The 57,671-nt window shown below is 43.2% G+C and carries 57 protein-coding genes, 1 other RNA gene and 2 pseudogenes (1 of these 60 running past the window's edge); 40 read left to right on the top strand and 20 right to left on the bottom strand.

The genetic code is table 11. From position 1 onward, the window contains the following. From C6H66_RS17930 to lpxC, 5 genes are all read left to right on the top strand, one after another. Positions 1-563 carry the 3' portion of a D-alanine--D-alanine ligase gene (locus tag C6H66_RS17930; protein WP_046395697.1) on the top strand. It extends 358 nt beyond the left edge of the window, so the window shows 563 of its 921 coding nt (coding positions 359-921); the start codon falls outside the window, past its left edge; the stop codon is at positions 561-563. Position 564: 1 nt separating this feature from the next. Then, entirely contained in the window at positions 565-1,371 is an 807-nt protein-coding gene (gene ftsQ, locus C6H66_RS17925; protein WP_046395696.1) for a cell division protein FtsQ, read from the top strand. 41 nt (positions 1,372-1,412) lie between these two features. Further along, the gene (gene ftsA / locus C6H66_RS17920; RefSeq protein ID WP_036777496.1) at positions 1,413-2,669 is read left to right on the top strand and encodes a cell division protein FtsA; all 1,257 of its coding nucleotides are present in this window, start codon (positions 1,413-1,415) and stop codon (positions 2,667-2,669) included. A gap of 63 nt (positions 2,670-2,732) precedes the next feature. Then, positions 2,733-3,893 carry a cell division protein FtsZ gene (ftsZ, locus tag C6H66_RS17915; RefSeq protein WP_036810822.1) on the top strand — a complete coding sequence of 387 codons (1,161 nt, stop codon included), beginning with the start codon at positions 2,733-2,735 and terminating at the stop codon, positions 3,891-3,893. Between the two features lie 98 nt (positions 3,894-3,991). Beyond that, positions 3,992-4,909, top strand: a complete 918-nt coding sequence (gene lpxC, locus C6H66_RS17910; RefSeq protein ID WP_046395695.1) for a UDP-3-O-acyl-N-acetylglucosamine deacetylase — start codon at positions 3,992-3,994, stop codon at positions 4,907-4,909. Positions 4,910-5,004: 95 nt separating this feature from the next. Here lpxC and C6H66_RS17905 read toward each other — a convergent pair whose 3' ends face one another. Further along, on the bottom strand, positions 5,005-5,523 hold the full coding sequence (locus C6H66_RS17905; protein WP_105396282.1) for a DUF721 domain-containing protein: 519 nt from the start codon (positions 5,521-5,523) through the stop codon (positions 5,005-5,007). 32 nt (positions 5,524-5,555) lie between these two features. Between C6H66_RS17905 and secM the strand changes: the two genes are divergently transcribed. The 3 genes from secM (at position 5,556) to mutT (ending at position 9,391) form a co-directional block, all read left to right on the top strand. Then, positions 5,556-6,080, top strand: a complete 525-nt coding sequence (secM, locus tag C6H66_RS17900) for a secA translation cis-regulator SecM (RefSeq protein WP_046395694.1) — start codon at positions 5,556-5,558, stop codon at positions 6,078-6,080. 85 nt (positions 6,081-6,165) lie between these two features. Continuing rightward, positions 6,166-8,877: a preprotein translocase subunit SecA gene (gene secA, locus C6H66_RS17895; RefSeq protein WP_046395693.1), complete on the top strand. Its 2,712-nt coding sequence runs from the start codon at positions 6,166-6,168 to the stop codon at positions 8,875-8,877. Between the two features lie 121 nt (positions 8,878-8,998). After that, entirely contained in the window at positions 8,999-9,391 is a 393-nt protein-coding gene (gene mutT / locus C6H66_RS17890; RefSeq protein ID WP_046395692.1) for an 8-oxo-dGTP diphosphatase MutT, read from the top strand. A gap of 37 nt (positions 9,392-9,428) precedes the next feature. Here mutT and yacG read toward each other — a convergent pair whose 3' ends face one another. From yacG to nadC, 7 genes are all read right to left on the bottom strand, one after another. After that, entirely contained in the window at positions 9,429-9,626 is a 198-nt protein-coding gene (gene yacG / locus C6H66_RS17885) for a DNA gyrase inhibitor YacG (RefSeq protein WP_036777504.1), read from the bottom strand. Between the two features lie 30 nt (positions 9,627-9,656). Beyond that, complete coding sequence (zapD, locus tag C6H66_RS17880) at positions 9,657-10,409, bottom strand: cell division protein ZapD (RefSeq protein ID WP_046395691.1); 753 nt, start codon at positions 10,407-10,409, stop codon at positions 9,657-9,659. After that, positions 10,402-11,025: a dephospho-CoA kinase gene (coaE, locus tag C6H66_RS17875; protein ID WP_046395690.1), complete on the bottom strand. Its 624-nt coding sequence runs from the start codon at positions 11,023-11,025 to the stop codon at positions 10,402-10,404. Before coaE ends, zapD begins: the two co-directional genes overlap by 8 nt. Before the next feature lie 91 nt (positions 11,026-11,116). Beyond that, positions 11,117-12,316 carry a protein transport protein HofC gene (gene hofC, locus C6H66_RS17870; RefSeq protein ID WP_105396281.1) on the bottom strand — a complete coding sequence of 400 codons (1,200 nt, stop codon included), beginning with the start codon at positions 12,314-12,316 and terminating at the stop codon, positions 11,117-11,119. Positions 12,317-12,318: 2 nt separating this feature from the next. After that, positions 12,319-13,761, bottom strand: a complete 1,443-nt coding sequence (gspE, locus tag C6H66_RS17865; protein WP_105396280.1) for a type II secretion system protein GspE — start codon at positions 13,759-13,761, stop codon at positions 12,319-12,321. A 41-nt stretch (positions 13,762-13,802) separates the two neighbouring features. Beyond that, the gene (gene ppdD / locus C6H66_RS17860) at positions 13,803-14,228 is read right to left on the bottom strand and encodes a prepilin peptidase-dependent pilin (RefSeq protein ID WP_036777511.1); all 426 of its coding nucleotides are present in this window, start codon (positions 14,226-14,228) and stop codon (positions 13,803-13,805) included. 201 nt (positions 14,229-14,429) lie between these two features. Next, positions 14,430-15,320 carry a carboxylating nicotinate-nucleotide diphosphorylase gene (gene nadC, locus C6H66_RS17855; RefSeq protein WP_046395688.1) on the bottom strand — a complete coding sequence of 297 codons (891 nt, stop codon included), beginning with the start codon at positions 15,318-15,320 and terminating at the stop codon, positions 14,430-14,432. Positions 15,321-15,692: 372 nt separating this feature from the next. On the opposite strand from nadC, the gene C6H66_RS27310 reads away from it, so the two are divergent. Both C6H66_RS27310 and ampE read left to right on the top strand, forming a co-directional pair. Beyond that, positions 15,693-15,815, top strand: coding sequence for a hypothetical protein (locus tag C6H66_RS27310; protein ID WP_265340040.1), 123 nt, complete (start codon positions 15,693-15,695; stop codon positions 15,813-15,815). Next, the gene (gene ampE / locus C6H66_RS17850; RefSeq protein ID WP_046396716.1) at positions 15,812-16,666 is read left to right on the top strand and encodes a beta-lactamase regulator AmpE; all 855 of its coding nucleotides are present in this window, start codon (positions 15,812-15,814) and stop codon (positions 16,664-16,666) included. Before C6H66_RS27310 ends, ampE begins: the two co-directional genes overlap by 4 nt. Before the next feature lie 125 nt (positions 16,667-16,791). Here the strand turns inward: ampE and C6H66_RS26945 are convergent, their stop codons facing one another. The 4 genes and pseudogenes from C6H66_RS26945 to C6H66_RS17830 form a co-directional block, all read right to left on the bottom strand. Continuing rightward, a complete protein-coding gene (locus C6H66_RS26945; RefSeq protein ID WP_248000724.1) occupies positions 16,792-17,016 on the bottom strand; it encodes a hypothetical protein in 225 nt (74 codons plus the stop codon). Positions 17,017-17,116: 100 nt separating this feature from the next. Then, positions 17,117-18,088, bottom strand: a pseudogene (locus tag C6H66_RS17840) (fimbria/pilus outer membrane usher protein). 241 nt (positions 18,089-18,329) lie between these two features. Continuing rightward, positions 18,330-18,665: a hypothetical protein gene (locus tag C6H66_RS26940; RefSeq protein ID WP_248000722.1), complete on the bottom strand. Its 336-nt coding sequence runs from the start codon at positions 18,663-18,665 to the stop codon at positions 18,330-18,332. 152 nt (positions 18,666-18,817) lie between these two features. Then, the gene (locus C6H66_RS17830; RefSeq protein ID WP_236548173.1) at positions 18,818-19,459 is read right to left on the bottom strand and encodes a fimbrial biogenesis chaperone; all 642 of its coding nucleotides are present in this window, start codon (positions 19,457-19,459) and stop codon (positions 18,818-18,820) included. Here C6H66_RS17830 and C6H66_RS26935 point away from each other — a divergent pair. After that, positions 19,443-19,625, top strand: a complete 183-nt coding sequence (locus C6H66_RS26935; protein WP_248000721.1) for a hypothetical protein — start codon at positions 19,443-19,445, stop codon at positions 19,623-19,625. The two genes, C6H66_RS17830 and C6H66_RS26935, sit on opposite strands and share 17 nt — an antisense overlap. A 45-nt stretch (positions 19,626-19,670) precedes the next feature. On the opposite strand, the gene C6H66_RS26065 is transcribed toward C6H66_RS26935, so the two are convergent. Together C6H66_RS26065 and C6H66_RS17825 are read right to left on the bottom strand one after the other, a co-directional pair. Beyond that, complete coding sequence (locus C6H66_RS26065) at positions 19,671-19,826, bottom strand: hypothetical protein (RefSeq protein ID WP_160296994.1); 156 nt, start codon at positions 19,824-19,826, stop codon at positions 19,671-19,673. A gap of 32 nt (positions 19,827-19,858) precedes the next feature. Then, a complete protein-coding gene (locus tag C6H66_RS17825; protein ID WP_046394700.1) occupies positions 19,859-20,236 on the bottom strand; it encodes a fimbrial protein in 378 nt (125 codons plus the stop codon). Between the two features lie 983 nt (positions 20,237-21,219). Here C6H66_RS17825 and C6H66_RS17820 point away from each other — a divergent pair. The 9 genes from C6H66_RS17820 (at position 21,220) to acnB (ending at position 33,591) form a co-directional block, all read left to right on the top strand. Next, positions 21,220-21,798 (top strand): hypothetical protein, encoded by a 579-nt coding sequence (locus C6H66_RS17820; RefSeq protein WP_036810795.1) that lies wholly within the window; start codon positions 21,220-21,222, stop codon positions 21,796-21,798. 8 nt (positions 21,799-21,806) lie between these two features. Continuing rightward, a complete protein-coding gene (locus C6H66_RS17815; protein WP_046394702.1) occupies positions 21,807-22,028 on the top strand; it encodes a helix-turn-helix domain-containing protein in 222 nt (73 codons plus the stop codon). Between the two features lie 344 nt (positions 22,029-22,372). After that, the gene (locus C6H66_RS17810; protein WP_046394703.1) at positions 22,373-22,648 is read left to right on the top strand and encodes a hypothetical protein; all 276 of its coding nucleotides are present in this window, start codon (positions 22,373-22,375) and stop codon (positions 22,646-22,648) included. Between the two features lie 47 nt (positions 22,649-22,695). Next, the gene (locus C6H66_RS17805; RefSeq protein WP_072165120.1) at positions 22,696-23,064 is read left to right on the top strand and encodes a hypothetical protein; all 369 of its coding nucleotides are present in this window, start codon (positions 22,696-22,698) and stop codon (positions 23,062-23,064) included. A gap of 594 nt (positions 23,065-23,658) precedes the next feature. Beyond that, positions 23,659-24,423 (top strand): pyruvate dehydrogenase complex transcriptional repressor PdhR, encoded by a 765-nt coding sequence (pdhR, locus tag C6H66_RS17800; RefSeq protein WP_036777528.1) that lies wholly within the window; start codon positions 23,659-23,661, stop codon positions 24,421-24,423. 189 nt (positions 24,424-24,612) lie between these two features. After that, a complete protein-coding gene (gene aceE / locus C6H66_RS17795; protein WP_105396278.1) occupies positions 24,613-27,276 on the top strand; it encodes a pyruvate dehydrogenase (acetyl-transferring), homodimeric type in 2,664 nt (887 codons plus the stop codon). A gap of 14 nt (positions 27,277-27,290) precedes the next feature. Further along, a complete protein-coding gene (gene aceF / locus C6H66_RS17790) occupies positions 27,291-28,889 on the top strand; it encodes a pyruvate dehydrogenase complex dihydrolipoyllysine-residue acetyltransferase (protein ID WP_105396277.1) in 1,599 nt (532 codons plus the stop codon). A gap of 206 nt (positions 28,890-29,095) precedes the next feature. Continuing rightward, positions 29,096-30,523, top strand: a complete 1,428-nt coding sequence (gene lpdA, locus C6H66_RS17785; RefSeq protein WP_088776099.1) for a dihydrolipoyl dehydrogenase — start codon at positions 29,096-29,098, stop codon at positions 30,521-30,523. A 470-nt stretch (positions 30,524-30,993) separates the two neighbouring features. Beyond that, positions 30,994-33,591 carry a bifunctional aconitate hydratase 2/2-methylisocitrate dehydratase gene (acnB, locus tag C6H66_RS17780; RefSeq protein ID WP_105396276.1) on the top strand — a complete coding sequence of 866 codons (2,598 nt, stop codon included), beginning with the start codon at positions 30,994-30,996 and terminating at the stop codon, positions 33,589-33,591. Positions 33,592-34,403: 812 nt separating this feature from the next. Here the strand turns inward: acnB and C6H66_RS26060 are convergent. Continuing rightward, on the bottom strand, positions 34,404-34,703 hold the full coding sequence (locus tag C6H66_RS26060; RefSeq protein ID WP_036810966.1) for a Dabb family protein: 300 nt from the start codon (positions 34,701-34,703) through the stop codon (positions 34,404-34,406). 371 nt (positions 34,704-35,074) lie between these two features. Here C6H66_RS26060 and C6H66_RS17770 point away from each other — a divergent pair, with 371 nt between their 5' ends. Further along, on the top strand, positions 35,075-35,443 hold the full coding sequence (locus C6H66_RS17770) for a YacL family protein (protein WP_046396958.1): 369 nt from the start codon (positions 35,075-35,077) through the stop codon (positions 35,441-35,443). 134 nt (positions 35,444-35,577) lie between these two features. Then, positions 35,578-36,450 carry a small-conductance mechanosensitive channel MscS gene (gene mscS, locus C6H66_RS17765; protein WP_105396275.1) on the top strand — a complete coding sequence of 291 codons (873 nt, stop codon included), beginning with the start codon at positions 35,578-35,580 and terminating at the stop codon, positions 36,448-36,450. Between the two features lie 113 nt (positions 36,451-36,563). Here mscS and C6H66_RS17760 read toward each other — a convergent pair whose 3' ends face one another. Continuing rightward, on the bottom strand, positions 36,564-36,944 hold the full coding sequence (locus C6H66_RS17760; protein WP_036781312.1) for a hypothetical protein: 381 nt from the start codon (positions 36,942-36,944) through the stop codon (positions 36,564-36,566). Positions 36,945-37,179: 235 nt separating this feature from the next. Here C6H66_RS17760 and argO point away from each other — a divergent pair, with 235 nt between their 5' ends. Then, positions 37,180-37,803 carry an arginine exporter ArgO gene (argO, locus tag C6H66_RS17755; protein ID WP_036781309.1) on the top strand — a complete coding sequence of 208 codons (624 nt, stop codon included), beginning with the start codon at positions 37,180-37,182 and terminating at the stop codon, positions 37,801-37,803. Between the two features lie 113 nt (positions 37,804-37,916). Further along, positions 37,917-38,639 (top strand): oxidative stress defense protein, encoded by a 723-nt coding sequence (locus C6H66_RS17750; RefSeq protein ID WP_036781307.1) that lies wholly within the window; start codon positions 37,917-37,919, stop codon positions 38,637-38,639. Here the strand turns inward: C6H66_RS17750 and C6H66_RS17745 are convergent. Beyond that, positions 38,636-39,538: a LysR family transcriptional regulator ArgP gene (locus C6H66_RS17745; RefSeq protein WP_046396970.1), complete on the bottom strand. Its 903-nt coding sequence runs from the start codon at positions 39,536-39,538 to the stop codon at positions 38,636-38,638. The genes C6H66_RS17750 and C6H66_RS17745 overlap by 4 nt on opposite strands. 427 nt (positions 39,539-39,965) lie before the next feature. Between C6H66_RS17745 and C6H66_RS17740 the strand changes: the two genes are divergently transcribed. The 4 genes from C6H66_RS17740 to serA all read left to right on the top strand — a co-directional run bounded on the left by C6H66_RS17740 (position 39,966) and on the right by serA (position 43,198). Continuing rightward, a complete protein-coding gene (locus tag C6H66_RS17740) occupies positions 39,966-40,520 on the top strand; it encodes a hypothetical protein (protein ID WP_046396960.1) in 555 nt (184 codons plus the stop codon). A gap of 172 nt (positions 40,521-40,692) precedes the next feature. Further along, on the top strand, positions 40,693-40,854 hold the full coding sequence (locus C6H66_RS26055; protein ID WP_181150233.1) for a hypothetical protein: 162 nt from the start codon (positions 40,693-40,695) through the stop codon (positions 40,852-40,854). A 169-nt stretch (positions 40,855-41,023) separates the two neighbouring features. Further along, positions 41,024-41,683 carry a ribose-5-phosphate isomerase RpiA gene (rpiA, locus tag C6H66_RS17735; RefSeq protein WP_036810763.1) on the top strand — a complete coding sequence of 220 codons (660 nt, stop codon included), beginning with the start codon at positions 41,024-41,026 and terminating at the stop codon, positions 41,681-41,683. Positions 41,684-41,956: 273 nt separating this feature from the next. Next, positions 41,957-43,198 (top strand): phosphoglycerate dehydrogenase, encoded by a 1,242-nt coding sequence (gene serA / locus C6H66_RS17730; RefSeq protein ID WP_040153540.1) that lies wholly within the window; start codon positions 41,957-41,959, stop codon positions 43,196-43,198. Between the two features lie 49 nt (positions 43,199-43,247). Here the strand turns inward: serA and C6H66_RS17725 are convergent, their stop codons facing one another. The 3 genes from C6H66_RS17725 to zapA form a co-directional block, all read right to left on the bottom strand. Further along, entirely contained in the window at positions 43,248-43,844 is a 597-nt protein-coding gene (locus C6H66_RS17725) for a 5-formyltetrahydrofolate cyclo-ligase (protein ID WP_036810755.1), read from the bottom strand. Positions 43,845-43,880: 36 nt separating this feature from the next. Further along, positions 43,881-44,067: non-coding RNA, 6S RNA (gene ssrS, locus C6H66_RS17720), on the bottom strand. A gap of 110 nt (positions 44,068-44,177) precedes the next feature. After that, positions 44,178-44,507, bottom strand: a complete 330-nt coding sequence (zapA, locus tag C6H66_RS17715) for a cell division protein ZapA (protein WP_036781297.1) — start codon at positions 44,505-44,507, stop codon at positions 44,178-44,180. A 185-nt stretch (positions 44,508-44,692) separates the two neighbouring features. On the opposite strand from zapA, the gene C6H66_RS17710 reads away from it, so the two are divergent. The 12 genes and pseudogenes from C6H66_RS17710 to C6H66_RS26915 all read left to right on the top strand — a co-directional run. Continuing rightward, positions 44,693-45,268: a YecA/YgfB family protein gene (locus C6H66_RS17710; RefSeq protein ID WP_036810752.1), complete on the top strand. Its 576-nt coding sequence runs from the start codon at positions 44,693-44,695 to the stop codon at positions 45,266-45,268. Positions 45,269-45,316: 48 nt separating this feature from the next. Next, positions 45,317-46,633, top strand: coding sequence for a Xaa-Pro aminopeptidase (gene pepP / locus C6H66_RS17705; RefSeq protein WP_105396274.1), 1,317 nt, complete (start codon positions 45,317-45,319; stop codon positions 46,631-46,633). 7 nt (positions 46,634-46,640) lie between these two features. Then, the gene (gene ubiH, locus C6H66_RS17700) at positions 46,641-47,819 is read left to right on the top strand and encodes a 2-octaprenyl-6-methoxyphenyl hydroxylase (protein ID WP_105396273.1); all 1,179 of its coding nucleotides are present in this window, start codon (positions 46,641-46,643) and stop codon (positions 47,817-47,819) included. A gap of 38 nt (positions 47,820-47,857) precedes the next feature. Then, on the top strand, positions 47,858-49,090 hold the full coding sequence (ubiI, locus tag C6H66_RS17695; protein WP_105396272.1) for an FAD-dependent 2-octaprenylphenol hydroxylase: 1,233 nt from the start codon (positions 47,858-47,860) through the stop codon (positions 49,088-49,090). A gap of 358 nt (positions 49,091-49,448) precedes the next feature. Next, on the top strand, positions 49,449-50,543 hold the full coding sequence (gene gcvT / locus C6H66_RS17690; protein ID WP_105396271.1) for a glycine cleavage system aminomethyltransferase GcvT: 1,095 nt from the start codon (positions 49,449-49,451) through the stop codon (positions 50,541-50,543). A 121-nt stretch (positions 50,544-50,664) separates the two neighbouring features. After that, a complete protein-coding gene (gene gcvH / locus C6H66_RS17685) occupies positions 50,665-51,057 on the top strand; it encodes a glycine cleavage system protein GcvH (protein WP_105396270.1) in 393 nt (130 codons plus the stop codon). An 87-nt stretch (positions 51,058-51,144) separates the two neighbouring features. Continuing rightward, positions 51,145-54,021: an aminomethyl-transferring glycine dehydrogenase gene (gene gcvP / locus C6H66_RS17680; RefSeq protein WP_105396269.1), complete on the top strand. Its 2,877-nt coding sequence runs from the start codon at positions 51,145-51,147 to the stop codon at positions 54,019-54,021. Positions 54,022-54,637: 616 nt separating this feature from the next. After that, a complete protein-coding gene (locus C6H66_RS26930) occupies positions 54,638-55,567 on the top strand; it encodes a pyocin knob domain-containing protein (RefSeq protein WP_248000720.1) in 930 nt (309 codons plus the stop codon). Next, positions 55,539-56,033 (top strand): hypothetical protein, encoded by a 495-nt coding sequence (locus C6H66_RS17670; RefSeq protein ID WP_105396268.1) that lies wholly within the window; start codon positions 55,539-55,541, stop codon positions 56,031-56,033. The genes C6H66_RS26930 and C6H66_RS17670 overlap by 29 nt, the downstream gene beginning before the upstream one ends. 12 nt (positions 56,034-56,045) lie before the next feature. After that, entirely contained in the window at positions 56,046-56,387 is a 342-nt protein-coding gene (locus C6H66_RS27305) for a tail fiber assembly protein (RefSeq protein ID WP_105396267.1), read from the top strand. 631 nt (positions 56,388-57,018) lie between these two features. Beyond that, a pseudogene (locus C6H66_RS26920) lies at positions 57,019-57,300 on the top strand (helix-turn-helix domain-containing protein); the annotation flags it as partial. A 3-nt stretch (positions 57,301-57,303) separates the two neighbouring features. After that, the coding region (locus C6H66_RS26915) for a transposase (protein WP_248000725.1) at positions 57,304-57,671 on the top strand (368 nt) is incomplete at its 3' end.

Here is a 57,671-nt window from a genome sequence, read left to right as displayed (position 1 = left end):
AGCAATTTGAACGATTGACGGATTTTCAACTCCAAGAATATGTAGCAGATTTAGGTCTGCCATTAATTGTTAAGCCAAGTCTGGAAGGTTCCAGTGTTGGTATGACTAAGGTTAATGAGATTTCGGAGTTGCGTGGCGCATTAGAGGCAGCGTTTCGTTATGACGTTGATTTACTGATAGAAAAGTGGTTGTACGGCCCGGAATACACGGTAGCTATCCTTGGCGATGCAGCTTTACCTTCTATTCGTATTCAACCCGCTGCTGTTTTTTATGATTATGATGCAAAATATCTGTCTGAAGAAACACAGTATTTTTGTCCAAGCGGCTTAAGTGATGAAAAAGAGCAGCAATTGGTAGAAATGGCGCTTAAAGCTTATCAATCAGTAGGATGTAGTGGTTGGGGACGGGTAGATATCATGATGGATAGTGATGGTGGTTTCTATCTGCTGGAGGTGAATACATCGCCAGGGATGACTGGTCACAGCTTGGTGCCGATGGCTGCGCGTCAGGCTGGATTAAGTTTTTCACAATTGGTGGCAAAGATTTTGGAGTTGGCTGATTGATATGTCTCAAGCGGCCCTGAAAGTAAGGGGACGGGATAATGAAAATAGCAGTTCTCGTCCTAGTAACGGCTCTTACCTGGCAGGGCTTATCTTCTTCCTGATGGTAATTGGGACCATTATTTGGGGAGGTTGGGCCGTCCTTAACTGGATGAAAGATGCGAACAGATTGCCTATTTCAAAACTGGTGGTAACGGGTGAGCGTCACTACACTACCAACGATGATATCCGGCAGGCAATTTTGTCATTAGGGCAACCGGGAACTTTCATGACGCAGGATGTGAATATCATTCAGCAACAAATTGAACGGATGCCGTGGATAAGGCAAGTCACTGTCCGTAAACAGTGGCCTGATGAACTGAGAATTCATCTGGTAGAATATGTTCCTTATGCACGCTGGAATGAAACACAGATGTTGGATGCTGAAGGTCAGGTATTCAGCATTCCGGCTGAATGGGAAGTTAAAGGGTATTTCCCGATGCTTTATGGCCCACAAGGTAATGAAAAAGAAGTACTTGATGGTTACCGAGCTATGGCTAAACTTCTCGCTGCCAATAAACTGAAATTAAAAGCGGCGGCAATGACGGCGCGTCGTTCTTGGCAATTGACGCTGGATAATGGTGTCCAGCTAAAGCTGGGAAGAATGGATACAACAGGCCGTATTAAGCGTTTTATCGAGCTTTATCCGCTGTTACAGCAGAACACAGAGAAAAGAGTGGATTACGTGGATTTGCGTTATGACAGTGGCGCAGCGGTAGGTTGGGCGCCTTTACCTATTGGTGATCCTAATGCTCCGGCCAAAGGGCAATAAACAATTACTGGCAATAATTATATGAGGCAGGCAGAACAACGATGATCAAATCGACGGACAGAAAATTAGTAGTTGGCCTAGAAATTGGCACAGCAAAGGTATCTGCCCTTGTTGGTGAAATTCTGCCCGATGGTATGGTTAATATTATCGGGGTGGGAAGCTGTCCATCCCGCGGTATGGATAAAGGCGGTGTAAACGACCTGGAGTCGGTTGTTAAATGTGTACAGCGGGCTATTGATCAGGCTGAATTGATGGCAGATTGTCAAATTTCCTCTGTTTATCTGGCGTTATCTGGAAAACATATTAGTTGTCAGAATGAAATCGGGATGGTTCCTATTTCCGAAGAGGAGGTTACTCAGGAAGATGTAGACAATGTTGTTCATACTGCCAAATCAGTTCGTGTGCGTGATGAATACCGAATACTGCATGTTATTCCGCAAGAATATGCCATCGATTATCAGGAAGGCATTAAAAATCCGGTGGGACTTTCCGGTGTGCGTATGCAGGCGAAAGTTCACTTGATTACCTGTCATAATGATATGGCGAAAAATATTGCAAAAGCCGTTGAGCGCTGTGGTTTGAAAGTCGACCAGCTTATTTTTTCCGGGTTGGCCGCCAGCTATGCTGTTTTGACCGAAGACGAGCGTGAATTGGGCGTTTGCGTGGTAGATATCGGCGGCGGGACGATGGATATTGCGGTGTATACCGGCGGAGCGCTGCGTCATACCAAAGTTATCCCTTATGCCGGCAACGTTGTCACCAGTGATATTGCTTATGCCTTTGGTACGCCGCCAAGCGATGCAGAAACGATAAAAGTACGTCACGGTTGCGCACTAGGTTCGTTAGTCAGCAAAGATGAAAGTGTGGAAGTGCCAAGTGTCGGGGGACGTCCACCACGTAGCTTACAGCGTCAGACGTTGGCTGAGGTGATTGAGCCGCGTTACATCGAATTACTGAATTTAGTGAATGATGAAATCTTGCGATTGCAGGAACAGTTACGCCAGCAGGGGGTTAAACACCATCTGGCTGCGGGTATTGTCTTGACTGGTGGTGGCGCTCAGATTGATGGCTTGGCTGAATGTGCCCAGCGTGTGTTCCACGCTCAGGTGCGTATTGGTCAACCTCTTAATATTACTGGTCTGACGGACTATGCGCAGCAACCCTATTATTCAACAGCTGTGGGGTTGCTGCATTACGGGAAAGCCTCTCATCTTAATGGTGATGCGGATATTGAAAAACATGCTTCAGTGAGTCGCTGGTTTAAGAGAGTCAGTAGCTGGCTGAAAAAAGAGTTTTAATTTTATACAGAGGCTGCGTTTTCTTTAGCCTCGATATAAAGGCACAAAGCGGAGAGAAACTATATGTTTGAACCAATAGAATTAACCAATGACGCGGTGATTAAGGTCATCGGCGTCGGCGGTGGCGGCGGTAACGCTGTTGAGCACATGGTGCGTGAGCGCATCGAAGGTGTCGAATTCTTTGCAGTAAATACGGATGCTCAGGCATTGCGTAAAACGGCTGTCGGCCAGACTATCCAGATTGGTAATGGTATTACTAAAGGTTTGGGAGCTGGGGCAAATCCGGAAGTTGGTCGTACTGCTGCTCAAGAAGATCGGGAGGCATTGCGCACCGCGCTTGATGGTGCGGATATGGTATTTATCGCTGCCGGTATGGGGGGAGGTACCGGTACTGGCGCAGCGCCTGTGGTAGCTGAAATTGCAAAAGAGCTTGGAATTCTGACCGTTGCTGTGGTGACTAAGCCTTTCAATTTCGAAGGTAAGAAACGCATGGCGTTTGCCGAACAAGGGATCACTGAATTGTCCAAGCATGTAGATTCATTGATTACTATCCCTAACGACAAGCTGTTGAAAGTGCTTGGCCGTGGCATTTCACTACTGGATGCTTTCGGCGCAGCTAATGACGTTTTGAAAGGCGCGGTTCAGGGCATCGCTGAATTGATCACGCGTCCAGGGCTGATGAATGTTGACTTTGCTGACGTGCGTACCGTGATGTCCGAAATGGGCTACGCCATGATGGGTTCCGGTATTGCACAGGGTGAAGATCGCGCAGAAGAGGCCGCTGAGATGGCGATTTCCAGTCCACTGCTGGAAGATATCGACTTGTCGGGTGCTCGTGGTGTTCTGGTTAACATTACTGCTGGCTTTGATCTGCGTTTGGATGAGTTCGAAACAGTGGGTAACACGATCCGCGCATTTGCATCTGATAATGCAACCGTCGTGATCGGTACCTCTCTGGACCCAGACATGAACGATGAGTTGCGTGTGACTGTGGTTGCCACCGGTATTGGTATGGATAAACGTCCTGAAATTACGTTGGTTACCAATAAGTCTTCTCAGTCAAGTGTAATGGAACACCGTCATCAGCACATGTCTGGCGGTATGTCTTCATTGTCTGAAGAAAATAAACCAGCGGCAAAAGTGGTGAATGACCAGAGCGTACAAACTAGCAAGGAGCCCGATTATTTGGATATTCCTGCATTTTTACGTAAACAGGCCGATTAATAGCTAAAAAATTGGATTCTCCGCTTTTTGTGCTAAACTCCCCCGCCAACCATAGTGTATAGTGGTTGGCAGGATGGATAACATTGCGAGATAAAACGATGATCAAACAAAGGACACTTAAACGTATTGTTCAGGCGACTGGCGTCGGTTTACACACCGGTAAAAAAGTCACGCTAACAATGCGCCCAGCACCGGCTAATACCGGGGTCATCTATCGCCGCACTGACTTGAATCCACCGGTTGATTTTCCGGCAGATGCAAAATCCGTGCGTGATACTATGCTCTGTACTTGCCTGGTAAATGAGCATGACGTGCGAATCTCAACGGTTGAGCACCTGAATGCAGCGCTTGCGGGGTTAGGTATCGATAATATTATTATCGACGTTGACGCGCCAGAAATTCCTATTATGGATGGTAGTGCCAGCCCGTTTGTTTTCCTGCTGCTGGATGCGGGCATTGAAGAGCTGAACGTAGCGAAAAAATTCCTGCGTATTAAGGAAACTGTACGTGTGGAGGAGGGGGATAAGTGGGCAGAGATGACACCTTATAATGGTTTCAGTCTGGATTTCACTATTGACTTCAATCATCCTGCGATTGATTCAAGCTCTCAACGTTACTGTCTGGATTTCTCGGCAGAAGCGTTTGTTCGTCAAATCAGTCGTGCACGTACATTTGGCTTTATGCGTGATATTGAATACTTACAATCTAAAGGTTTATGCTTAGGCGGCAGCTTTGATTGTGCGATTGTTGTTGATGACTATCGTGTACTTAATGAAGATGGCTTGCGTTTTGAAGACGAATTTGTCCGTCATAAAATGCTGGATGCAATTGGTGATCTGTTTATGTGTGGCTATAACATCATTGGCGCGTTTACTGCGTTCAAATCGGGCCATGCGTTGAACAATAAACTATTGCAGGCAGTTCTGGCGCAAGAAAGTGCATGGGAACTGATCACTTTCGAAGATGAAGCTGAAATGCCATTAGCTTTTCGTGCTCCATCAACTGTAATGGCGTAACTCTCTAGTGTGCTGAGAGTAATTCAATGATATATCAGTGAGTTATGTTATCAGTGATTTTGTTCTCGCTGATGTTTTTTACTCAGCGTTAGCGCTTATTTTTTAGCTGTGCTGGCACTCTCTCCGGCCAGTGCAGCTAATCGCTCTAATCTTTCCTTCAACTTTTTTGGGCTGCGGTTTGCTAGCACTATTAATTCTTTCGCACTCTCTTGACTTAACTGACGCATCGGTAACGTTTTGTGATCATTGCTCATCGTTTTTGCGAAGCTCTGCGCATTATTGCCATGCTTAATCATAAGTGATGGGTTAATCCTGATGTCGATAGATGACAATGATGGTAGAATTTCGCTTCTTAGTGTAGAAAGCAGCGTTGGCAGCTCGTAACGTAATCTGGTCATCCAACTGGCGTTTCCTGCTTCCAGTACCAGAATTTGTTTGCGATAATTAGCGACCCGACACCACGGATGTAATTGTGCGGGAAGCAAGCTGATAACGGCACGGTTGAGTTTTAACAAAGCGACGGCACGTTGCTGGATAACATGAAGCGGGCTTTTCTCAACGGCAGCGACGTCTTCAAAAAGAACATCTAATGATTGTGGGCGGCTATCGCGCATAATAACAGTAGCTCCGGTATGATGAAGGATTAATGGGTATTCTAAATCTTTGGCGACAATTTGGCAGACGTTATTTCTGGTCACATCTGTTATTAGGGGTGGTTGCGGCAAGTATTGGCGTTCCTACCATTTTAGCGGGTGCTGCCGATAATATTTCACAAACTAATACCTCCCCTAGCCAGAGTTGGCAAAATCAGGCTTTATCAGCTTTTGATAACCTATTCTCATTGCAGAATGTTCAACATCAGCCTGCCAATGGCGTTAATTACTGGCAACAACATGCGGTACGCAATGTGATCAGGCAGCTTTCTTTTGTTTTTTCTGTTTCTCAACCTATGAACGATGAAACAACAAAACAAAGTATCCGGTTAAGTTCTTCCAGTATTCAGCAGCTTGTACTAGAAACTCTGAATGCACTATTAACTCAGAAACCTAAGCCGCCTGAATCAGTTCCAGATATACCATTCCTGAATATTGCATCACAATCTTCTTATACTCCGACGTTTTGGATTGCTAAAGCCCAAGGTATCCGTGCAGGTCCTACTGCTTATCTCTGAATCTTCGTTTTTTTACAAATTCCGAAATAATAAATAACTATTTGTTGGCTGCGAGATAACGGCCTTATCTGAGATGTAATTAACTATGCTGATTAAATTATTAACAAAGGTTTTTGGTAGTCGTAATGACCGTACACTGCGTCGTATGCGTAAAGTTGTTGATGTGATCAACCGCATGGAGCCAGAGTTTGAAAAATTGTCTGATGATGAATTGAAGGGTAAAACTGCCGAATTTCGTACCCGTTTAGAAAAGGGGGAATCGCTGGAAAATTTGTTGCCTGAAGCATTTGCAACAGTACGTGAAGCGAGTAAGCGCGTGTTTGCTATGCGTCATTTCGACGTTCAGTTATTGGGGGGGATGGTTCTGAATGAACGTTGTATTGCTGAGATGCGTACTGGTGAAGGTAAAACACTGACAGCGACTTTGCCTGCTTATTTGAATGCATTAACAGGGCGTGGTGTTCACGTAGTCACAGTGAATGATTATCTGGCACAGCGCGACGCTGAAAATAACCGCCCACTGTTTGAATTTTTGGGGTTGAGCGTTGGTATTAACCTGCCAGGTATGCCGGCACCTGTTAAACGCCAGGCATATGCGGCGGATATTACTTATGGTACTAACAACGAATATGGCTTTGATTATCTTCGTGACAACATGGCGTTTAGCCCGGAAGAGCGTGTGCAGCGTAAATTACATTATGCGCTAGTGGATGAAGTTGACTCCATTCTGATTGACGAAGCGCGGACGCCATTGATTATCTCTGGCCCCGCGGAAGATAGCTCTGAACTTTATATCAAAGTCAATAAGTTGATCCCTAAATTGATTCGTCAGGAAAAAGATGATTCAGAGACTTTCCAGGGAGAAGGTCACTTTTCTGTCGACGAAAAGTCCCGTCAGGTTAACTTGACGGAACGCGGTTTGGTTTTGATTGAACAATTACTGTCGGAAGCCAAATTGATGGAAGAAGGTGAATCCCTATATTCGCCAACCAATATCATGCTAATGCACCATGTTACGGCTGCGTTACGTGCCCATGCGTTGTTTACCCGCGATGTTGACTATATCGTGAAAGAGGGTGAAGTCATTATTGTTGATGAACATACTGGCCGTACCATGCAGGGGCGTCGTTGGTCTGATGGATTGCATCAGGCTGTTGAAGCTAAAGAAGGTGTAGAAATTCAGAATGAGAACCAAACCCTGGCTTCTATCACTTTCCAAAACTACTTCCGGTTGTATGAAAAACTGGCGGGTATGACCGGTACAGCCGATACAGAAGCATTTGAATTTAGCTCTATTTATAAGCTCGATACCATTGTGGTGCCGACAAACCGCCCAATGATCCGTGATGATTTGCCGGATCTGGTTTATATGACCGAAGCTGAAAAAATTGAAGCTATCATTGAAGATATCCGCGAACGTACCGATAAAGGGCAGCCTGTATTGGTGGGGACTATTTCTATTGAAAAGTCTGAACTGGTTTCTCATGAACTGACTAAAGCGGATATCAAGCACAACGTACTTAACGCCAAGTTTCATGCAATGGAAGCGGATATTATTGCTCAGGCTGGTCAAGTGGGCGCGGTAACTATTGCGACTAACATGGCTGGTCGTGGTACGGATATTATGCTAGGCGGTAGTTGGCAGGCAGAAATTGCTAAACTGCCAGAACCAACAGAAGCTCAGATTGAAGAGATTAAAGCTGCATGGCAGGAACGTCATGATATGGTTCTGGCCGCAGGCGGTTTGCATATTATCGGTACGGAACGTCATGAATCTCGTCGTATTGATAATCAGTTACGTGGGCGTTCCGGTCGTCAAGGGGATGCGGGATCGTCCCGTTTCTATTTATCAATGGAAGATTCACTGATGCGTATTTTTGCCTCTGATCGTGTCACCGGCATGATGCGTAAACTGGGTATGAAACCCGGTGAGGCAATTGAACATCCTTGGGTAACCAAAGCCATTGCCAATGCTCAACGTAAAGTGGAGAGCCGTAACTTCGATATACGTAAGCAATTGCTGGAGTACGATGATGTTGCTAACGATCAGCGTCGTGCTATTTATGCTCAACGTAACGATTTGCTGGATGTGAGTGATGTTAGTGAAACCATTAGCAGCATTCGTGAAGATGTATTTAAAGCAACCATTGATGCTTATATTCCCCCTCAATCTCTGGAAGAAATGTGGGATGTGGAAGGTTTGCAGCAACGTTTAATGACTGATTTCGATTTGGAGTTGCAGATCAAAGAGTGGTTGGATAAAGAGCCTGAACTACATGAAGAGACGTTGCGTGAGCGTATTCTTGAACAGGCTGTTGAAGTCTATAAACGTAAAGAAGAGATTGTTGGCATTGAAATGATGCGTAACTTCGAAAAGGGTATCATGTTGCAGACTCTGGATATGTTGTGGAAAGAGCATCTGGCAGCAATGGATTACCTACGTCAGGGTATCCATTTACGTGGTTATGCTCAGAAAGATCCAAAACAGGAATATAAACGTGAATCTTTCGCTATGTTTGCAAACATGTTGGAATCGCTGAAATATGAAGTGATTAGTACATTGAGCAAAGTTCAAGTGAGATTGCCGGAAGAAGTAGAGGCATTGGAGCAACAGCGCCGGGCGGAAGCTGAACGTTTGGCAAGGCAACAGCAATTAAGCCATGAAGTTGAAAAAGGCGCATTGATGTCTACAACAGAAGCACAGATTGCCAGTGGCGCTCGTAAAGTAGGCCGTAATGATCCTTGTCCTTGTGGATCGGGTAAAAAATATAAACATTGCCACGGGCGCTTGCAGTAATGATAAAAAGGCGGGAAACCGCCTTTTTGCTGTTAGGTTTAAGCGAATAACGTTGGATGTAGCATTTGGTTATTGGTCGTTGATCAATCAAAAGAATAATAGATGAAGAAGTAAGAGTAATATGGAAAAGAAACACCTACATATAGCCGCTGGGATTATTAGAAATACGCAACATGAAATTTTTATTACTCAGCGTCATGCTGATGCCCATATGGGTGGTTTCTGGGAATTTCCTGGCGGGAAAGTTGAGAAAGAGGAAACGCCTGAGCAGGCTTTAGTACGTGAATTACAGGAAGAAATTGGTATTACTGTTACTCATTATGAGCTGGTAAAAACGGTTGAACATGATTTTCCTGACAGGTTGATTACCCTGTATTTCTTCTTAGTGGATGGATGGGAAAATGAACCTTTCGGTAAAGAAGGGCAACTTTCTCGGTGGGTATTACAGAAAGATTTAATTGCTGATGAATTCCCGCCAGCTAATCGCAGTATTGTTGCATTACTGACTGCTTGAGTTGTTAATAGCCGCATTATAATAACGCGGCTATTTGTTATTGCTCAGGTTGTTCACTCCAATCATCGCTATCGGAATTTTCACTTTGGCTTGGTATCCGTTTCTCTTCATTTGCCCACCCGCCTAAGTCAATTAATTGACAGCGCTTACTGCAAAATGGACGATATGGGCTTATTTCTCCCCAAACTACGGTTTTACCGCATGTTGGACATTCAATCGTTAATAACTCAGACATAATAACTTTCCTAATAATTAGTTTGTCATATTAGCAACAGGCTAATTCAAATGGTAAATGGGCAGGCACGAAGCCTTTTTCATTATCCAATGGTAAAAAACGGATAGCAAACCGGGTCTTATGACCGGAAATTTGAGGAAACAGTAAAGGTTTTAATGGCAAACGTAACCTCAGTAAATCTGCGCCTTCTGCCGTATTCTGATGAAAACCGTTTTTACTGATTTCTGAACGAAAAATAGCGGATTGGCGGATGAGTTCTAAAATACTTTCTAGTGCTTGTTGGAGAGGTAGCAAACTATCAATCCAGAATGCGACCATTTTATCCCTTTCTGATTGCGGTAAATGGAGCCATAGATGCAGAGTGGGTAGATCAAAACCACAACAACCACTTGGAATACTGAGACGTTGGCGCACCATACTGATAATTTTATCTTCTTTCAGGGATTGTCCCAGCCGTGGTGCTTTACTTAATGCGATAGCTCGCTCTTTCAATTTCAATCTGAAACTATTGACGATATTAATATCAACATCGGGTATTTCAGCCCATTGCTTTAACTTTGCCTGTTGGCGTTCTAGTTCTTTTAGCAACTCTGAACGTACTTCCCCTCGTTCTAGCACTTCAAGTAACTCAGTCACTGTGCGGAAGAAGGCGAGGCTGCTTGCTAGTGAGTCTAAATGGCGTTGACTGGTGAGTTGTTGCAGAGAAGATTCAATTCTCAACCATGCCCGCATTTTTTCATTCAGTGGGTGTTCAAAAATGATTGTAGAGGTTGTGTCACTCATCATGATTATCCTGCCTGGCTGATCCAGCTAACCTTAAATATTGTTGATGTAGTTCGGCAACACGAGGAGCAATTGCCTGTACGTTATCATGATTTGAGATAATGTCATCGGCATAAGCCAGCCTCTCGCTACGGGATGCCTGGGCAGCCAAAATATTTTCAACCTGTTGGTTGCTAATGCCATCGCGAGTGGCTACCCGGCTGATTTGTAATTCAGGTGAAACGTCAACGACTAGAATCCGATCTGCCAGATGCCCCAAATTATTTTCGACTAATAATGGAACAACCCAAATAACATAAGGTGTGGTTATCTGTTTCAATTGCCGTTGGGTTTCTTGATGGATTAGAGGGTGAAGAAGTTGATTAACCCACTGTTTTTCTTGTTTGTTTGTGAATATTCTTTGGCGTAACAGTGCTCGGTTAAGGCTGCCATCGGGTATCAATATGTCATGACCAAAGTGTTCTGTGATGGCTTGTAGAGCAGGCGTTCCAGGAGCAACGACTTCTCTGGCAATAATATCTGCATCAACAAGAGGAACGCCAAGAGCTGCAAAAGCATTGGCGATAGTGGTTTTACCGCTGCCAATCCCACCTGTGAGTGCAATAATATAAGTCATCCTATCCCTTAATATTACTTGATACTATTTCGGGATTGTAACCGAAAGGAGGCAGATGACCTAGAGACAAAGCGATGGAATCGTTTTTACCTTAGGTGAGTATCGTACCTAGCTGAAAAATGGGTAAATACATTGCGAGCAATAGTGTACCGACAATAATTGCTATTATGACTATAAGTATTGGTTCTAATAACTGGGTCATATTATCAGAAATTTCCAATGCTTGTTGTTGGTACCAGTTAGCGAGATTTCCTAATAACAGTTCCAGATTGCCAGATTCTTCGCCAACACTGACAAACTGTTGACACAGAGCAGGAAAACAAGATTGTTGTTTCAGTGTTTCGCTCATTGGTATTCCTTGATTAATTTGAGCTCGTAAGAATTTAGTTGCTTGCAGAAATACTGGATGATTTATTGATGCAATAGCACTGTCTAACCCTGCGGTGAGTGTCAGACCCGCTTTTTGTGTCATAAACAGGATATGGAAAAGTTGCCCTAATTGCTGGCAACTAATTAATTTTGCAATAACGGGTAAACGTAACATCAGATTTTTTTCACGAGTGATCCATATTGTATGACGTTGACGTAATTGTAGATAAAATAGAAACAGTATAATTAGTCCAATAACACCATAGCCACCATATTGAATTAGCCAGTTGGAAGTTATTAATAAACTACGAGTGAGCAGGGGAAGTTGTGCGTCAAATGAATGGTAAATATGTTCAAATTCGGGTAAAACAAAAATAAGCATCAATAAAATAATGATGCTGGCAACAATGATAATAATCAAAGGGTAACGCAATGCCTTTGCTATTTTCTTCTGTAATTTATCTTGTTGCTCCTGTTGTTTAACTAATAATTGACAACAGATTTCTAATTGCCCGGTCAATTCGCCAACGGTAATAATTTGACAAAATAAAGGAGGAAATAGAAATGGATAATCTTTTAATGAGGAGGAAAATGATTCTCCACGGGTAATTTTCTTGCTAATATCTAATAATACACAGTGCCATAGTGGATGATCGCATTCACGAATAAGAATATTGAGGCAATTTAGTAATGGCATTCCTGATGATAATAGTGTTGCCAATTGACGAATAAAATTCAGACGGTAAGCAACTTGTTGTTGATGATAAAATATCAATTTTTCACATTTTATATTATAAGGTTGTAATCCAGAATGAATAAGTTGCTGATATAAAGATTTTCGGTTATCACATAGTGATTTTCCTTTTGATATTTCGCCTTTGTTGTTCACTGCTTGCCAATTATAAAGATAATTAATTTTCATTATTATTCCTGACCTGTAACTTGATAAATTTCTTCTAATGTAGTGATGCCTTGTTCTACTAATAAAATACCGGATGAAAGTAAAGTATCTTTTCTTTGAGCTATAATAGTTTTTTGCCCATTTTGGGAGTTCTGTTCTGATAATATCTGTTTAATATCATCTGTTATTTCTAAAAACTCATAAATAGCTGTTCGACCGTAATAACCGGAAAAACAATGCTCACAACCAACGGCCAGCCATTGCTTAATAAATAGAGAATTATTTTCAGTATTAATAATAGTTTCTTCTGTTTGTTGTTTGCGGCAATGAAGACATAATTTTCTGACAAGCCGTTGGGCGATAATTAATTTGATACAAGAAGCAGCCATATAACCTGAAATACCCAGATTTTGTAGGCGAGATAATGTATCTATGGTTGAATTAGTATGCAATGTAGAAAGAACCAGATGACCTGTTTGCGCCGCTTTTACTGAAATTTCGGCTGTTTCGCTATCACGTATTTCTCCCACCATAATGACATCAGGATCTTGGCGTAATAGTGCCCGTAATACTTTGGCAAAATTGAGATCAATTTTGCTGTTAGTTTGTGTCTGGTTAATACCGTTCAATGGGATCTCTGCTGGGTCTTCTACACTGCAAATATTCTTTTTATTCTGATTCAGATATTGTAAACAGCTATATAAAGTCACAGTTTTTCCGCTACCTGTCGGTCCAGTGACTAAAATCATTCCTTGTGGTAACGCGAGTTTTTGTCGAAGCTGATTTAGTAGTTGCTCAGGAATACCTAATTGATCTAACGACAGTTGTTGCATGGTATTCAATATTCTAAGCACAACTTTTTCTCCATGTATTGTCGGCAAGGTCGCCATACGAATAGCATAGTTGTGTCGGGTGTCAGACCAATCAAATTGTCCATCCTGAGGCAGCCGTTTTTCAGCGATGTTTAATTTAGCCATTATCTTAAGGCGTGCGGCAATGCTTGCATTCATTTGAGGAGATGGCGAAGACAAGAGGTGTAATGAGCCATCAACCCGGATACGAATACGGTAACCTTGTTGGAATGGTTCAAAATGAATATCGGATGCACGCCGTTGAATTGCAGTTAATAAAGTTTGATTAATAAGTTGAATAACGGGCGCATCATTTTCATCTGTATTGGTATCAGCGATAAGTGGTAATAACGAGGACTCTTCCTCTGGTACACGAATGAGTGAAATATTTTGATGTAATATTGACTCAATTCTTGCCAGTGGCCAAATTTCTACATTAACGATACGTCCGGAAATAAATCGTAATGCTGATAATAAATCATCATTAGGTAATTCGTTACTGGCAATTGTTATCGCATTATCATCTTTTTTTATTACAACAGATTGGTGGCGTTGACAAATATCATGGATTTCTCTTTCCATCAATGTGTTTTCTGCCATTGAAAGTGAGTTCATTGTTGTTTCCTGTGTAAAGATGTATTAATAAGAGTAATAAATTAAAATTCAAATATTTCCTGACAACGATTTTTTAATGAATTGTTTGTCGATTCACATTTAATGTTCCATTTAATTGTACCTATTTGTGTATTTTGTGTCGGCTTTAATGTAATGCTGAGGTTTTTAAGACTTTTTTCCCCGTTAATGGTAACTTCCCCATTTTTAACTGAAATGCTCTCGATATATCTACTGTTATGATCTTTTGGAATTGACATTGCTCCTGCATTGCAACCCATGAAATCTTCAGTTTCAAAACCGCAAAGTTCTATACCTGATTTATAAGGTACAATATTTTGTAGTATATCTGTTAAAGCGGCTTTCTGGATATATCCTTGATAACTAGGAATACCAATAGCACTTAAGATGGAAATGATAGCAATAGCAACCATAATCTCCATTAAAGTAAATCCTTGTTGTTGTTTCATATTTCTTCTCCGTGTTGTGGTGTTGCGATATAGAGAATGAAGGAAAGAGAAAAAAATGAAATAGGATAGATGAAGGTTATGGAATTGACTCGAAAAAGAATTTATGAATTGCAAGGTTTGCAAAAATATTTACGGTGGTGTTCGCAAATTTTCGATCTACCAATTGCTGATTTACACCACCATCAATATTATTATTGCTAATTACTGAAAGCGCATGGAGAGATCTAATGCTCTAATATGTTTGGTGAGTGCTCCAACAGAAATGAAGTCGATGCCTGTTTCAGCATAGCTGCGCAGAGTATCCAGGGTGATATTGCCGGATACTTCTAAAGGGACTTTACCTGATGTGATAGCGACGGCTTCTTTCATCATTGGAATAGTAAAATTATCTAGCATAATAATATCAACATTAGCTTTTAGTGCCAGAATGAGTTCATCTAGCGTTTCTACTTCGACTTCAACAGGGACATCAGGATGAGAATAACGAGCTTTATCTACTGCCTGTTTAATAGATCCATTGGCAATAATATGGTTTTCTTTGATAAGGAAAGCATCGAATAATCCAAGGCGGTGATTATTACCACCTCCGCAAAGTACGGCATATTTTAGGGCGGTGCGTAATCCCGGTAGCGTTTTGCGTGTATCAAGTAATTGGGTTTTTAAACCGGCAAGACGGTGAACATAATGACTAGTTTCTGTTGCAACGCCAGAGAGAGTCTGAATAAAGTTAAGAGCGGTGCGTTCACCGGTCAGTAATATTTGTGCTGGGCCTCGTAATATGCAAAGTTTTTGGTTGGCTGTAATTGTATCACTATCTTTAACTAACCATTCAATGGAGATTTGGTCGCCTAATTGAGTAAAGACTTCATTCAGCCATTGTTGTCCACAGAAAATACCATCTTCCCGAGTGATAATGACTGCGGTGGCTTGTTTATCTTCGGGAATTAATTGGCCGGTAATATCAGAAGTGAAATTTGTATTTCCGCCCAGATCTTCTTTTAGTGCGAGGGTTACACTGGTGGGAATGTCGTTCTGCAAGTGTTCCATAAGAACAGCACGACGCTGATCTGTATTGCAATTTTGTTTTGTCATTAAAAAGCTCCAGAGGTGATAACAATATTAATGGTCTTAACATGCTACCCTGTTGTGTAGTGAACAACTACTATCTTGGTTTTATCATCTGGGTTTAAGAAGGAAAAAAATGTGGTTGCATGATGAATTGAGTGAGAAAAATTCTTTCACACGATTCGTGCCCACAGGGTGAGCAACCGTTTTATTGGTTATTCATCATATTGTCTCCAGAAAAGTTTTGTTGTACTGACACAATGACTTATGGGTAGACCCGAATATATACCCTATGGATTTCAAGATACATCGCGGCGGCAAGGGAGCGAATCCCCGGGAGCATAGATAACTATGTGACCGGGGTGAGTGAGTGCGGCCAACAAAGAGGCAACTTGAAAGATGACGGGTATAAAAGAACATATCACTGGCTATAATGATGTTGTTCTGGGAAGAAAAATTGATCTGGGACTTTATTTCGATTGGACACATTACCAGCAATTGTTACAGGAGCGGAAAGAATGACTCTCTTTATACTGTTGTTAGTGTTGGCGTGGGAACGGGTTTTTAAAATGGGTGACCATTGGCAATTGGAGCACCGTCTTGAGCCATTGTTTACCGATTTGAAGTCTTTTTCGTTATGGAAAAGCCTTTTAATGACGTTAGTAGTCATGATGATTACATGGGTATTGATTGAAATATTAAATGATTTTATGTTCGGCCTTTTTGAACTGGTTTTATGGGTGTTTATTTGTTTGCTGTGCATCGGAGCGGGGCGCTTACGGCATGATTATCGTGAATATTTTCGTACTGTTCATCAGGATAATAGGGAACAACAAAGAGAATATCTTACTCATTTCGCAATTATTCATGGTTTACCTTCTGATGCCAGCAAAGAGAATATGTTGCGAGAGATACAAAATGCGTTGCTGTGGATAAATTTTCGCTATTATCTGGCGCCGATTTTTTGGCTGATTGTGGCGGGTGAATTAGGGCCAGTTGCTTTAATGGGATATTGTTTCTTAAGGGCTTATCAGGGATGGTTGGCACAATATGGTACACCGGTTCAGAGAGCGCAATCTGGCGTTGATGGTTTGTTGCATTGGTTGGATTGGATCCCTGTTCGTCTGGCTGGCGTTGCTTATGCTTTATTAGGGCATGGCGAGCGGGCTTTACCGGCGTGGTTTGCTTCTCTTAGTGATTTAAGAACTTCACAATATAAGGTGCTTTGTCAGCTTGCTCAATTTTCATTAAGTCGCGAACCCCATCTTGATTCAATTCAAACGCCCATTGCTGCGGTGATACTGGCGAAAAAAGTGACTTTCTCTGTCATCGTTGTCGTTGCCTTACTGACAATTTATGGGGCATTGGTTTGATGCGTTGGTTTAATGACTCTGATTGGTTCGGGTTTTATTCATCCCTATATGGAGTCGTTTGGCTTACCTTTAGCTATTAGAGCCGATTTATGCAGCGCCGACTGGCGCTGCAACAATTGCAACAACTAAGCAGAGGGTTCGATGAAGTCAATATCCGACCATACTGAAATAACCGCAACAGCTCGAGCTAGCCCTCCGGCGCCGTCAGTTTTCAACAGAACTGGTATAACAGACAATTGAGTCGATGCCGCGTAGTTATCGTTCCCTTGTTTGACGTATCTTGCGTTCTCCCCTTCACCTCGGTGCCCGGTACTGAGTGATAAGGGTTTGTGGGCTGCATCAGTAAACATGAAGGCGACATCCTCTATTGAAGAGGCTAAGGCATTCGGTTTCCCCGGAACAAATGGTCCATCGATCCGGTAGAGTAAGCGTGAATTTTGAAATACATCATCATCGCCGGAGCAGGTGCAGCTTATCCCTATTTGCTTTTTTGATTATCACTGTCAGGTTGCCCGCACTCCCGGTGGTGGTATAGAGGTCGGTGAACCGAAACAGCCCCGGTGCTACGGTGGTTTGATACACGATATTGCCATTCTAGAATACCGTCACCTGCGCATTGGAGTTCGCCGCACCGGTGATCCCCGGGGTAAAACCGCGCTGACTGTCAGGTAACATGGTCTCCTCGGAAGCCAGTTTCATGCCCCGAAATGGGATACTGTAAAAAATATCGCCACCGGTATAGGTTTCACCGGCGGTGAACTCACTGCGCAGTGCTGGGATGTCACGTTGCAGGTAGGTATTGTTGACCTGCCATTGAGTCTGTGCCGGCGTGGAAAAACTGGAGGCATCTTCGTTGCGCTGACGATTGTAACTGTAGGTTTGCGGGCTGCGCAGACGCCACAGTTCCAGATTCAGCCCATTACGAAAAGAAGCAAACAGATTACGGGAACGTGATCCTTCCCAATTTCCCTGATTGTCATAATGCCTTTCCGAGCCATTGACGGTGTAGTTCATCAAAAAAGCCGGGATCTCAGGACCCCACAGTGACGGGTCAACCGTTCCAGAATAACGGGGCTGCATGGCGCTCTGAGGGACGCAGAGATAAAGACGTAAACGGACAAAATCCAATGTCGCGTGGGCGTGCGGGATCTGTTTCGTCAGCTCGGTGATGGGACTGTCATCCACTTTACCCTGAAAAGCCGGTAACTCGCGAGTATTGACCCCATACCCTTCCAGTTGTGCGACGGTTAATACCGGCTGGAGATGGCCGTTAACCAGCCTGAATTCAATCTCGCGGCTGTCCACCTTATTCTGGTTCATGTAGACATCCACCAGATAGCGCCCGGGTGCGACATATCTCGCGTTTTCATACGCCGAGAGATCGACATGACTGTGTTCACCATCAGCGCCCATTAGGAACATGGGATTAAAGTATTCCCGCGCCGAGGCGGGCAGGGTCGTTGCCGTCAGTGAACACAGCAGACATAGGTATACCGGACGGGGCCAGAAACTGCCCGGTTGACCGGGTGCGTGTTGGTTATCCGCCCGCAGTGCAGGCGGAAATGAAGTTTTTGTTGCCATAGCTCATCTCTGCTTATAATTAAGCCTATGCTGTTGATATTAAGGTCACTCTGCCTGAATACCGTCCACCGATGCGGCGGGGTTATAACGGGACGTGGCAATCCTGACTGTCACCACAAACGCCGGGGCGGTTTCCGCCATAATCACCATTTTTCAGGTAGCTCCCTAGCCCGCCTCCCGGTAATTGATAGCGCAGGCCAAATCCCACGTTTCCCGCCACAGTGGAAGCCTTATCCCGATATAATGTCGGGTGGTTTTCTGGTGTGGGGCCGGCTATTTTAATGGCCGGGGTGCGGCCAGCTCTGGCTGATCTCGCACAACCTGACAACGCCAGCGTAATAGGCTTGTTGTCCGCTGCTTCGATATGTTCTGTACTGCGCTGTACTTTCGTTAAGCGGTATGGGTGAAAACTCGACATGGGATGTCTGCACGTTGAGTTCACAGGTTGGCTGTTCCAGCGTTAATGCCAGCGTCAGTTCTGCCGTGTTTGAACTTGCCTCCTCGGGCAGGGGGCGGTACAAAGCAGACCAGCCAGTGTCGTCCATCTGATAAAGGTCCACGGTTTTAACATTACGGTATCTCCTCCTGATAGGTGGATCCTCCTCCAAGGTCATTTATCACCGTCCAACTCACTTTAGCCGGGTAATGCACCCCTTTGAGGGGTAAAAAAAGGGTCGAGAACGGTGAGACCATGTTCTCTTTCTGTTGCTTTGTCATCAGCTCTTGTCCGCCTACTTTCAGGGAGGTGAAGGTGATGTAATAGGGTGATGGATTCGTGATCGTTATTCCCTCGGCTGTCGTTTTGAAGCGCAAAGCGCCGAAGCCCTTTTCCGGTGCAACCGGCAGCCCTGACGGGCGATACATCAATTTAATTGTGTTAGCCAGAACTTGTACGCCCCCGGAGATCTGCTTACCAGAGAGATTATTGGATTGGGTGCTTAACGGGATAGCTTGCGCGGTAAACCAGAACAGGGATTCCCGGTCAGCAGGCAGCGCCTGGCCGGTTTTGATGATACGCACCTGATTCTGGCTGCCGGGTTCCATACGAAACAGGGGGGGAGTCACTAAAAATGGCGCAGTCTTGCTCCCATCAGGGATAGAACTGACCGTCACCTGCATCAGATAGACGGCCTCTTTACTGCTATTACGTAGCAAAGCGGTTGCAGCGTAGCTATCCGCCCGGTAGATAATGCGGGTGGCATCAATCCCCACCCTCTCCGCCTGTGAGGAAGTGATCGGGCAGCCTAACAGACCGGCCACCATCATCGCTGTCATCAATCTTTTCACTGAGTCACCTAATGTGTCTGGTTTGGTGTTGCATCAGCAAGAGTTGGACTTCTCTGCCCAATTCCGCTGCTATGATGCCCTTGGTATTTGATGGCGTATGATTATTTATAAACCACTTAGAATGTTACTGGCGCTATTACTGGGCCGCTGGTACGGCGCTGGACTTGGAAACCAGCGCCATTTTGCATTTTTTCATGCCTTTTCCATCTTTTGGATTGGCTGGCTCGAATTCTGTAGTATCAGCGATAACAATAGGAGCTGCCTTAGTAACAGCGGTATTCCCGTCATACACAGCCACCTCTACGTCAGCGTTAGCATTGGCGTTTAAGATCTGGTTGCTGTTAGTAAGAGTCTGTTCCAAAAACTGTATTTGAATATCTTGTGAAGGAGTGATTTAGCATTGCTTATGGTTTTTCCCATTTTGGAACTACAGTTAGCTAGTTTAACTTCTAACTCTTTTCCTGAAGAATGAGCGCTATTGATGTCAGCACTAATGTTTGACGTTCTAACTGTTCCCATATCTAAAGTGTAAGCGCCTTTACTACCTACAATGCCTGTACCTTCAACGTTGAGATCAGGGGTCGTGGCGTCTATGGAGGCCATCACGTTTACCGTAGCGCCATCTGAAGCATGTGCCATACTCATCCCCATGCTTAGGAGTACTGCGGCTAATATGCTGGTCTTCATCATTTGCTTTTTCATTTCATACATTCCTTATCTACATCTACTGAATACATTTTGCCTAAAACAACACCATGACAGGTTAAACAATCGGACCGCCAAGGCGGTGCGTTTACTGGTCATTTAGAGTTATTTTGTTCAGTTATTAACTTGATGAAATATATGAATATAAATATTAACTTAATGAAATTATTTATGACTTATACCATTTAGTTTCAGGATTTCTGCCTTTGTTATAAGAAAGTGAATATAAAATCGATCAAAAAACGAGCTTATAACAGGCCATAATATCCGTAATGCAAGAAATAATTTCAGTTTGAAATCAAAAAATTAAGTAATTTTTTACAAAAAAATACAAAAAATCTCTTTTAAGTGATGAAATTTTCCGTATACTCCCCGGCGATTGAAGAAAACCGAACAAAATAACTCTAAATGTTCGGTTTTTTGTCCCATATCAGAAACTGATGTCATTGAAAGCCACACCACTACTTTAAGTAACGTTTTTCCTCGCTCTTACACCTTCCTACCCTTGCGCAGAAACACGGACTTCCAGAATTGCAAAAGCATTACATTAATTATTTTTATTAATTTTAGTGTTGAAGGGATTGGTTAAGATCTGATATCAGGTTTGTTTTGAACCATCATCTTCGATTCACTCTGTATTGAAATTGACCGGTACTGTGCTGGTTTTGAAAGGTGCCCAGAGTAAACCGTTCTGTGTTTGTCATACAATCTTCACAACAAAGTATCGCTGTAAACCATGTGATGGCAGGATGATAGAACAGTGACCAAGTAGCATTTGCTGTTTACTGTTTCAGGTAAATGATGACTTTTTTCTTTTTCTATCAATAAATTAATGATGGTTTTCAATGACTATCGCTCTGATTTATCTATTACTTTGAATTGTATTCTGTCTATTTAGTGATAAAAAATTATTGTAATACGATAACTTTTGAAGTACTTTAACGAAAGTTTAGTTAAACATGTATATGGAATGACACAAAATGTGTGGTGAACAGGAGTTTGTAACTAATCCTAGAATCAAGCTACTCAGCTTTCTGGCTATTATTATTGCTTCCGTTATGACAATTGGTGATATCGGGTTCCATATTGCGTCTTGGTCATTATGGCATGATACCACTCGTCAGGCTGTTCTTCAGGCGTATAGCGATCTTATGCCTGCGCTGACTGCAAAAGGATTTAAGCAATCTTTATTAAGTCAGGTGCTTTATATCTCGCTGGATACGATACCTCGTATCATATCAACCGCCTCTTATGTATTAATCGGAATTTTATTTTTCCGGTTTGCTAAAGGTGAAATATGGAGTAATCGTAATATTTCCGCTTCATTTATTATTGGTTTCCTGATGATTCTGGAGCAACTTCTTTACCCTGTGATTAATACATTACAAGGAATGGCGTTATCTGTGGATTTGGTAAAAGGACAACGGGTATTTAGTTTCTCATTTGGTGTTAATTCAGAGTCTCTGTTTATTATTATGTTTGGTGTATTCCTCCTGATATTTAGTTTAATTATGCGTGAATCTAAGAAAATAAGCGATGAGCAGCGTTATTTTATCTGAGAACCATCATGAGTATTATAATAAGGTTGGATGTGATCTTAGCGAAAAGGAAAGTAAAGTCTAAAGAGTTGGCTGCTGTTATTGGTATTACTGAGCAGAATTTATCATTGTTGAAAAATGGCAAAATAAAAGGTATCCGTATCGAGACGCTGGAAAAAATTTGTAAACATTTACAGTGTCAGCCTGGAGATATATTGGAATATGTAGAAAATGGAGAGGATAACCGCTAATACAATAAATAAAGTCATTATGTGTCTTTTGGTATCTTATAAGATGGAGCTTTATATTCATTATTCAGTGTTAAGTGCATGAAAATATTAATTATTTCATGTTTTTTATCTAGCCTGTTAATCTTCGGTGTTAATGGAACACCAGTAAAACAGGTTTTTCCTCGCGATAAGAATATATATTTCTCTCTGGGGGAATATTGTTCTGATATTCCTTGGAATGCCAGAAAGATAAAATGCATATGTAGATATTATTTACTCGATTATAAGAAATGATCTCTATTTTTATATGGTTTTAATTTAAGTTAAATTTTTATAATATATACAGCAATTCAAGGATGTTAACAATGAATAAATTTTTTATTGCTTTATTATCAATATTTGTGATTACAGGATGTTCTTCTATGCCACGGCTTACTGATAGCTATATTTCAACCTGTGGTTATTTTGAATGTAATGTCACGGATATAGTTTCAGGCAGTGAAGTTAAAATAGATAATATACGCTCTATTCCTGATGTTTTCAGGGATATCTCAAGCCAAGACAGACAAATTATCCAGTCTGGTAGAAGACCACCTTTTGAAGATAAGAGTTACCGTATTGGGGGGACTTTTAAATTCTGATTTTATTTCTTTGGTTATTTCTTTATTTTTAATTAAGGTATTTTTATATGAATTTTATAAGAAAAATAGCTGTTATCCCTTTATTTACCTTATTTACTGTATTGGCGGGTTGTACATCGTGGGAAAAACCAGGAGCAACTAAGTATGAAAGAGACAGGGATTACGCTGAATGTAAAGCATTGGGTTATTCTCAATTACCATCAGACTGGACCAGCGAAGTCGTTCATTCTTTCGAGACAAAACATTTTTCTTGTAAAGATAAAGACGAAAAAGAAGATAAATCCTGTAATCATTACGTTACTGTGCCAAAAACTGAAGTTAAGCGTTGGGATAAAAATGAATCGTCAAGGCGTTGGGTAATTTCATCCTGTATGTATAAAAAAGGGTGGAATGAAGTGACGCGCTATTGGTTTTAATGTAGTCCATTTTTACCGCCAGTAGGAGTTAAGCGGAGCTGTTGCTGGTGGTTCCTCACATATTTGCCATTATTTCTTGCTAGTGGCTAATTTTTGCCCTTCGGTTTTATTGATTTGAGCTACATTTATAACGATGGTATGCAATTGTGTTTAAAATCAACGGGTGATGATTTGGTAGCTATATTTTTTATAAAAATTCAACTATTTTATTGCTGTAACGATTCACTATACCCATTTATATGTTTAAAAAGATTAGGTTAAGATATTATTTTAGGATGTTTATTAACCTATTGGTTATCAACTTTTGCTAATTTTTAAAAAAATTGTTAAAATTTGCAGGTTTTTATGATTTAGCACAAGGTCTTTATGGACAGTTGGTGAATACTTTGTTACTTTTATGGCCCAGTAGTTTAAATTGGTATTACCAATTGACTTCGGCAAAGATCGAAATAATGTTTATCCATATAAGTACCTACCTTAAGTAGGCGTTACTGATACAGGCTGTTTGAACACTGCCTAGGTTCGAAACGACAAACAAAATAGCCTAATGAGATAGGTTCTAATTGGCTTGGTTCTAACTGACTTATAGTAAATATGGCTTATAGCAAAATCCGCCAACCAAAATTATCAGATGTTATTGAGCAGCGTCTTGAACATCTCATCCTTGAAGGATCTGTGCGTCCAGGGGAGAAGTTGCCGCCTGAGCGTGAGTTGGCGAAACAGTTTGATGTGTCACGCCCTTCACTGCGCGAAGCCATTCAGCGGTTAGAAGCTAAAGGTTTTCTTTTTCGCCGTCAGGGCGGGGGGACGTTTGTTCAGAGTAACCTCTGGCAAAGTTTCAGCGATCCACTGGCACAACTACTAGCTGGTCACCCAGAATCTCAATTTGACCTCCTTGAAACCCGCCATGCTTTGGAAGGTGTTGCTGCCTATTACGCGGCACTGCGTGGAACTGACGAAGATTTTGAACGCATTCGGCAATATCATCTCGTTATTCAACAAGCTCAGGAAAGTGGTGATGTCAATGCTGAATCCGAGGCTGTTTTGCAATATCAGCTCGTCGTTGCCGAAGCTGCGCATAATGTGGTTCTCCTTCATTTATTACGCTGTATGGCACCTATGCTGGAACAAAATATCCGGCAGAATTTTGAGTTTTTGTATACCCGCCGGGAAATGCTGACGGCTGTCAGCGATCATCGGGCGAAGATTTTTGAAGCAATAATGGCGAGGCAACCAGAGAAAGCCCGTGAGGCATCCCATCGCCACTTAGCTTTTATTGAAGATGTTTTATTAGATCTCAGCCGCGAGCACACTCGTCGCGAGCGATCATTACGACGTCTTCAACAGCATCAGGAATAAAATTAGCTGTGTAGATCTTGAAATTTGCTGCGTCTGCATAGCTAAGTTGAGTCCCTTTACTGAGGGCGCTAGCGGCAACAACAGTGAGGGCCTATCTTCCAGTCATGACCGGCTGAACGTCAAAGGGTATGACGGGAAGATAGGCTCCAAAACAATCATTAGAAACAGATAACAGATAAGGAATACACCATGTCAGACATTTTGAAAAATGACGTGGACCCGATCGAAACTCGCGACTGGTTACAGGCGATCGAATCGGTCATCCGTGAAGAGGGTGTTGATCGTGCCCAGTTCTTGATTGATCAGGTACTGAACGAAGCGCGTAAAGGTGGCGTGAATGTTGCGGCCGGTGCTGCTAACCGCGATTATATCAATACCATTGCTGTTGAGGATGAGCCTGCTTACCCTGGCAATCTGGATTTGGAGCGCCGTATTCGCTCTGCTATTCGTTGGAATGCTGTGATGACCGTGTTGCGGGCATCCAAAAAAGATCTGGAATTGGGTGGTCACATGGCTTCATTCCAGTCTTCGGCAACCATGTATGAAGTTTGTTTCAACCATTTCTTCCGTGCCCGTAATGAAAATGACGGCGGCGACTTGGTTTATTTCCAAGGTCACATCTCTCCAGGCGTCTACGCTCGCGCTTTCCTTGAAGGCCGTTTAACTGAAGAGCAGATGAATAATTTCCGTCAGGAAATTCATGGCAATGGTCTTTCTTCTTATCCGCATCCAAAATTGATGCCTGAATTCTGGCAGTTCCCAACGGTTTCAATGGGCTTGGGGCCAATCGGTGCGATTTATCAGGCTAAATTCCTTAAATATCTGGAACACCGTGGTCTGAAAGATACCTCCAAACAAACCGTTTATGCTTTCCTAGGCGACGGTGAAATGGATGAGCCAGAATCCAAAGGGGCGATCACTATCGCAACCCGTGAAAAATTGGATAACCTAGTGTTTGTTATCAACTGTAACCTGCAACGTCTGGATGGTCCAGTTACAGGTAATGGCAAAATCGTTAATGAGCTGGAAGGCATTTTTGATGGTGCCGGCTGGCAAGTGATTAAAGTGCTTTGGGGCGAGCGTTGGGATGAACTGCTGCGTAAAGATACCAGCGGTAAATTGATCCAAGTGATGAACGAAACTCTGGATGGTGATTACCAGACGTTCAAATCCAAAGATGGCGCTTATGTACGTCAGCATTTCTTTGGCCGTTACCCAGAGACTGCTGAATTAGTTAAAGATATGACTGATGACCAGATTTGGGCGCTGAACCGTGGTGGTCACGATCCTAAGAAAGTCTTCGCTGCTTTGAAAAAAGCGCAGGAAACCACCGGCAAACCAACGGTTATCCTGGCTCAGACTATCAAAGGTTACGGTATGGGTGATACCGCGGAAGGTAAAAACATCGCTCATCAGGTTAAGAAGATGAATATGGAAGGTGTTCGCCATTTCCGTGATCGTTTCAATGTTCCTGTGGCTGATGACCAACTCGAAAATCTGCCGTATGTGACTTTTGATAAAGACTCTGAAGAGTACAAATATTTGCATGAGCGTCGTGCTGCGCTAGGTGGTTATTTGCCAAGCCGTCGTACTCATTTTGAAGAGAAGCTGGAACTGCCAACGCTGGAAGATTTTGGTGCGTTGCTGGAAGAACAAAACAAAGAAATTTCTACCACTATCGCTTTCGTTCGTGCTTTGAACGTAATGTTGAAGAACAAGTCAATCAAAGATCGTCTGGTTCCAATCATTGCCGATGAAGCTCGTACTTTTGGTATGGAAGGTCTGTTCCGTCAGATCGGCATCTACAGTCCTAACGGCCAGCAGTATACTCCGCAGGACCGTGAACAGGTTGCTTACTATAAAGAAGACGCTAAAGGTCAGATTCTGCAAGAAGGCATCAATGAACTGGGTGCTGCTTCATCGTGGCTGGCGGCGGCAACCTCTTACAGCACTAATAACCTGCCAATGATTCCGTTCTACATTTACTACTCTATGTTCGGGTTCCAACGTATTGGCGACATGTGCTGGGCAGCAGGTGACCAACAGGCTCGCGGCTTCCTGATTGGTGGTACTTCCGGTCGTACAACCTTGAATGGCGAAGGTCTGCAACACGAAGACGGCCATAGTCACATTCAGTCTCTGACTATCCCTAACTGCATCTCTTACGATCCGGCATTTGCTTATGAAGTTGCTGTGATTATGCATGATGGTTTGGAGCGTATGTATGGTGAGAAACAAGAGAACATTTACTACTACATCACCACGCTGAACGAAAATTACCACATGCCGGCAATGCCGCAAGGCGCAGAAGAAGGTATCCGTAAAGGTATCTACAAGCTGGAAAGTTTGGAAGGCAGCAAAGGTAAAGTTCAGCTATTAGGTTCTGGTTCTATTCTGCGTCATGTTCGTGAAGCGGCACAGATTCTGGCTAACGATTATGGTGTGGGTTCTGATGTTTACAGCGTGACTTCATTCACTGAACTGGCTCGTGATGGTCAGGATTGTGAACGTTGGAACATGTTGCACCCAACAGAAACGCCACGCGTACCTTATGTTGCTCAGATCATGAATGAAGCACCGGCAGTGGCTTCTACTGACTATATGAAGCTGTTCGCAGAACAAATTCGTAACTTCATCCCTGCGAGCGAATTCCGCGTATTGGGTACTGACGGTTTCGGTCGTTCCGATAGCCGTGAAAACCTGCGTCATCATTTTGAAGTTGATGCTTCTTACGTGGTAGTTGCTGCTTTGGGTGAACTGGCTAAACGCGGCGAGATCGACGTGAGTGTTGTGGAAGAAGCAATCAAGAAATACAACATTAACCCAGAAAAAGTTAACCCGCGTCTGGCATAAGAGGTAAAGAATCAATGGCTATCGAAATTAAGGTACCGGATATCGGTGCGGATGAAGTTGAAGTCACCGAAATCATGGTGAAAGTTGGCGATACAGTGGAAGCTGAACAATCGCTGATTACCGTGGAAGGTGATAAGGCTTCTATGGAAGTTCCATCCCCTCAGGCGGGTGTTGTTAAAGCGATCATCATTGCGGTTGGCGATAAAGTTGAAACTGGCAAACCGATTATGATTTTTGATTCTGCGGAAGGTGCTGTAGAAGTTGCGCCAGCGGAAGAGCCAGCAGCGATAACATTGTCTTCGCGTATGGCAGAGCCAGAACCAGTGGCTTCTGCGGCTATGAATGTTCATGTACCGAATATCGGCGGTGATGAAGTTGAAGTTACCGAAGTGATGGTGAAAGTTGGCGATGCAGTGGAAGCTGAACAATCGCTGATCACCGTAGAGGGCGATAAAGCCTCTATGGAAGTACCTGCGCCATTCGCAGGTATCGTTAAAGAAATTCAAATCAAGATCGGTGATAAAGTGAAAACCGATTCTATGATTATGGTATTTGAAATTGCGGGGGCAGCGCCTGTTGCTCCGGCTGCTTCAGCTCCAGCACCAACGGCTGAACCAGAGAAGGCGGCAGCGCCGGTTATTGCTAGCAGAAGCTTCGCAGAAGAAGACAAAAATGATTTCGCTGAAAATAGCGCTTATGTTCATGCAACGCCGGTGATCCGTCGTCTGGCGCGTGAATTCGGCGTTAACCTGGCTAAAGTGAAAGGTACAGGGCGTAAAGGCCGTGTTCTGCGTGAAGACGTTCAGGCTTACGTGAAAGACGCGGTTAAACGTGCTGAATCGGCTCCTGCATCCGCCGGTGGCGGTCTGCCGGGTATGTTGCCTTGGCCGAAAGTTGATTTCAGCAAATTTGGTGAAATTGAAGAAGTTGAACTGGGCCGTATTCAGAAAATCTCTGGTGCTAACCTGAGCCGTAACTGGGTGATGATCCCACATGTTACTCAGTTCGACGAAACGGATATCACTGAAGTTGAAAACTTCCGCAAACAGCAGAATCAGGAAGCTGAGAAGAAACAGCTTGGCGTGAAGATTACTCCGCTGGTATTCATCATGAAAGCGGTAGCAAAAGCGCTGGAAGAGATGCCGCGCTTTAACAGCTCTATCTCGGAAGATGGCCAGAAACTGACGCTGAAAAAATACATCAACATTGGTGTAGCGGTTGATACACCTAATGGTCTGGTGGTTCCAGTGTTCCGTGACGTTAATAATAAAGGCATCATCGAATTGTCCCGCGAGCTGACTGAAATGTCTAAGAAAGCTCGGGCCGGCAAACTGACCGCATCTGATATGCAGGGTGGATGCTTCACTATTTCAAGCCTGGGCGGTATCGGCGGCACTGCATTTACGCCAATCGTTAATGCGCCAGAAGTGGCTATCTTGGGCGTATCCCGCTCATCAATGAAGCCGGTATGGAATGGTAAAGAGTTTGTACCACGTCTGATGCTGCCTCTGTCACTTTCCTTCGATCACCGTGTGATTGATGGTGCTGATGGTGCGCGTTTCATCACATTTATTAATCATGCGATGAGCGATATCCGCCGTCTGGTGATGTAATTTCAAAGGCCGGCCATGTGCCGGCCTGATTGTTATTGCGGTGACAGAGAAACTACTTATATCTGGTGAATTTGTTGCGAGTTCTGTCACGTTAACGCGCTTTTCAGGTTATTAACAATTCTGTAAACTGCTCGCGGTGTGTAGGTCCCGGTGGAATATATCGTTTTTGGCGCCTGACCCGCCGGACAAACAATTAAGAGGTCATGATGAGTACTGAAATTAAAGCCCAAGTTGTGGTACTTGGGGCAGGTCCAGCAGGATATTCTGCTGCTTTTCGTTGCGCGGATTTAGGTTTGGAAACCGTCCTGGTGGAACGTTACTCTACCTTAGGTGGTGTTTGTCTTAACGTTGGTTGTATCCCTTCTAAGGCATTGCTGCATGTAGCAAAAGTGATTGAGGAAGCTAAAGCGCTGGCAGATCATGGCATCGTTTTTGGTGAACCGAAAACTGACATCGAAAAAGTCCGTGTTTGGAAAGAAAAAGTTATTAATCAGCTAACCGGTGGTTTGGCTGGTATGGCTAAAGGCCGTAAAGTTAAAGTGGTTAATGGTTTTGGTAAATTTACAGGGGCTAACACGCTGGTTGTTGAAGGTGAAGGTGGCGCAACAACGATTAATTTTGATAACGCCATTATTGCCGCGGGTTCTCGTCCTATCCAATTGCCGTTTATTCCTCATGATGACCCGCGTGTTTGGGATTCTACAGATGCTTTGGCGCTGACAACGGTTCCTGGCCGCTTGTTGGTGATGGGCGGCGGTATTATCGGTCTGGAAATGGGAACCGTTTACCACGCTCTGGGTTCTCAGATTGATGTTGTTGAAATGTTGGATCAGGTGATTCCTGCTGCTGATAAAGACGTGGTGAAAGTCTTTACCAAACGTATCAGCAAACAATTCAATCTGATGCTGGAAACCAAAGTTACCGTAGTAGAAGCCAAAGAAGATGGTATCTACGTCACGATGGAAGGCAAAAACGCACCGACAGAACCACAGCGTTATGACGCGGTTCTGGTTGCCATCGGTCGTGTACCTAACGGTAAAATGCTGGATGCGGGTAAAGCTGGCGTTAACGTTGATGACCGTGGCTTTATCCATGTTGATAAGCAAATGCGCACCAATGTACCGCACATCTTTGCTATTGGCGACATCGTTGGTCAGCCGATGCTGGCGCATAAAGGCGTTCACGAAGGTCACGTTGCGGCGGAAGTGATTTCCGGTAAGAAACACTACTTTGATCCAAAAGTGATTCCATCCATTGCTTACACTGAACCAGAAGTTGCATGGGTTGGCTTGACTGAAAAAGAAGCGAAAGAGAAAGGCATTAGCTATGAAACGGCAACTTTCCCGTGGGCAGCTTCTGGCCGCGCGATTGCTTCTGATTGTGCTGACGGTATGACCAAACTGATTTTCGATAAAGAAAGCAATCGTATTATCGGTGGGGCTATTGTTGGTACTAACGGTGGTGAACTGTTGGGTGAAATCGGTCTGGCGATTGAAATGGGTTGTGATGCGGAAGATATCGCGTTGACCATCCACGCTCACCCAACGTTGCATGAATCGGTAGGTCTGGCTGCTGAAGTCTTTGAAGGCAGTATTACTGATTTGCCTAATGCGAAAGCGAAGAAAAAGAAATAATTTCTTAAATCGATTAATCTAATTTATTGAAGCGGCCTCCATTTATATGGTATATGGAGGCCGTTTTTTATTCTGGTATGGCCTGTTTGAAGAAACACGGCATAAAAAGTATGGCTTTTGTGGGTGTTACTGGCAAAAATCAGCGGAATAATCTGTTTTAATAGCTTTGTCTGCTGTTAATTCAGAATATTACTATCAGTTAATGTTACTTTTATGTGAACGAATTAACATCGCATTCAAATTTTGGTATGCTGGACGCCCGAAGCTGGGCATAACTTGTTTGCACTTACTAAGTTATGCTGGCAATCCTCTGACCTGGCACCCGGAACCATAATTAACAACCTGTCCCTGGAGGGGCTATTGTTGCGAAAACACATGTTGTTGCGCAAAGACGATAGCTTGATTAGGCTGGTTCTAAGGCGGGTGCAGAGCCGGGTAGATAAAATGACAATGAGAGCGAGGAGAAAGTCGTGCTAGAAGAATACCGCAAGCACGTAGCCGAGCGTGCAGCCCAAGGCGTCGTCCCTAAACCATTGGACGCGACACAAGCGGCGGCGTTGGTTGAGTTACTGAAGAGCCCACCAAAAGGTGAAGAAGATTTCCTGTTAGATTTGCTGATTAACCGAGTTCCCCCTGGTGTTGACGAAGCGGCGTATGTAAAAGCCGGTTTTCTTGCCGCCATTGCGAAAGGCGAAACTATTTCACCACTAATCACGCCAGAAAAGGCGATTGAACTGCTTGGAACGATGCAGGGTGGTTATAATATTCATCCTTTGATTGATGCTCTGGATAATGAAAAACTGGCTCCAATTGCAGCGAAAGCGCTCTCTCATACTTTGTTGATGTTTGACAACTTCTATGATGTAGAAGAAAAAGCAAAAGCAGGTAATCCACAAGCCAAACAAATTATGCAATCTTGGGCTGATGCGCGGTGGTATCTGGAACGCCCTGAATTGGCAGAAAAAATTACAGTCACAGTATTTAAAGTGACGGGTGAAACAAACACTGACGATTTATCTCCTGCGCAGGATGCATGGTCACGCCCTGATATTCCGCTGCATGCTCTGGCAATGTTGAAAAATGCCCGTGAAGGGATTGCCCCAGATCAAGCCGGTGTTATTGGTCCAATCAAACAGATTGAAGAGCTGAATAAGAAAGGCTATCCGCTGGCTTATGTCGGTGATGTTGTGGGTACAGGTTCTTCCCGCAAATCGGCCACTAACTCAGTGCTGTGGTTTATGGGCGACGATATTCCATTTGTGCCAAACAAACGTGGTGGTGGCGTGGTTCTGGGCGGTAAAATTGCGCCAATCTTCTTCAATACAATGGAAGATGCCGGTGCGTTGCCAATAGAGATAGATGTGACCAAATTAAATATGGGTGATGTGATTGATGTCTACCCATATAAAGGGGAAGTACGTTGCCACGACACCAATGAGTTACTGGCTGAATTTGAACTGAAAACCGATGTGTTGTTGGATGAAGTGCGTGCGGGTGGCCGTATTCCACTGATTATCGGCCGCGGTTTGACCAGTAAGGCGCGTGAGTCGCTTGGTTTACCCCCCAGTGATGTTTTCCGTCAGGCGAAAGCGGTTGAGGAAAGCAGTCGTGGTTTCTCCCTGGCTCAGAAAATGGTTGGTCGGGCATGTGGCACGGCGGGCATTCGCCCAGGTGAATACTGTGAACCTAAAATGACCTCCGTTGGTTCTCAGGATACGACCGGCCCAATGACCCGTGACGAACTGAAAGATCTGGCGTGTTTGGGCTTCTCTGCGGATCTGGTAATGCAATCATTCTGCCATACGGCTGCTTACCCTAAGCCGGTTGACGTCACTACTCACCATACCTTGCCTGACTTCATTATGAACCGTGGCGGCGTTTCTCTGCGTCCGGGCGATGGCATCATTCACTCATGGCTGAACCGTATGCTGTTGCCTGATACGGTTGGTACGGGTGGTGATTCCCATACCCGTTTCCCAATTGGTATTTCCTTCCCGGCAGGTTCTGGTCTGGTGGCGTTTGCTGCTGCGACGGGGGTGATGCCTTTGGATATGCCAGAATCGGTGTTGGTTCGTTTTAAAGGGCAGATGCAGCCCGGTATTACTTTGCGTGATTTGGTTCATGCGATTCCTTATTATGCGATTCAGCAAGGTCTTCTGACGGTGGAGAAGAAAGGTAAGAAAAACATCTTCTCTGGCCGTATCCTCGAAATCGAAGGTTTGCCAGATCTGAAAGTTGAGCAGGCGTTTGAGCTGGCGGATGCTTCTGCGGAGCGTTCTGCGGCGGGCTGTACCATTAAATTGGATAAAGCGCCGATTATTGAATACCTGCAATCTAATATTGTGCTGCTGAAATGGATGATTGCCGAAGGTTATGGTGATCGCCGTACATTGGAACGCCGCGTAATGGGTATGGAAAACTGGCTGAAAGATCCTCAATTGCTGGAAGCCGATGCTGATGCGGAATACGCAGCGGTTATCGAAATCGATCTAGCCGAAATTAAAGAACCTATTCTGTGTGCACCGAACGATCCAGATGATGCCCGTTTACTGTCTGATGTGGCGAACAGTAAAATCGATGAAGTTTTTATCGGTTCTTGTATGACTAACATTGGTCATTTCCGTGCCGCCGGTAAGTTATTGGATCAACATAAAGGTCAATTACCGACTCGTTTGTGGGTTGCTCCGCCAACGAAAATGGATGCGGCTCAACTCACAGAGGAAGGTTATTACAGCATCTTTGGTAAGAGTGGAGCACGGGTTGAAATTCCTGGCTGTTCCTTGTGTATGGGTAATCAGGCACGCGTTGCTGACGGTGTAACAGTGGTTTCTACTTCGACTCGTAACTTCCCGAATCGTCTGGGAACGGGTGCGAATGTTTACCTGGCATCGGCTGAACTGGCGGCTGTAGCTTCTCTGTTGGGACGTCTGCCTACACCGGAAGAATACCAGCAATTTATGGCTAAAGTTGATGAGACCGCGGCAGATACTTACCGTTACCTCAATTTTGATCAACTGAACCAATACACTGAAAAAGCGGATGATGTGATTTTCCAAACTGCGGTGTAATTTCGATATATTGCAATATGAACGAATGGGAGGTAAAAACCTCCCATATTACATTGCTGGCTTTTAACGTTTCGCCTATCACTACTAAGTTTTTATCAATGACAAAATAAGTGTTAATAGAAGCTGTTTTTTGCTTATCAGTGTGGTTTTAAAATCTGGAAAAAAGTAAGCGTATCGTTAAAAAGCAGATAAAAACTTTAATCATTAAAGGTAAAAAGTAGTGATTAATGGTTTTTAAAAGTGGGTGAAAAGTTCGGTGCTATAATTGACATTAAAGAGAAAGCATCGGGGAAAACGGATTTTAAATTGATTAATCAGGAAGGTAATAGTATTAACTGTATTGATAAAATTAGTAGTGAAAAAAGAAAAAACATTTATCAACATTAAAACCTATTAAATAAATGAGCTTTGATTTTAATGTTATTAAACAAATCTGTTACTCTTCCTGGTTTTACACTGCTTAACCCGTCCGATCGTTATAATTTTTACCATTTTTTCAATGATGTAGAAATCCTTCTCTTTCTTTAAATAGGTTTTTAAACAGCCTAAAATGGTCGGTAAAATCCGCTATTTTATTATCTCATTATCTTTTATAAATGATGCTGATTTTACAGCAAGCTATCACCAAATAGGTAAGGTTAAAAATTTTTTATGTAGTATTTAATTTTTGATTAAATATTTAAATCCCCCATGAGAATCCACGTAATTCTGTTTCTATCGATAATCGGCGCGTCTAATTATTCTTAGGCGCGCCAGTAATATTCGTAGTGTTGAACATTGATGAGTAAATAGTTATTCCCCAGAAATGAAAGTTATATTTCATAATCAAAGACAATGATATCGTCGACAGAATCTGTAAGGAGATCTTTTAACTTGTCATGTGCAGGGTGAGACAAATAGTTTGAAATAGCTTTTTGATCATCAAATATCATGGTGATAGCATGTGTAAAACCTTTATTCTTATTTTCACTACTTACATTACCTCCCCACTCAACAACGGAAGAAATACCTTTGATTTGATGTGGCATCGAAATCGCGGTATCTCTTATCGTCGTTAATTGTTGTTCTTGTATTTCGGGTGCGAATTTTAACAAAAGAATATGACGTATCATAATGGCTCCTGAAAAGTATCTTTGTTTTTCCAGACAAGATAGAAAATAGCTGGTTGTATTGCAAGGCTCTTGAATATACCTCATCGATTCGTGGATGTGTGTTCGATTTTGCTGTTTCTGTTTCTCTGAGATATTATTAATTATAGTGTATTTGTTTATATTTGCACTAAGGCTGAACTCTTCTCCGATGAAAGCCATAGCAGACACAAACTTCAAGGATAGCTTGGGGTGGACATTTCGGTTATCAGGTGCAAACCATATCGTTGTGTCAGCATAGAGGCGTTAGTCTCACACTTCTTGCAGTTTGTGGGCTGATTCTGGGGCGGAATTGCTAGGAAATTTAGAACGGAAAGAAGCACCGGAGGTTAATGATGGACTACGAATTTTTGCTGGATGTCACTGGGAAGGTGACTAGCCGATTCTCAATGGATCATGAAGCTATTGGTCAGTGGCTGAATGAAGAAGTTAACGGTGATTTAACGGTGATAGATAAAGTTGCCGCAGCACTGGCTGAAATTAAAGGTAGTGAACGTCAATGGCAACTTGTGGGTCACGAATATACGCTGCTAATGGATGAGGAAGAGGTTATGGTTCGTGCTAATCAGCTTGAGTTTGAAACTGATTCGATGGAGGAGGGCATGAGCTATTACGATAATGAGAGCTTGTCTTTTTGTGGTACCAAGGATTTTCTTGATATGTTGACCGATTATCGGGACTTTATTTTAAAAAACGATTGGTAAAAAGCTGTATATAGACAAAAAGAATTTTCTGGCACGATAGATTTTTTCTTACTGTTAATGGTTGTTATGAAGGATAGTCATTGAGTAATTTTACTCAATTATAGTTGAATAGCTAAAGAATCAAGGTGGTTTTAATGGAAGATATCAATCTGTCTGGTGGCATTAATGAAGCTACAAGCTGGCTTATTAATCATCAGGATTTAATCATTCAATATCTGGTCAATACTGTTGCTGCTATTCTGATTCTTATTCTGGGATTGATGGCGGCGAAACTCATTAGTAAGGGCGTGAGAAGAGTTATGTCATTGCGCGGCATTGATGTAACGGTATCAGATTTCCTGGCTGCTATTGTTCGTTATTCGATTATTGCGTTCACTATTATTGCAGTTTTGGGCAAATTAGGCGTTCAGACGGCTTCTGTCATTGCGGTTATCGGTGCTGCTGGTTTAGCTGTTGGTTTGGCTTTACAAGGTTCTTTGTCCAACTTTGCCGCAGGGGTATTGCTGGTGGCTTTTCGTCCAATCCGTGCGGGCGAATATGTTATTCTGGGCGCGGTTGAGGGCACAGTTGTTCAGGTGCAGATTTTCTCTACTACATTGCGTACAGCGGATGACAAGATCATCGTAATCCCGAATGGGAAAATTATTGCTGATAATGTTATTAATACCAGTCGTGAACCGAATCGCCGAACTCAGATTATGGTCGGTGTTGCGTATAATGCGGATATTGATGAAGTTAAAAAAGTATTAGGGGATGTTATTGCCGCAGACAACCGTATTCAGCATGACAAAGGCGTGACGATTCGTTTGCATGAAATGGCGCCTTCTTCACTGAATTTTGTTGTGCGTGTATGGACTGCCAATGGCGATGCTTGGGAGGTCTATTGGGATTTGATGGAGAATTTTAAACGCACATTGGATAAACACAATATCAGTATTCCTTATCCACAAATGGATGTTTATTTGCATCAGAACCAAGCTATGGCGCGGAGTAAAATGGGTGATTAATTCAGAGGATATTGGATAATAACCATCTGATGGTGTGAATAGGCTGTAAATCTTTACCGGTAAATCAGCGCCGCGCTGTGGATAGCGCGGACGCTCTATTATTCTGGCTTATTTTACTGGCATAAGGTATTAAGGTTGTTTTTAATAAAATCATCGCTGATATCTTCTGTCAGTGCTATTTTCTTGTTATCAGACAAGCAAAGGATAGCAGACGAAACATCTGAAGTATGGAAATTAATATCAGCAGTGACTATCCCATCGCCTTTTTCACCCCGTATTTTAAGAACGAAACGTTCACAGCCTTTTTCACATAAGAAAGGCTGATAATTACTGAGCTCCACATCTGTAATATTTGCTGTACCAATATAATATTCAATTATTTCATAGTGGTTTAATGTCTCTTCAACATCATTTCGCAGCAAATAGTAGTTTCTGACAGTAAGAGCGGCAATAATAATGATTGCTAACAGCATGAAACCCGTAATTTTTTTCAAAATAACCTCTTCCTCTTATTTTCATAGCATTGATAGATTCATTAATGCTTTTAGTGTGTATTAGCTTGATTTTCTTTGAATTAATCAAATAGTTTTCCTATAAAAACCTGCTTTTTGGTTGGTTATTAAAATTTCTTATGATCAATTAGAAGCATTTATTTCCTCTAATGAGCTATTCTTCTTAATATTCTGAACATTGAAATAGCAAAGTGAATAATTATTGAGGAGTTTTTTTATGTTATCGACATTTGTGCAGGGTTTTTTTCTTAGCGCAGCAATGATTTTGCCTCTTGGTCCACAAAATGCCTTTGTTATGCAGCAAGGTAGCAGGAGACAATTTCATTTGATGAGCGCAACTTTGTGCGCGATCAGTGATGGTTTTCTGATTGGTGTCGGTGTATTTGGTGGTAGTGCATTACTGAGTCAGTCAACTTTACTCTTGCAATTTGTCACCTGGGGGGGTGTTGCTTTTTTATTCTGGTATGGATGGGGGGCCTTACGTGTGGTTTTGTTTGCCAATGTTGAACAGGTGCAGGCGAGTAGTACGGCAAAAAACCGTTGGCGGGTCATTGCGATTATCTTTGCGGTCACTTGGTTAAATCCGCATGTTTATTTAGACACCATTGTTGTTCTGGGCAGTATTGGTGGCCAGTTATCCTCAGAACTCAGGCCCTGGTTTACTTTTGGTGCCGCAAGCGCTTCTGTTAGTTGGTTTTTTTCTCTGTCATTGCTAGCCGCATGGTTTTCCCCTGTGTTAAGTAAGCCGCTTTCTCAACGGATTATTAATGGGTTTATCTGTGTCATTATGTGGTATATCGCATGGCAACTTGCTAAGCAGGGATTACTAATTTCTGATTGAGCTGGACACTTCTTTGCATGCACTCTCTGTGTTAGTGTTTTATTCATCCCATGTATATTTCGGTTTTTCCGTGGGATGAACATTTTCTGTAACAGGTTTTCTTCGGAGGTTGTGTGAAATTGAAATCATTAGGGTTGGCCGCCATGTTAAGTGCCGGGGTGCCACTTGCTGCACAGGCTGCTGATTTACCCGGAGTCCCTCATGTTATTACTTCTGGTAATGCGGTAGTGAAAGCTGAACCGGATATAGCAACATTGATGATTAACGTCAATATTTCTGCTAAAGATGCTTCTGGAGCTAAAAAGCAGGTTGATGAGCTAGTTGCTAAATATTTTGATTTTCTGAAAAAGAACGGCATTGAAAAGAAAGATATTGATGCAGCGAATCTGCGTACTCAGCCTGATTATGAGTATGACAATGTATCTGGCAAATCGGTGCTGAAAGGTTATCGTGCGATCCGTTCAGTGGAAGTGAAGGTTCGTAAGTTAGAGCAACTTAATGATCTGCTAGATGGAGCATTAAAAGCGGGTTTGAACGAAATCGTATCTGTTCAGTTTGGGGTGGACAATCCGCAAAAATATCGTGATGAAGCCCGTCAGAAAGCCATTGAGAATGCGATTGAACAAGCTGACGCACTGGCGAAAGGCTTTAATAGCAAAGTGGGTTCGATATACAGTATCAATTACCGAGCGCCAGAGATAATTGACCATATGAAGTATCGCAATTCTGATGTGATGATGGCGGGAGGTGCTGCTGCTGGAGTGGGTGAAACTTACCAGCAGGATAGCATCAATTTCAGCGATCAGGTTGATGTTGTGTTTGAACTAAAACCTTAATCCGTGTCATCTTGTCTTAACATCTGACGCCCAAGTTTCAATAGGGCGTCAGTCACCTTTTTCATGGTCCTGCTTTCCGGTGCGAAACGATGCCAATAGAGCATCCGGCGCTGACATAAACCCGGCGTCAGGTCGATCAGTTCACCATTTTTCAATTCCTGATCAATCTGTAAATGAGGGATCATACAACAGGTGGAACCCTGTTTTGCCAGTTGTACAAAGGCTTCAGATGAGTTGACGATATGACATGGAACGCTACCCGGCGACAACTCGAAGTTCTGTTGTAAAAATGCCTGATGCATATCATCCAGATGGTCGAATGCAACCGCAGGGGCTTTTAGTAACGCTGAACGGGTAACTCCATTTGGGAAATAGCGGGCAGCAAATTCTGGCGAGGCGACAAACAGATAATCCAGCGCTCCTAATTTATCGACCAGACAACTGGGTAAGGGTTGTGGTTGAATACTGACCGCGCCAACGACTTCACCTCTTCTTAACTGTTCCTGAGTCCGAGTTTCGTCTTCAACTTGAATATTGAGTCGGATAGGCAAATCAGCAAGTACCGGATGTAGTGCCGGCAACAGCCAGGTTGCTAAGCTGTCAGCATTGACTGCCAATGAAAGCAGCAATGGCGTATCTGTCCCTTGTTCATCGCCTAACCACTGTTCTTCCAACAATTCTACCTGATGTAATAGCGCCAGGAGTTTTTGTCCTTGTTCTGTGGGGCGCGGAGGAACGGTGCGTACTAGCAGAGGCTGGCCGAACAGATTTTCCAACTGTTTGATACGTTGAGAAACCGCGGATTGAGTGATACAGAGTTTGTGGGCTGCGCGTTCGAAACCACGTTCACGGACAACAGCATCCAAGGCTTGCAGTGTTCGGTAATCAGGACGTTTCATTACAGAAAGATTCTCCATTTATGTTTCCGCATAGCACTATTTATGTTTCCGTATAGCACTATGCCATATTTTTCTGATGGATGAGGCAATTTATCTGGTGTGTTGTAAAGCCTCACCTGCCAAAGATTACCGATGTTACATCCAATTTTGGAGAAATTTCGTTGATTGGTGGCCTTTATGGGAAGGGGGTTCCATTTTTGAAGGTTACGTTTGTTAACGTGGTTGAATAAATAATATGCTCGGGGGAACAACAACTGTGTGAAGTTGTTTTGGTTAGCTTAATAATTAGCTTTTGATTGAATTAGGGTGATTAAATTAAGGATTGTTTGCATGTTTCGTTTAAGTGTGGATTTTTCATAAAATTGTCTAAAAGACGTTATTTTTGGCTATTTAATAATAATAAAAATGTAAGTAAGGTTACTTTATTATGCTGTCACTGAAACATGTTGCACAATTAACATACAATACTTTGCAGTTATATATGGATCAGAGAGGAATAGATTTGGCGGTCGGTCCTGTCTCTGACAGCGATGCAAATATGCTAACGGGAGCATATGGTGAGCTTAACTGGGACTATTATATTACAGAGATCGGTAATCGACATGACTGTTTCAGCTTATGTATAAAATTTGTCATATCAAGGGAAAATTTTCAAATTGAATCTGCTCCCGCTGGAGTCGCTTTGTCCATATATGATTTGAGTGATAAGAGTTTTAACATCCATGTATTGGAAAATTTTGTGAAAGATATGGAAAATCATCCGTTGCATAGAAAGATGCTTTTGTATACTCTATATGCAACATTGATTTTCATGAATATGTCTGGTGGTGAAGACATCAGGATTCATGAACCTGTTAAGGATAAAATAGCTTACTATCGTTCGTTTGGTTTTGAGCTGGAGCGCTGCGGATATGTAATGTCATGTGATCTTAAAACATTAACGGCAAAGTTGGAGAGCAGGTCTAAGGAATCAGTTCTTTGACATCTCTGCGTTTAGATGTGCGTTATGGTATCCAGGTAGAACCAAATAAAATAGCTATTTTGTTTATTTAAATTTGTTGCGATGGTCATAACAGAGAGATTTTGTCGGGAATTTTTTCCTGCTATGACGAAATCAGTTCAGTAATATGAAGTTGTTTTATGAGGTGTTGCTAATGAGAATACAAAAAGAACCGATGTTCGATACCATTCAAACGTATAAAAAAGTTGGGGAGACCTTGGATTTTCTCATGAAAGTAGGTCCGGCTTTGGAAGAACATGCACAGGCACCAAGCCAAGAAAAGCAAGGTCGTCGTCGTAACAAAGAAGCTGCATAAACATCACTCTTTTTTTCGCCCGCCCTATGGCGGGTTTTGGCATCATTTAATCTTATATTTCCCGTGACTTATCCTATTCAACTTTAATTGAATTGCGGTTTCTTTGTTGCTATCAAAGTTTATACTAGTCGAGGTCTTTCCTTGTAACTGATATAGGCAATGAATTGATATGACTCAGGACGAATTGAAAAAAGCAGTGGGTTGGGCAGCACTCGAATTTGTTACACCAGGAACAATTGTGGGCGTGGGGACTGGTTCAACGGCTTCACATTTTATTGATGCCCTCGGTTCCATTAAAGATCAGATTGAAGGGGCAGTATCCAGCTCTGAGGCTTCTACTGAGAAGTTAAAAAGTTTGGGCATTCCTGTATTCGATTGTAATGAAGTGGATTCCCTTGATATCTATGTTGATGGCGCGGATGAAATCAATGGCAATATGCAGATGATTAAAGGCGGTGGCGCTGCATTAACGCGTGAAAAAATCATTGCTGCAATAGCGAAAAAATTCGTTTGTATTGTTGATGCTTCTAAGAAAGTTGATGTATTAGGTAAATTTCCTCTGCCGGTCGAAGTGATTCCAATGGCTCGCGCCTATGTTGCTCGTGAGTTGGTTAAATTGGGGGGAGTACCAAAATATCGTCAGAATGTTGTGACTGATAACGGCAATATGATCCTTGACGTGCATAATCTAGCCATACTCGATCCTGTTGAGTTAGAGAATAAAATTAATCGTATCTCAGGTGTGGTGACTGTAGGATTATTTGCTAACCGTGGTGCGGATATTATATTGATGGGAACACTTGATGGAGTGAAAACCATCACTCAATAATATTATTCATAGAGGGCGAAGTTCTTCGCCCTTAAAAAATTTTTCACTGTTAAAATCGGAGAAGAATTTAGTGATATATTTTATATCTATGATTGTTATTTAACCTAAATCCTAATTTTGTGCTCTTTCAGATCATTTTATTCCGCATAATAACTACTTTGTTAAGACTTATGTGACGGGAATAGCAATCGTTTATATTGCTGTGTTCGTTTTTTTTGTTATGTTGAGAGAATGAATCTTAAATGTAACGAAGCGTAACAATAGGCAGGATAAATGGTTAAGGTATCTCTGGAAAAAGATAAGATTAAATTTTTGCTATTGGAAGGCGTGCATCAGAGCACGGTAGAAAATCTGCGAGCAGCCGGTTATAGCAATATCGAATATCATAAGGGAGCGTTAGATTCCGAAGAGTTAAAAGAGGCAATTCGTGATGCTCATTTTGTTGGTATCCGTTCCCGCACACAACTGACCGAAGACATTTTTCAGGCAGCCGAAAAATTGGTTGCTGTAGGTTGTTTCTGTATTGGCACCAATCAGGTTAATCTGAAAGCGGCTGCGAAACGTGGTATTCCTGTCTTTAATGCGCCATTTTCTAATACCCGTTCTGTTGCTGAAATGGTCCTTGGCGAATTGTTGTTACTGCTGCGTCGTATCCCTTTAGCGAATGCGAAAGCTCATCGAGGCGTGTGGGATAAGCAGGCTAAGGGCTGCTATGAAGTGCGTGGGAAAAAACTGGGTATTATCGGTTACGGTCATATTGGTACTCAGCTTGGTATTCTGGCTGAAAATATCGGTATGGATGTCTACTTTTACGATATTGAAAACAAATTGCCATTAGGTAATGCTCATCAGGTACGTCATTTGTCAGAATTACTGAATATGAGTGATGTGGTGAGTTTGCATGTACCAGAAACGCCATCAACTAAAAATATGATTGGTGCAACCGAACTTACATTGATGAAACCGGGTTCTATCTTGATTAATGCTTCACGTGGAACGGTGGTGGATATCCCGGCATTATGCGATGCATTGGAAAGTGAACATCTGTCAGGGGCGGCTGTGGATGTGTTCCCCATTGAGCCGGCGACCAATAATGATCCGTTTGAGTCACCGTTGTGTAAATTTGATAATGTGTTGCTGACGCCACATATTGGAGGTTCTACCCAAGAAGCGCAGGAAAATATTGGTTACGAAGTCGCCGGAAAGTTAGCGAAATACTCTGACAATGGTTCTACCTTATCGGCAGTAAACTTCCCAGAAGTGTCTCTTCCTGTTCATGCTGATGATACCAACCGGTTTCTGCATATTCATGAAAATCGGCCGGGTATATTGAACAGTATTAACCAAGTGTTTGCTGAACAGGATATCAATATTGCCGCTCAGTATCTGCGTACCAGTGGGGATATGGGTTATGTGGTTATTGATATTGTGACTGAAAATCCGGCTCAAGCTGAAATGGTATTTCAGAAACTGAAAGCATTGCCGGGTACTATCCGTTCTCGTCTGCTTTACTGATTATTTTGATATGTCACAAATGGGCGTTTTGTATAAGGCGCCTATTTTTTTACTGCCAATGCCAGATTTTTTCAGGTGTGATGATTTCTGGTAATGGAATATCCCATTCGGCTGTTGGTAGTGTATCGACTAACTGGCAGTTATGTGCCAAACCTATCGGATAGAAGTTTTTTTGTTGCCATTGCTTCAATGTACGATCGTAAAAACCACCACCCATGCCAAGCCGCTGCCCTGTGCGGGCAAAAGCAACCAGCGGGATCATCATGATATCCAGCTCTGATAACGGTAAAACTTGCCTAACATCTAGCGGTGGCTCTTCTATATTGAAGCGATTTCTGACAAGCGGGGTATTGGGTTGATAGTTTAAAAACAGCAGATGGTGATGACGGAAAGGATGTAATACGGGCAGATAGATCTGCTTATTTTGCTGCCAGAGTTGGTTAATCAGTGGACGGGTGTCGAGCTCACCATCAAACGAAAGAAATAGTGCGATTTTGTTGGCTTGGCAAATTTTGGGGTGGTTGAGCGCTCGCTCAGCAGCTTGTCTTGCAAACAGCGATTGTTGTTCAGAAGTGAGTTGACGACGTTGCTGGCGTATTTTCTTTCTAATGCTTTGTCTGAGTGATAATAGAGACTCTGATTGCATAGAACCTGCGATGGATAGCAGCAGCGATTAAGGTTGAGATTCTCCAAGATGCCGTTACAGGTAGTAACCCTTGAACCCTTGGTTCAAGGTGAACGCAGCGTCGCAGCTTTTAGGCTTCTCGGCCAAACCGAGCATGCACACCAGACTACGGAGCACCACATTCTATAATGTATGAAATATCGGCTCAGGGGACTTTCCCCGTTCACGAACATCTCAGAGAAATTTATTCAGTGCTTGTAAGCAACTTTGTGACACCTATTGTATGAAACTAAATACAGAAAGCAACTAATTCTCGAATGATTCACTCACTAATGTATGATTTATCAATAGAATTCATTCATTTGGTGAAATAGTGCTCTCAGTGATACGACCTTGTTCCACCAGTGCTTGTTCTATAGTCTGTTGAAGCATCTTTATTTTCTGTTCCATATTATAGGCATAGTCACGGGTTTTCACTTTTTCTTGTGCCAATTCGTGACAGATATTCAATGCCACAATAAAAATCAGTTGTTCAGTATTGGTTACTCTGGTGCGTTCTTTCAAATCTTCTAAACGTTGTTCAAGTTCCACAGCCGCAGCCAGTAATGCTTCTTTTTGCTCTGATGGACAATTGACACGTAGTGACCGCCCAAAAATCTGGATATCTACCGGTTGTGCAGACATGACCCCTTCCTGACTTATTGCTGCGCTCCGGTTTTAATTCTGAATTATAGAATTGAAACCGGCGCCAATCATTATAACGCGATACCGACAGACAACTAACGATTAGCTAGGTTGTTGTCTGGTATAGCGACTCCCCTTGGTGGTAGCATAGCATGAACTTACACCGTCAACGATGACCAATACACATGTCTATACAGAATTCATTACCAGATTATCAATCTTTTGACGAAATATTGCATCAACAGTCAGTGGCGCTGACGGCAGCGGAGATGCATGGGTTGATTAGCGGCCTGCTGTGCGGCGGTAACCGCGACAGTAGCTGGCAGGTCTTAGTTCATGATTTAGCGAATGATGGGCTGGCTTTTTCCCATCCATTAGCTCAACAATTGCGTGAATTACGTGAAATCACATTTGAATCATTGGATGACAATAATTTCGCATTCAATTTATTGCTGCCAGATGAAGAAGATAATGTGTTTGAACGCGCAGATGCATTAGCGGGATGGGTTAACCATTTTTTGCTGGGATTAGGTGTTGCTCAACCGAAATTCGCGGATAGAAAAGAGATCAGTGAGATTATTGGCGATTTACGCAATATCGCTCTGCTTGGTTATGAAGAAGGTGATGATCAAGAAGAGTTGGCTCAGGCATTGGAAGAGGTCCTTGAATATGTGCGGGTGGCAGCACAGCTTTGCTATATCGCCTTTACTGAACCTAAAACCGTTTTAATCGCAAAAAATGACAAACCAACATTGCATTAATTGGTGTTTATTGAACGCAAAATAATTAACTAGGTTGCAGGAGAGGGTATGATCAAACAAGAATATTTATCCCGCCGTCAGGCTTTACTGGCAAAAATGGCTCCGGCCAGCGCAGCGATTATTTTTTCTGCCCCGCCTGCGCCACGAAATTCAGATAATGAACATCCCTATCGTCAGCATAGCGATTTCCTTTATTTGACTGGGTTTAATGAACCGGAAGCGGTACTGATATTAATTAAGAGTGATGATAAGCATAATCATAGCGTGCTCTTTAATCGAGCGCGTGACCTGACTGCGGAAATTTGGTTTGGTCGCCGTCTTGGGCAAGAAGCGGCGCCGGAAAAACTGGGTGTTGACCGAGCTTTGCCTTTTGATGATATCAAGCAGGAGCTTTATCTGTTGCTGAATGGTTTAGATGTGGTTTATCACGCACAGGGCGAATTTGCTTACGCCGATGAAATTGTCTTCCATGCGTTGGATATATTAAGAAAAGGCGGTCGTCGTAATCTTTCAGCGCCTTTAACGATAACCGATTGGCGCCCTTGGGTGCATGAAATGCGGTTGTTTAAATCTAAGTCAGAAATTGAAATGATGCGCCGGGCAGGTGAAATCAGTGCACAGGCCCATATGCGCGCGATGAGAGTTTGCCGCCCAGGTATGTTTGAGTATCAACTGGAAGCCGAAATTCATCACGAATTTACTCATCAGGGTGCTCGTTACCCTGCTTACAACACGATTGTCGGGAGCGGTGAAAATAGCTGTATTCTGCACTACACCGAGAATGAAAGTAGGATGAAAGAGGGTGACTTGGTGTTGATTGACGCAGGTTGTGAATATCTGGGTTATGCCGGAGATATCACCCGTACTTTCCCTGTTAATGGCAAGTTTACCCGCGCTCAGCGTGAAATTTACGATATCGTCCTGAAAACACTTAATGTCTCATTGGAGTTGTATAAGCCGGGGACCAGCATCAACAAAGTCACAGAACATGTCGTGCAGATTATGGTAGAAGAGTTGGTGAAACTAGGCATTATGCACGGTGAAGTTGAACATCTAATCGAAACTAAAGCCTATCGTCAGTTCTTTATGCATGGATTAAGCCATTGGTTAGGGTTGGATGTGCATGATGTCGGTGACTATGGTGTAGAGCGTGACCGTATTTTGCAACCGGGAATGGTATTGACTGTTGAACCGGGGCTTTATATTGCACCGGATGCTGATGTGCCGATGGAATATCGTGGTATCGGTATCCGTATTGAAGATGACATTTTGATCACTGAAACAGGTAATGAAAACCTGACAGCCAGTGTTGTTAAAGAAGCTGATGAGATTGAAGCTCTGATGGCGAAAGCAAAGCAGGGTTAAGTTAAGAATGGACGTGATTATCGTTGGTGGAGGCATGACCGGCGCGACGCTTGCGCTGGCGATATCTTCCCTGAGTAAGGGGCGGATTCATGTATCCCTGATTGAAGCAGCAGAGCCGGAGCGGAAACATCCCGGTTTTGATGCCAGAGCGATAGCGCTGGCTTACGGTACTTGCCAGCGTTTACAACAGATTGGCGTTTGGTCTGTTCTGGAAGAGTATGTGATACCGATAACTCACGTTCATGTTAGTGATCGTGGTCATGCAGGGTTTGTGAACCTTTATGCAAAAGAATATAACATTCCAGCTTTGGGCAATGTTATCGAGTTGTATGATGCAGGGCAGTGTTTGTTCGGATTACTGAAAAATGCGCCTGGTGTAACGCTACATTGTCCATCCAAGGTTATGGCTGTTGAAAGAACCCTGTCATCGGTAGCTGTCACTCTGGACAGTGGTGAACGGCTGCAAGGTGAATTGCTGGTAGCGGCGGATGGCAGCCATTCTGCCATTGGTCGTGCCTGTAATATTCAGTGGCAACGGCACGCTTATGAACAGGTTGCTGTAATTACTAATGTACTGACTTCGGAGCATCCGCGAGGCAGTGCATTTGAACGTTTCACAGAACATGGGCCACTTGCTTTGTTGCCAATGTCTGGGGGGCGGAGCTCGCTGGTATGGTGCCATCAATTGGCTCGGCAAAAGGAGATAGCGGGTTGGAATAATGAGCAATTTCTTCGGCAGTTACAGCAAGCATTTGGCTGGAGACTAGGGAAAATATTGGAAACCGGTCATCGTCATAGCTATCCATTGACACTATCTACTGCAAATCAACAAATTAGCCACCGATTGGCGCTGGTGGGAAATGCCGCGCAAACATTACATCCAATTGCAGGTCAGGGTTTCAATCTTGGTATGCGAGATGTGATGACATTGGCTCAGATTGTTTCTGAGGCTTTTGCTGCTGGACAGGATATTGGTACTTATCAGGTTTTGGCCAACTACCAACAACAACGAATTTTAGATCGAGAAAACACCATCGATATTACCGATGGATTGATACGGATATTTGCCAATCGTTATTTTCCATTACAAGTCGGGCGTCACTTCGGCCTGATGATGATGGAAAAATGCTCTCCTATGCGGGATATCCTGGCCCGTCAGACTCTGGGTTGGGTCGCCCAAAGATAACCGCAGATCAAGCAGACAAAGTAAGAGGACGTTATATTATGCAATCATTTGACGTGGTTATCGCTGGTGGCGGTATGGTTGGTTTGGCGCTTGCCTGTGGCTTACAAGGCAGTGGTTTGCGGGTGGCCGTGGTGGAGAACTATCCTCCTGCTCAACCCGTTATTGCTGGAGAAGAGTATGCTTTGCGGGTCTCTGCGATTAATGCAGCCAGTGAGCGCCTATTACAGCATCTTGGTGTGTGGCGACATATCTTGGATATTCGCACCAGTTCTTATCAGGAAATGGAAGTTTGGGAGCGTGATAGCTTTGGCCGTATTCAGTTCAGTGCGGCTGAACATGGGCTGGAATATCTTGGTCATATCATTGAGAATCGGGTTATTCGTGAGGCATTATGGAAAAAAGCAGACAGCTTACCTGATGTGACCATGTTGGCGCCGGCGGCTTTGCAACAGGTTGCCTGGGGTGAAAATGAAGCTTTTATGACTTTATCCGATGGTCGCATGTTAACTGCTTGTTTAGTTGTTGGCGCTGATGGCGCTCATTCATGGTTGCGTCAACATGCTGATATTCCTCTCACATTCTGGGATTATGAACATCATGCATTGGTAGCCGCTATTCGCACTGAAGAGCCGCACGGCCGGGTTGCCCGCCAGGTCTTTTATGGTGAGGGTATTTTGGCGTTTTTGCCCCTTGCCGATCCTCATTTGTGTTCTATCGTCTGGTCATTACCGGGTGAAGTCGCAGAACAGTACAAACAGCTTGATCATAAGCGTTTCAACCAGCAATTGGCGGTAGATTTTGATCTGCGCCTTGGTCAATGTGAACTGATGAGTGAACGTCTGACAATTCCACTGACCGGTCGTTATGCCCGTAATTTTGCGGCTCATCGTCTGGCCCTGTTGGGAGATGCCGCTCATACCATTCACCCATTGGCAGGACAGGGAGTGAATTTGGGTTTTATGGATGTTGCTGAACTGATAGGTGAATTGCGTCGTTTGCATGGTCAGGGAAAAGACATTGGTCAGCATTTTTATTTGCGTCGCTATGAGCGCCGCCGTAAACATGGCGCTGCGGTGATGCTGGTCGGCATGCAAGGTTTTCGTCAATTATTCGATGGCAATAATCCGGCGAAAAAACTTTTGCGGGATGTCGGGTTATCTCTGGCAGATAATTTACCGGGAATTAAACCTAAATTACTTCGTCAGGCAATGGGGTTGAATGACTTACCGGACTGGCTCTCTTCTAAATCCTATTCGGCTGAAAAAATCTAATTTAGCCTCTGCTTATCGATAACTTTTTCTCATGTCTTGCTGAAATATGAATAGGTGATTTTATTCATATTTCAGTTAGGTTGTAACAGAAAATGAGTGTTTTCTAAAGTTAATTGTTAATTTTGAGTATTATGACTCATTTTAATAGTTGAAAATTCTGCATACTCATAACACGTTTTTTGACGGTCACTAAATTGAACCCTATTTTTACTTATGGTTCATTTTGGTTTTCAGTGATAACTTTCATTTTAAGATATCGTTTGCGTCGCGTTTTTTAGCCGCTTTTTGTTCATGATTCACAGTATCTGTCGGTTAATACGCGGTATGTTTTCATGCAGGAAATGAAAAGAGGGAAATAATGGCAAAACAAACTCCATTGTATGACCAGCATCTGGCTTGTGGTGCGCGTATGGTAGATTTTCATGGCTGGATGATGCCTTTGCATTATGGTTCACAAATGGATGAGCATCATACTGTCCGCACTCATGCCGGTATGTTTGATGTTTCCCACATGACGATTGTGGATCTGCATGGCGCTGGTTGCCGTGATTTCCTGCGTTATTTGCTGGCAAATGACATTGCTAAACTGACAGAAAAGGGTAAAGCCCTATACACCGGGATGCTTAATGCTTCTGGCGGTGTAATTGATGACCTGATTGTTTATTACCTCAGCAATGATTTTTATCGATTGGTGGTCAATTCTGCGACTCGTGAGAAAGATCTGGCATGGATTAATGAACATGTAGCCAGTTACTCGGTTGACATTCAGGTTCGTGATGATCTGGCATTAATCGCGGTTCAGGGGCCTGAGGCTCAGGCGAAAGTAGAGTCTCTATTGAATGATGAACAAAAACAGACTATTGCCGGAATGAAACCTTTCTTTGGCGTTCAGGCGGGGGATCTGTTTATCGCGACAACGGGTTATACCGGTGAAGCGGGTTATGAAGTGGCGTTGCCAAAAGAGCAGGCCGTGGATTTCTGGCAAAAATTGCTGAGTGTCGGCGTTAAGCCTGCGGGATTAGGCGCGCGTGATACGCTGCGGCTTGAAGCCGGTATGAACCTCTATGGACAGGAAATGGATGAAACCATTTCTCCCCTTGCGGCTAACATGGGCTGGACAATCGCTTGGAAACCCGAAGATCGCCAGTTTATCGGCCGTGAAGCGCTAGAAAAACAGCGTGAAGAGGGCGCCGAGCAGTTAGTTGGCTTGGTGATGAGAGAAAAGGGTGTGTTACGTGGTGGCTTAATAGTTAGTTTTACTGATGAGATGGGCGCCTTACATTCTGGCGTTATTACCAGTGGCACGTTCTCTCCAACATTAGGATTCAGTATTGCCCTTGCCCGAGTGCCGCAGGGGATTGGTGAGCAGGCGGTTGTCCAAATTCGCAATCGTGAAATGCCGGTTCAGGTAATCAAACCTAGCTTTGTACGGGCGGGTAAGCCTCTCGTATAGTCATTTTTATCGAATAATAACTTGATGAGTAAATAGCAATTTATCCCGGTAAGCATGATTGGCGCAGCAGCACGAAATAGCCTAATCGGGGTAGATTCTAGTATTGAAGGAGATGATGGTAATGAGTAATGTACCCGCAGAGTTAAGATATGCCCAATCACATGAATGGGTTCGTGCAGAAGGCAATGGTGAATACACGGTAGGTATTACCGAGCATGCACAGGAGCTGCTAGGCGATATGGTCTTTGTTGATTTGCCGGAAATAGGTGGTGAAATCAATCTTGGCGATGATTGCGCGGTGGTTGAATCAGTGAAAGCGGCTTCTGATATCTATGCGCCACTGAGTGGTGAAATTATTGCCGTTAATGAAGCGCTAAATGACTCGCCCGAATTAGTTAACAGCGAGCCTTATAACGAAGGTTGGCTGTTCCGTATTAAAGCCTCTGATGAAAGTGAACTTTCGCGTTTGCTGGATGCCGAAGGATATCAGGCACTTCTGGACGAAGAAGAATAATATGCTTACCGTCGCCCTGTTTCACATTGTGAGCAGGGCGTTTTTATTTGTATGCCATTTCTGGCCAGCTTCAGGAATTAGTCACAAATGATCCAGACATTAAGCCAACTCGAGAATCAGGGCGAGTTTATCCGCCGTCATATTGGCTCTTCCGCCGAACAGAAAAAAGAGATGTTGGCGACAGTGGGAGCAAGTTCCCTTGATGAGTTAACACAGAAAATTGTTCCCCGTGATATCGCGTTGCCAGAGCCACCCGATGTTGGCGGTGGCGCGACTGAACAGCAAGCGCTAGCTGAACTGAAAGCGATTGCCGGCCAAAATAAGCGTTACCAATCCTATATTGGCATGGGGTATGTGCCTGCTGTACTTCCGCCGGTTATTTTGCGTAATTTATTAGAAAATCCTGGCTGGTATACCGCTTATACACCTTATCAACCAGAAGTTTCTCAGGGTCGCCTTGAATCACTGTTGAATTTCCAACAAGTGACGATCGATTTGACGGGTTTGGATATTGCCTCTGCTTCTCTACTGGACGAGGCTACCGCGGCGGCGGAAGCAATGGCGATGGCAAAACGTACCAGCAAACTAAAAAATGCTGACCGTTTCTTTGTTGCTGATGATATCCATCCTCAAACATTGGACGTTGTTCGTACTCGCGCGGAAACCTTTGGCTTTGATGTGATTGTGGATAAAGCAGAAAAAGTCTTGGAGCTGGAAGGCGTATTTGGTGTGCTGTTACAACAGGTTGGTACAACCGGTGAAGTTCATGATTATGCTGATCTGATCGCACAACTGAAACAGCGCAAAATCATTGTCAGTGTTGCCGCTGACTTGATGGCGTTGGTGCTTCTGACCGCGCCGGGTAAACAAGGGGCTGACATTGTGTTTGGTTCTGCCCAGCGTTTTGGGGTGCCAATGGGTTATGGCGGTCCCCACGCAGCATTTTTTGCCAGCCGTGATGAATTCAAACGTTCCATGCCGGGACGTATTATCGGCGTTTCCCGTGACGCGGCAGGTAATACCGCGCTGCGCATGGCAATGCAGACCCGTGAGCAACATATCCGTCGTGAGAAAGCCAATTCCAACATCTGTACGGCTCAGGTGTTGTTGGCAAATATCGCCGGGATGTATGCGGTATATCATGGTTCGAAGGGGCTGAAACGCATTGCGGGACGTATTCATCGTCTGACTGACATTCTGGCGGCCGGGTTACAGAAAGCCGGGTTTACTCTGCGTTATAAAACCTGGTTTGATACGCTGACGGTTGAAGTCGCTGATAAAGCAGCGGTATTAGCACGGGCAGACAAAGCTGAAATCAATTTGCGTACCGATATTTACGGCGCGGTGGGTATCACATTGAGCGAGGCTACCAGCCGTGATGATCTGATCAAATTGTTCTCTGTGCTGACAGGTACGGATGACAAGTTAGATGTTGAAGCACTGGATCAAGAACTGATGACGGAAAGTCACTCCATTCCTGCATCCATGTTGCGCAGTGATGAAATCCTTCAGCATCCAAATTTCAATTGCTATCACAGCGAAACGGATATGATGCGCTATATGCATCGTCTTGAGCGCCGGGATTTAGCACTGAATCAGGCCATGATCCCGTTGGGTTCTTGCACTATGAAACTCAATGCTGCGGCAGAAATGTTACCGATCTCTTGGCCTGAATTTAACGAACTGCATCCATTCTGCCCGCCAGAGCAAGCGCAGGGTTATCAGCAAATGATCAGCCAATTATCTCACTGGCTGGTGCAACTGACAGGTTATGATGCCGTTTGTATGCAACCAAACTCCGGTGCGCAGGGTGAATATGCGGGCCTGCTTGCTATTCGCCGTTACCATGAAAGCCGTGGAGAAGGGCATCGTCATATCTGTTTAATCCCCAGTTCTGCGCATGGCACCAACCCGGCTTCTGCTCATATGGCAGGTATGACAGTGGTGGTGGTGAGTTGTGATAAAGAGGGCAACATTGATCTGGCAGACCTGCGTGAAAAAGCGGAAAAATCCGGTGACGAACTTTCCTGCATCATGGTGACTTACCCATCAACTCACGGCGTATATGAAGAAACGATCCGTCAGGTGTGTGAAATCATTCATCAGTATGGTGGTCAGGTTTACCTTGATGGTGCGAATATGAATGCGCAGGTGGGTATCACCGCGCCCGGTTTTATCGGCGCTGATGTTTCACACCTCAACCTGCATAAAACATTCTGTATCCCACACGGCGGCGGTGGTCCAGGAATGGGGCCGATTGGCGTAAAAGCTCATTTAGCGCCGTTCTTACCAGGGCACTCGGTAGTTCAAATGGATGGCCTTACTGAACAGAGAGCTGTATCAGCGGCGCCATTTGGTAGTGCTTCTATTCTGCCTATTAGCTGGATGTATATCCGCATGATGGGCTCTCAAGGGCTGAAACAGGCAAGCCAGACGGCGATTTTGAATGCTAACTATATTGCTGCTCGCTTAAAGAATGATTATGACGTGTTGTATACCGGTCATAACGGTTATGTGGCACATGAATGTATTCTGGATATTCGGCCGTTGAAAGAAGAGTTTGGTATCAGCGAGATGGATATTGCCAAGCGCTTGATTGACTATGGTTTCCATGCGCCAACCATGTCATTCCCGGTTGCCGGTACGCTAATGGTGGAACCTACAGAATCAGAAAGCAAAGTAGAAATTGACCGCTTTGTGGAGGCGATGCTGGCAATTCGTGCTGAAATTGGCAAAGTGGCGAAAGGTGAGTGGTCATTAGAAGATAACCCATTGGTTAATGCGCCTCACGTACAAGCTGAACTGGTTTCTGACTGGAGCCATAGTTACAGCCGTGAAACCGCGGTTTTCCCAACCTTGGAAACCAAAGCCAATAAATATTGGCCTGCGGTTAAACGTCTCGATGATGTTTACGGTGATCGTAACCTGCATTGTTCCTGCGCACCTGTCAGTGATTATCAATAATCACTAATATAATAGTCAACACCAGTATAATAACTGGTGTTGCTATTTCTTATCTCCATTGGTAGCAATTTTCCTGGTGCTCACTAACTCTTAAAAACCACATGGATTATAACTTGTTATAATTCTTACTCTAATTCCATTAGGGATATTTTGATGTGGAAAGTTCATTATTAATGTTCCGGCAAGCATGCTTATATTCGTTACCATTTTAGTTCTGTAACCTGAAATAGAAAAGTTGTGATAAGAAATGGAGGAGAGCGCGAAGAATATCTGGATATAAAGGATATAGGAATACACTATAAATATAAAATCCAATATCTATAATTTTAGTAGGATATAGAAGAAGAGAGAAATAATTTCGGGTATTGAATGTAATTTTTTTTAATGTATTTATTTTTTTTGATTGTAACTTATTGGGTTGTTTATTTCTGTTAATTGTACGGAGATAATTTATTCTTTAAGTTGTAAGCTCATTTTATTATTATCTTTATGAACTGGATTATTGTTTTTTTCATTCTAACTAAATTATTAGCACGGAGGATTTTAAGAAATAATTTATACAATAGTTCAATATGTCGCTTATAAAAAATAACATTATTCAACTTAAGGTGAATATATGAGTCTCAAGAATGACTTCAAGGCTTTTTCTACTAATAATAATGCCAATGTAGTAAGTCAAGAAATATATGAGGAAAGTCGGAGTTTACAAACTGGGTTTCCACCGGAGAATATTACTATTCATTTACTAAATAAGGTATTACGTCAATCGTCAACAATAGCGTCTGTCGTGGCCAATTTTATCGCTACTCAATCTGGCGATAATGTTTTGGATGATGGCGATATAATCAAACTTGCTTTGCAATTAAATAGAGCTTTAGAGAAGAAAATTACAGCAGAAATACCAAATTCTTCATTGACACAAAAAGGTATTGTTCAACTTACAGATGCTGTCGGTGATAGTAATACATTGGCTGTTACGCAAAAACTTGTCCAAGAAATAATAAATTCATTGCGTAAAGATATTAATAATAGAGTGCCTAATACCCAGAAAGTGAACGGGAAAGTATTGTCTAGGGATATCGATATTACTTCTCAGGATATTTTTAACGAGCAAGCAATACCTATCCCTGATAAAGCCGATTTGAACGAGTATATAACTCCTGGTCTTTATTATCAGCATTTAAATGTACAAGCTGCATCTGGTAAGAACTATCCTGAGCCGATTTCGGGTTCGCTTATTGTGTTGAAAACTGCTGGGATCATTCAACGTTATTTTATCTATAATAGCAGTCGAATATATACACGCAGCCGATATTCCAATCAATCGTGGACACCTTGGGCTAAAGAATACAATACACTAAATAAACCTACTGTGGCGGATATTCAGTCCGAACCCCGTTATACCACTACGATTGATCTCACAGGTTTGAGTACTGAACGCTATTATCCGGTTTGGTGGGCATTCCCAACTAATATCGGGGCGAATTCTTGGCTAACACTTCATCGGCCATATTCATATGATGCAGAAAAAAAAACCTTTTGGTGAAGGGGGAGTACATATTGCTGGATTACTTTTACAAATGGAGGGCGGGGGTATATATTGGGAAGGAGATGCACGATATCTTAGTATTAAACGTATAAATCAAAATTATCGTAAAACGGTAAGAGAGATCCGCTATACCATGATGAGCATTGCCAGGCCCATTGATGGTAAATATCCCCTCTATAATGGAGCGAAATCTGGTGATATTGTAGGTTGTGCCGTTTATAGCGGTTGTTATTTACGTGGTGGTTTAACTTATTTTTCGACCAGTAATTTTACCCAATCAATCCATTATTCACGTGAAGATGAAGAAGTTGAATTGACTCGGAGCTTACAGGCTGACAGTAATTTTGAAATTAAGTGGATGGTAAAATCATTAGCAGCCAGTGATCCATTATTAGGTAAGGAATATGAGGATTCCGCAATGCCTTATTCGCTGGAATATGACACACGTTATCAAAAGAAATAATAATGGGGATATATGATAATATTAAATAAACTAACAGACAAAAATGGTTATGAATATGTCAATGTGCCAGCCGAACCTCATCAACTTATATCGATGGGTTTTAGTGTTCAGGAAGCTCAGGAACTATATCAACAAGCTGTCGTCGAGCAGAAAAATAAAGTGAATCATCGCCAGCGGTATTATTTATTGGAACAGGCGGCTACTATAATGGCGCCATTGCAAGATGCCATTGATTTAGGTATCGCCACTGACGATGAAATAACAATGCTCACAGCATGGAAAAAATATCGTGTTGCGTTAAATCGGATGGATTTCACTGCACTGAACATTGAGTGGCCTGAGCAGCCAAAATGATAAAAATGGCCTGAATAAGCAGGCCATTTATACTGTGGTTTTATTGATGATAAAGGTAAAATATGGAAAGAGCTTGGAGTAAATAAAAAAATTATAGAAAGAAATTTAATAGGTGGAAGAAGGATGATTTTCACATATTGAGTTTAAGGGATTTTTGTATATCTTAATTTCATATTATTGGTTTTTTTATCATTGTCGATTATACAAAATAGTTAACTATTTTAGCTATATATTGGTGAAAGTTGATGGTAAATATAAATTTAAAAAAACACCTTTCTTGAGAATTTTTGTTTTTTATTGAAGAAAAAAAGCATTTAGAATATTGTTCCCCGTAACAATTTAAATATAAATTGTTTTTATTTACTGGCGAAGTCGATTTAAATATAAAATTATTTTATATACTTGATGCTTTTTTCTCCAAAATATGGGTTGTCAGTCCCAATAACAGGCAATAAATCTCTGTGGGTTTATTGTCAATGCCGGCCTTTTGCGACACCCTCAGTGCGGGCGGGGATATCAGGCGAAAAGCCCAGAGGGCTTTAGGACTGGCGACTCCGACGTCTCCTGACTGGATTGATATCTGCCGGTAAAACAGGCTAAAATCAATGCACTTTCTCAATGAGCGCTGAATATGTTAAGAGCGACCAAAGTCCGCCTCTACCCCACACCCGAACAGGCCGGGTATCTTAATGGCCAGTTCGGTGCGGTCCGTTTTGCGTACAACAAGGCGCTGCACATCAAAAAGCATACTTACAAACATCACGGCGTGAGTTTAAATCCGCGCAAAGACCTCAAACCGTTACTGGCGGTCGCGAAGCAATCCCGCAAGTATGCCTGGCTCAGGGCATATGACGCCATTGCATTACAGCAGGCGGTGATCAATCTGCATACCGCATTTGATAATTTCTTCAATCTTATCCAGTCGACTGGGGAGAAGGTCAATAACCCGCGTCACCTTATCAACTCTGCCCGTAACCTGCGTCGAAAGCAAAAATCGCTGTCCCGCAAACAACAGGGCAGCGCTAACCGCAGCAAAGCCCGATTACGTCTGGCGGCCGTCCATGAGCGGGTAGCCCATGCCCGCGCCGATTTTCAACACAAACTCTCCCGAACAATGGTTGACGAAAACCAAGCGGTCATTGTTGAGACGCTGAAATCGGCCAACATGATGAAGAATCACCACCTTGCCCGCGCTATCGGGGATGCGGGCTGGCATGGCTTCGTCAAGAAACTGGAATACAAAGCCGCAGCGGCGGGCGTTCATCTGGTCAAACTGGATCAGTG

This window comes from Photorhabdus hindustanensis (assembly GCF_002968995.1).
GTDB classification, from domain to species: domain Bacteria; phylum Pseudomonadota; class Gammaproteobacteria; order Enterobacterales; family Enterobacteriaceae; genus Photorhabdus; species Photorhabdus akhurstii.
This window is presented reverse-complemented; position numbering and strand designations above follow the sequence as displayed.

Coding starts and splice junctions, on each gene's coding strand:
- ftsQ (WP_046395696.1), top strand. CDS start 565: ATGTCTCAAGCGGCCCTGAAAGTAAGGGGACGGGATAATGAAAATAGC.
- ftsA (WP_036777496.1), top strand. CDS start 1,413: ATGATCAAATCGACGGACAGAAAATTAGTAGTTGGCCTAGAAATTGGC.
- ftsZ (WP_036810822.1), top strand. CDS start 2,733: ATGTTTGAACCAATAGAATTAACCAATGACGCGGTGATTAAGGTCATC.
- lpxC (WP_046395695.1), top strand. CDS start 3,992: ATGATCAAACAAAGGACACTTAAACGTATTGTTCAGGCGACTGGCGTC.
- C6H66_RS17905 (WP_105396282.1), bottom strand. CDS start 5,523: ATGCGCGATAGCCGCCCACAATCATTAGATGTTCTTTTTGAAGACGTC.
- secM (WP_046395694.1), top strand. CDS start 5,556: ATGGGTATTCTAAATCTTTGGCGACAATTTGGCAGACGTTATTTCTGG.
- secA (WP_046395693.1), top strand. CDS start 6,166: ATGCTGATTAAATTATTAACAAAGGTTTTTGGTAGTCGTAATGACCGT.
- mutT (WP_046395692.1), top strand. CDS start 8,999: ATGGAAAAGAAACACCTACATATAGCCGCTGGGATTATTAGAAATACG.
- yacG (WP_036777504.1), bottom strand. CDS start 9,626: ATGTCTGAGTTATTAACGATTGAATGTCCAACATGCGGTAAAACCGTA.
- zapD (WP_046395691.1), bottom strand. CDS start 10,409: ATGAGTGACACAACCTCTACAATCATTTTTGAACACCCACTGAATGAA.
- coaE (WP_046395690.1), bottom strand. CDS start 11,025: ATGACTTATATTATTGCACTCACAGGTGGGATTGGCAGCGGTAAAACC.
- hofC (WP_105396281.1), bottom strand. CDS start 12,316: ATGAAAATTAATTATCTTTATAATTGGCAAGCAGTGAACAACAAAGGC.
- gspE (WP_105396280.1), bottom strand. CDS start 13,761: ATGAACTCACTTTCAATGGCAGAAAACACATTGATGGAAAGAGAAATC.
- ppdD (WP_036777511.1), bottom strand. CDS start 14,228: ATGAAACAACAACAAGGATTTACTTTAATGGAGATTATGGTTGCTATT.
- nadC (WP_046395688.1), bottom strand. CDS start 15,320: ATGACAAAACAAAATTGCAATACAGATCAGCGTCGTGCTGTTCTTATG.
- C6H66_RS27310 (WP_265340040.1), top strand. CDS start 15,693: ATGACGGGTATAAAAGAACATATCACTGGCTATAATGATGTTGTTCTG.
- ampE (WP_046396716.1), top strand. CDS start 15,812: ATGACTCTCTTTATACTGTTGTTAGTGTTGGCGTGGGAACGGGTTTTT.
- C6H66_RS26945 (WP_248000724.1), bottom strand. CDS start 17,016: ATGTTTACTGATGCAGCCCACAAACCCTTATCACTCAGTACCGGGCAC.
- C6H66_RS26940 (WP_248000722.1), bottom strand. CDS start 18,665: ATGTCGAGTTTTCACCCATACCGCTTAACGAAAGTACAGCGCAGTACA.
- C6H66_RS17825 (WP_046394700.1), bottom strand. CDS start 20,236: ATGAAAAAGCAAATGATGAAGACCAGCATATTAGCCGCAGTACTCCTA.
- C6H66_RS17820 (WP_036810795.1), top strand. CDS start 21,220: ATGTGTGGTGAACAGGAGTTTGTAACTAATCCTAGAATCAAGCTACTC.
- C6H66_RS17815 (WP_046394702.1), top strand. CDS start 21,807: ATGAGTATTATAATAAGGTTGGATGTGATCTTAGCGAAAAGGAAAGTA.
- C6H66_RS17810 (WP_046394703.1), top strand. CDS start 22,373: ATGAATAAATTTTTTATTGCTTTATTATCAATATTTGTGATTACAGGA.
- C6H66_RS17805 (WP_072165120.1), top strand. CDS start 22,696: ATGAATTTTATAAGAAAAATAGCTGTTATCCCTTTATTTACCTTATTT.
- pdhR (WP_036777528.1), top strand. CDS start 23,659: ATGGCTTATAGCAAAATCCGCCAACCAAAATTATCAGATGTTATTGAG.
- aceE (WP_105396278.1), top strand. CDS start 24,613: ATGTCAGACATTTTGAAAAATGACGTGGACCCGATCGAAACTCGCGAC.
- aceF (WP_105396277.1), top strand. CDS start 27,291: ATGGCTATCGAAATTAAGGTACCGGATATCGGTGCGGATGAAGTTGAA.
- lpdA (WP_088776099.1), top strand. CDS start 29,096: ATGAGTACTGAAATTAAAGCCCAAGTTGTGGTACTTGGGGCAGGTCCA.
- C6H66_RS26060 (WP_036810966.1), bottom strand. CDS start 34,703: ATGATACGTCATATTCTTTTGTTAAAATTCGCACCCGAAATACAAGAA.
- C6H66_RS17770 (WP_046396958.1), top strand. CDS start 35,075: ATGGACTACGAATTTTTGCTGGATGTCACTGGGAAGGTGACTAGCCGA.
- mscS (WP_105396275.1), top strand. CDS start 35,578: ATGGAAGATATCAATCTGTCTGGTGGCATTAATGAAGCTACAAGCTGG.
- argO (WP_036781309.1), top strand. CDS start 37,180: ATGTTATCGACATTTGTGCAGGGTTTTTTTCTTAGCGCAGCAATGATT.
- C6H66_RS17745 (WP_046396970.1), bottom strand. CDS start 39,538: ATGAAACGTCCTGATTACCGAACACTGCAAGCCTTGGATGCTGTTGTC.
- C6H66_RS17740 (WP_046396960.1), top strand. CDS start 39,966: ATGCTGTCACTGAAACATGTTGCACAATTAACATACAATACTTTGCAG.
- C6H66_RS26055 (WP_181150233.1), top strand. CDS start 40,693: ATGAGAATACAAAAAGAACCGATGTTCGATACCATTCAAACGTATAAA.
- rpiA (WP_036810763.1), top strand. CDS start 41,024: ATGACTCAGGACGAATTGAAAAAAGCAGTGGGTTGGGCAGCACTCGAA.
- serA (WP_040153540.1), top strand. CDS start 41,957: ATGGTTAAGGTATCTCTGGAAAAAGATAAGATTAAATTTTTGCTATTG.
- C6H66_RS17725 (WP_036810755.1), bottom strand. CDS start 43,844: ATGCAATCAGAGTCTCTATTATCACTCAGACAAAGCATTAGAAAGAAA.
- zapA (WP_036781297.1), bottom strand. CDS start 44,507: ATGTCTGCACAACCGGTAGATATCCAGATTTTTGGGCGGTCACTACGT.
- C6H66_RS17710 (WP_036810752.1), top strand. CDS start 44,693: ATGTCTATACAGAATTCATTACCAGATTATCAATCTTTTGACGAAATA.
- pepP (WP_105396274.1), top strand. CDS start 45,317: ATGATCAAACAAGAATATTTATCCCGCCGTCAGGCTTTACTGGCAAAA.
- ubiH (WP_105396273.1), top strand. CDS start 46,641: ATGGACGTGATTATCGTTGGTGGAGGCATGACCGGCGCGACGCTTGCG.
- ubiI (WP_105396272.1), top strand. CDS start 47,858: ATGCAATCATTTGACGTGGTTATCGCTGGTGGCGGTATGGTTGGTTTG.
- gcvT (WP_105396271.1), top strand. CDS start 49,449: ATGGCAAAACAAACTCCATTGTATGACCAGCATCTGGCTTGTGGTGCG.
- gcvH (WP_105396270.1), top strand. CDS start 50,665: ATGAGTAATGTACCCGCAGAGTTAAGATATGCCCAATCACATGAATGG.
- gcvP (WP_105396269.1), top strand. CDS start 51,145: ATGATCCAGACATTAAGCCAACTCGAGAATCAGGGCGAGTTTATCCGC.
- C6H66_RS26930 (WP_248000720.1), top strand. CDS start 54,638: ATGAGTCTCAAGAATGACTTCAAGGCTTTTTCTACTAATAATAATGCC.
- C6H66_RS17670 (WP_105396268.1), top strand. CDS start 55,539: ATGATGCAGAAAAAAAAACCTTTTGGTGAAGGGGGAGTACATATTGCT.
- C6H66_RS27305 (WP_105396267.1), top strand. CDS start 56,046: ATGATAATATTAAATAAACTAACAGACAAAAATGGTTATGAATATGTC.